Source organism: Lyngbya sp. CCAP 1446/10, assembly GCF_026130175.1.
In the GTDB taxonomy this organism is placed as follows: Bacteria; Cyanobacteriota; Cyanobacteriia; order Cyanobacteriales; family Microcoleaceae; genus Microcoleus.
On record NZ_JAIGNI010000048.1, the window covers coordinates 1 to 45,003 of the forward strand.

Sequence of the window (45,003 nt, forward strand, 5' to 3'; positions counted from 1 at the left end):
GGAGAGGGGGAGAGGGGGGGATTGGGAAAATATTGCCTCTTCCTTATTCCTTGTATCTGTTAAATCCGTTACAGAATTTGTTACCGAACTTCCTTCTTCCTTCTTCCCTCTTCCTTCTTCCTTCTTCCTTCGGAAACCTTCCTCGCGATACAACTCATAACAACAAATAGCCACAGCTTGTGCAAGATTTAGGGAAGTGTAAGCATCGCTGCTGGGAATCCGAATCAAGCGCTGGGCGCGGTTTAATTCGCTGTTAGTCAATCCACAGTCTTCTCGACCAAAAATTAGGGCGCTGGGGGCTTCTAGCAACCAAGGTAAGGCATCTGCTGGTGCTTCTAGCTGCATTGGGTGCGATCGACCATCATCTCCTGTAGTTGCGATCGCCCTGACACATCCTACCAAAGCAGCAGGCAAACTCTCAACAACCTTCGCCGTTTCCAGTATGTCAGCAGCGCGCACAGCCATCAATCGGGCTTCTTCCCCTAAATGATCGCACTGGGGATTTACCAAAATTAATTGGCGCAAACCCATATTTTTCATGACGCGGGCTACTGAACCCACGTTTAATGGCCCTGCGGGTTCGACTAAGACTATTCGGATGTTGGCTAATGCCGTTGCGACCATTTTTACTGGGAGATATTTTGCTGAATTGAGAGTTATTGCATAAATCTTGGAATTATAGAGAAACCGCAGATTTAATGCAGATTAACCTGCATCACAGGGGATTTAAGCGCCCACCTTTAGGTGGATTGTTTTTAGGCTGGGGCTTAAATCCCCTGCCTAAAAACTTCGCTGTCAACTGTCAACTGTCAACTGTCAACTGTTAAGCAGATTAACGCAGATAATTTAAGATGACGTATTGTCAAAATTAGCATGGCTAAGCAGCGATTGAAGTCCGATTTACCGACGAAGATGTGTCCTGTGTGCGATCGACCTTTTACTTGGCGCAAAAAATGGGCCGACTGCTGGGATGAGGTAAAATACTGTTCGGATCGCTGTCGCCGTCGCCGCAATAGTACAGAAAATTAAGAATGTCTTGCTATTTGCCAAACTGAGGCTAAAATTGCAAAGGAAAAATTTTAGGTTAAAGTATGGCATCGCAACAGGTGGAACCAAAGCTAGTTATTCACGGCGGTGCCGGTAGTTGTCTGCAAAGCAAGGGCGGAATTGAAGCGGTGCGCAAATCGCTTTACGATGTTTTGGAGGCAGTTTATCCGCTGCTGAAAGACGGTGCAAGTGCCGTAGATGCAGTCGTGCAGGGCTGTCGGTTGTTGGAAGATGACCCGCGATTTAATGCCGGTACGGGTTCTGTGGTACAGTCGGACGGGCAAATTCGGATGAGTGCTTCGCTGATGGACGGTTTGGCTCAGCGTTTCAGTGGCGCGATTAATGTTGCTCGTGTGCAAAATCCGATCGAACTTGCTAAGTTTTTGCAGACTTCGGACGATCGCGTACTATCAGATTATGGTGCGGCGGAATTGCTGCGAGAACTTCATTTGCCGATTTACGATCCGATGACGGATTTGCGTTTGCACGAGTGGATGCAGGAACGTCAAGGTAATTTTAACAGAGCAATGGCTAATGTGGTGGCGGAACCTGCGGGTGTTGGCACGATCGGAGTTGTAGCTTTGGATACTCAGGGATGTTTGGCTGCTGGAACATCGACTGGCGGTAAGGGTTTTGAGCGCATCGGGCGGGTTAGCGACTCTGCTATGCCGGCGGGAAATTACGCGACGGGCAATGCGGCGGTTAGCTGTACGGGTATCGGCGAGCACATCATGGATGAGTGTTTAGCGGCGCGAATTGTGATTCGGGTAACGGATGGTTTGAGTTTGAAGGCTGCTTTTGAGCGTTCTTTTGCGGAAGCTGACGATCGCAAACGAGATTTTGGTGCGATCGGGATTGATGCTAGCGGTGCGATCGCGATCGGCAAAACTAGCGAGATCATTCTCGGTGCTTTTCACAACGGTACGCAAATGGGCGATACTTTGGAAGCAAACAAAGGAACGTTGGTTTTTGTTGCTTAGAAAAGCGGTTTGATTTTCCGTAACAAAACCCGATCTTGATTGGTAATTACGATGGTGCGCAGTGCGAACCTTACTGATAATTCGTAGGGTGTACACTGCGTACCATCCCCTTAGTTAACCGATGCTTAGGTGGCACGCTATAAAGTCAACCGGTGTGCAGTGCACACCCTACAAACTAGATATTTAATTAGTGATTCTTCGTCAAACTGTGCGCAGTGCACACCATACAAACTAGATATTTAATTAGTGATTCTTCGTCAAACTGTGCGCAGTGCACACCATACAAACTAGATATTTAATTAGTGATTCTTCGTCAAACTGTGCGCAGTGCACACCCTACAAACTAGATGTTTAATGAGTGATTCGTAGGGTGCGCACTGCGCACCATCCCCCGATATTTAATAGGTAATTTATTAAATTCGCAACTGCCAAAGTTTAACAGTACCATTATCGCTGCCGCTAACCAAAGTTTCGCTCAACTGCCCGATCGCCACCGCCGACACAGGGCTAGAATGTCCATCCAAAGTATGCAACAATTCGCCACGAAGATTCCAAATCCTAACAGTTCCATCAAAACAGCCCACTGCAAAGTATTTCCCATCCGGGCTAATCGCGGCGGCGGAAGTGATGCGAATTCCTGTTTGCAGCGAATGCAATAATTCGCCTGTTTGCAAATTCCACAGTGCGATCGTTTTATTCCCGTGACATACGAGAGTTTGGCTGTCGGGAGTAATTGCCACATAATTTTCGCTGCCAAATGTTCGCCGCACTTCTCCCCCCGGCAATTCCCACAAAGTGACGGTGGCGCGACAGAAACCGCTGGCTGCATTCAGCCCGCTGGCTATTAACGTTTTGCCGTTGGGACTCAGGGCGATCGCACTTATGTCATCCCCTTGATAGCCTTTCAAAACTTGCAACAGTTGGCCGCTATTGAGGTGTTGCAGCTTGACAGTGCCACAGGTGGTGCCGATCGCCAAAATTTGCCAGTCGGGGCTCACAGCGACGGATTCGTGGCGGTGTACGTCTGCTAAGCGCTTCAGCAGTTCGCCGTTTTGCAGGTTCCAGAGTTTGACTGTGCCCGCGCGCGATCGAGTCAGCAGCGTTTTGCTAGCGGGGCTGAAAGCAACTAGCAATACGGCTGTTGAATGTCCGCAAATAGTCCGCAGCAGTTCGCCGCTGTGCAAACTCCAAACCTTCACTGTACTGTCGTGGGAACCTGTTGCGAGTAATTCTCCGTCGGGACTGATCGCGGCGGATAGAATGCTGTCTGAATGCTGGAGAGTGGCTTTTAAAATTGCGCCGGATGAGGTTTTTGGTTGTTTTTTATACCCGGCTATTACCAGCCAGTCGATCGCATCTCTCCAATTTTTGAGGGCATTTCTCGGCCGATTTGTCAGCGTTTCTATATATCGATACAAAGTTTTGGATAAGTCAACCTCTACACCTTTGATTTGTTTGTTGAGAAGTGCCGCAATTTCGGCCGGGCTGCAACCGCACAGCAAGCCGCACAAGTGCCTTTTTTCCACGGGTGTCAGCCCTCTTCGGGTGTGCGGGGCAAATTCTAGTTTGGCGTTGGCCAAGTCGGTGTAAAGCTTTTCGATGTCCCAGTCGCGGGTAGCCCGTGTAAAAGGTTCTTCTGGTCGATCGAGGGTTGAGGGTGTCATTTGTGGCAGTCGCGATCGAGTTCCTAGTCAAATTCCTAACCAAAATCCTAACATTCGCTGTGCGCGATCGAACTGCTTTCACCGCTAATCTATTTTTAACACAGCAAACAACCAAAAGAGTTTCGGGTAAAAAATCTGCGGAAATCCTGACTTCTACAGTTTGCTAAATAATTCTACATTAACCGGAGAAACAAAATGCCTGGTATTGCGATCGCCTTATTTTTTGGCCTCGGTTTGATTTTAAGTCTTGTTGGCTATATTTGGGGATTAGTTCAAGCTTTCGGACAGGAAACTTTTTGGGGAGTGCTTTACTTAATTGTACCCTGTGCTGCCTTAGTTTTTTATATCAAAAATTGGAGCAATCAACAAATTAGAAAAACTTTCTTGATTCAATGTGCTGGCTTGCTAATGTTTATTTTAGGAGGTCTTACTACTTCAGTATTTTATGGCGCAAATTTTACAAACAGCCCGGATTCTGAGCTGAATCAAGAACTAAAAAATAACAATCCATCGCCCTCTTCTTTTCCTGGGGATCTTAACACTTCTCCATCACCAAGTCAAAAATCACCTCCGAGTTCTGGGCTATCTCCTCAAAGTTCTCTAGCACCCGATAGCAAAGATGAGTTCAAACAATCGATGAAACTCGGCTATGTCTACTACGCGCAGCGAGACTATCCAACGGCTTTAATCCATTTTAACAAAGCTTTGCAGGTGCGTCCTGGCGATGCTTATGCTGTCAAGGCTATTGAAAATACCAAAAGCGCGTTAGCGAAGCCCTCGAAGAGGATCGTCCAAGCAAAGGCTAAATAACCCACATACACATTCACTTGAAATTGATTAAACATAAAATCATGAAACAGACATCAGATAAACTAAAATTCGTGGAAATGTTCGCATTTTGGATACAGCTATTTGTTGGGGGGAGTTTTTTATTGGTCGGTTTGTTTGGGGGTTTGTCTTCTGGCAGTTTTTTCGTTTATTTATTTGCTGTAGTTGGTTTGCTGTTGATGATATTCGTAGAGATTGAGACAATTACATTTGACAAAAATCTCGGTCATCTGACTATCAAGCGGCATAAACCACTCATTGCCAAGACGAAACTTATCAAACACCTACTTCAAGATATTTCAGGTGTGGAAATACAGGAAATGTCAAGTAGCGAGAGCAATACCTATCGTGTCTGTCTTGTGTTGCACTCAGGTAAGCAACGTGTTCCTCTAACTTCTTCCTTCAGCACTGGTTTAGGAAGCAAGCACAAAAAAGCCGAAGTCATTGCGACATTTTTGGATATCCGAAATTACGGTCTTGATGGCTTTCCCACAGACAACTCTAACGAACTTAAATGGGAGACTATAGCAGAGGAAATTACCCACTGGGAAACTGCAATCAAAAGTGATTCTAATGATGCTGATGCTCACCTGAGATTGGGATTAGCTTTGATACTTCAAGACAAAACAAAAAATAAAGAACAAGCAATGGGCTATCTAAAACAGGCCGAGACTTTGTTCAAAGCTCAAGGCTGTGACGAAGAAGCTATGCAGGCTGCTCAACTTTACGGCGCGGCTTATTGGGGAATGCTGGGAAAGTGAGGTTCAGATGCAGTCTTGGATACACTCCGACTGAAGAAACCAAACCGGGTTTTTTTGCAAAAATACTTCGTTGTAATCCGCAGATTCAGTAAAAAGTCCGGTTTATGGGTTTTATCTAAGTCCTAATTATCCGACATCTAAACTTTACAGCCAAGTTTGAATAAACTCTTGTGGGGAGTAGGAGTTAGGCATCTTGCCCGCCCTCAACATACAATAATTATGACTTTTATGAATTTAATTAATGAATTATATGAATTGACCTGAAAAGAAAACTGTTTAATAATTGTAGTTAAGAGCTTTTCTGTAGAAATCATAGGAAAACTAAATTTCTCAGTCAAAACTCTGCAAAATTCTGTAAAAAATTTCAATTAATTACACGGGAGCTAATACCTAAGATGAAAGTTATTAAAAAAACCGAACATCTTCTAAAGCTTAATAATTTAGGAGAAATGATTTATGGTGCGATATCTCCTACAGTATGGGTAACGGGATTTTCAGGAATACCTTTATTTATGATGTTCTTGATTATGGCATCTGCTGGAGTGGAAAGACTTTCCTGCAACAAAATTGAGCCAAAAATCGCAACTTGCGAACTCAGTAGATCGAGTTTTATGGGGTTAAAGCAAGGCGAATTAATCTCGATAGAGCAAGTCCAGGGAGCTAGATTTGAGACAAGCAAGACTACTGATAGTGATGGCAGACCCATGACTGTGAACAATGTATTTTTAGTAACTAAGGAAGGGGAATTATTGCTAGCAAATCAAAGTGCCGAGGATGCAAATTCGTTCAATAAATATATACAAATCTCTACCGGAGGGTTGGTCATAGAAAAAGATAATCGGTTATTAAGTTTTGGAATAATGCTTTTTCCTAGCTTGTTTTTAGTTATTGGTTTTGGAGTCTTTTCTGGTGTATTGCGTTCTTTTATTGTTGAAACTTACATTTTTGACAAAAATGCAAGTACCTTAACTATGAAGAAAAAAGGAATATGGGTGAATGAAGTTTCTGAACGCTCGCTCGCTGAAATTTCAGAAGTCGAATTAGAAACAAAACACACCGAAAATGGTATCTTATGCAAGGTGTATTTGCTAACCAATGGGGGCGATCGCCTCTTTTTAAGTAGTAGTTTGAATCATAAAAAACAACAAAAAATGGCTGATTTAATTCGCAGCTACCTCAACCGGCGATCCGTCTGAATAAATACACCGATCTCAAAAGCGATCTGGAAAATTATGCAAAATATGTTAATCAATTAAACGGGAGTTGATACCTAATATGAAAGTCATTAAAAACACCGAACATCTTCTAAAGCTTAATAATTTAGGAGAAATGATTTATGGTGCGATATTTTTTACAGTATTGGCAAGTTAATTTTTAGGAATATCTTTCATGAAACTTATAAAACAAACACCCAATCAACTAACAATTCAAACTTGTACATTCTGGGATGGTTTGTTATTGATTTCTCCTTTCATAGTAATTGGCTTATTGCTGATTATTTTTGCGTCAAATTGGATAGGTGGAGGTATATTTTTGTTGTTTTCGCTGTGTTTGTTGGACGGCGCAATAGATGAAATCTATGTTTTTGATAAAAGTTGTGGCAAAATGACTGTTAAACGACGGGGTTTGTGGCTGAATCGTGTTACACAACGCTCAACTCGCAATATTTGTGCGGTGGAATTAGACGCAATAGCAGATAGCGAGGGGAATCTCAGCTACTATGTTGATTTGTTGATGTTGGGGGGCGATCGCGTTTGTTTGGGAAGTAATGCGAGCGGCAAAGAACAGCAAAAAATTGTTGACTTGATTTGCGAGTATCTGAATTTAGCATCGCGCCAGTCAGCTAACGGGATTAAAAATGAGAGAATTGTGTTATTTTGACGCGCACAGTCTCATATTTCTTTGCTAAAGCTGTTGATGGTAGCTAAAGCTCTAATTGCTCTAATTGCTCAAATTTTTCAACGTTTTGATGCGTTTATTTAAGATTGTTCGCCACGCCGCAGCCTATCTCCAACCAAGGCGCAAGTAAACTCGCGACATTAATTGTAGGCGAGAAATATTTAAGCTAATCTATGAGTAATACAAAATCCGACTTAAATACCCCCTTGATTCTTTAGTGCTTCTGGCCTAGAACGAAAGGAAAGTTTGGGATGCGTTTCAACCGCCCGGTAAGAGCGAGGGGTTTTTCACGCGGATTGGGTATAATCGCAGTTACGCATCAATTTTTGGGCTAGTCTGCGAGTATAGCCCGAATATCTAGGTTAAAAAATTAAGTCGATCGCACTTTAATAGCGTAACTTATGGGTAGAATAACAAATACTTTCGCTCCCTCGAACCTCAAATAATATATAACTTAACAATTCGCTATAGCTCGATCGGGAAGTGGATTTGTAGCATCGTTTTAGGAATAAAAGGGTGAATTAAATGAAAATAATCAAGCACACAGCAAGTGAACTAATCATTCAGACTCAAAACATATTTGATTTTTGGTTCTACAGTTGTTTATTCATGACCTGCGGGCTGATATCTCTGGCTTTTCACTATCATGCAGCTACCCTGATCTGCCAGCGATTGCAGCAAAAACAAGGAAGTTGTCAGATTGTGCGATCGAATTTACTGGGCTCGAACATCCAAGAAATTCAGCTTGATTCTTTGCGGGGGGCGAAAGTTCAAAGCTGCGGGTATAAAAGCAGAGTCGTGCTTTTGACGAGTGTTGGCGATGTTCCTTTTACTCCTAACTCGACTAACTGGGGGAATAAAGAGGCTGCTGCTTCTGATATCAATTTTTTTGTTAAAAATGCAAAACGTCGGTTGCTGCGCTTAAGTCAAGACGATCGCTGGCTGGGATGGACAGGAGGTATATTTTTGCTCGCGGGAGTCGCAGCCCTCCTGTTGGGAAATAATGAAACCTACAGCTTCGATGGAACTTTAAACACTTTGACTGTCAAACAGCGGGGTTTGTTGGTACGTAAAGTCATTCAACACTCTCTGTGCGAGATTTATGGGGTGGAAGTCGATCGCACCAAAGATCGGGAGCATGACATTTGGTACGAAGTCAGATTGTTAGTTTCTGGCGGTTCTCGCATATCTCTGCCCCACACTATGAACCCCTATGAGCAAGCAAAAATCGCCAAAGCGATTAACAACTATCTGCACGCGCGATCGCACTATTGAACTTTGGTAGTTTGTAGGGTGTGCACTGCGCACCGGTTGACTTTCACGCCGATCGCACCGACATAGGTTAACCCGCCGGTGCGATGGGCGCACTCTACAAGACTAGCCGGTGCGCATTGCGCACCCTACAGAAGAATGTGCGCACATATAATGTTATTTTTCCGGTTCTTTTAACTTCCAACCAGGTTTGACAACTTGCCGCGATCGGGCAACTACTAAACAGTCATTCGGCACATCTTCTGTAACTACAGAACCCGCCGCTACGGTAACATCTTCTGCCAAAGTTATTGGTGCCACCAGCACGCTATTGGCACCGATTTTAGTCCGATCGCCTATTTGAGTTTTGTGCTTATTTTTGCCGTCGTAATTGGCGGTAATTGTCCCAGCACCGATGTTGACTTTTTCTCCCAAATTCGCGTCGCCCAAATAAGACAAGTGAGCAACATTAGTGCGATCGCCAATTTGAGTATTTTTCAATTCTACAAAATTGCCGACGCGACAGTTCGCCCCTATTTGCGCGTGTCCCCGCAGGTGTGCGTAAGGCCCAATTCGCGAATTTTCCGCCACAATACTATCAGAAATTACCGAATAAAGCACAGTCACATTTTCCCCTATTTGACTGTTTTCGATCAAACTACCGGGGCCGATGCGACTCCCAGAGGCGATCGAAGTTTTACCCCGCAGATGCGTTTGCGGTTCAATTACCACCTCCGGCTGCAACTCTACGGTATCGTCGATCGTGATGCTGTTGGCATCGATCAGCGTCACGCCGGCTTTCATCCACTTATCCTTTACCCGCGTTTGCAAAATATCGGAAGCTGTGGCTAAATGTTTGCGATCGTTAATTCCCAAGATTTCTTGATAATCTTCAACATCCACCGCCATCACCGGAGAGAGAATACTTACCGTATCAGTTAGGTAATATTCTTTTTGGTCATTGTCTGCTTTCAAATCTGGCAAAATCTTCTCTAAATGCGGCCAGTGAAAACAGTAAACACCTGCATTAATTCGCTGGTTTTGCTTTTGCTCTTTCGTGCAGTCGCGGTCTTCGATAATTTGCTGAACTAAGTTTTGACTGTCGGTAAATACTCGCCCGTATCCTTGAGGATTTGGCAAATTAGCTGTCAATATAGTAGCAGAGTTTTTGTGCTGTGTGTGAATTGCCATCAATTGTTTGATAGTTTCTGCCCTCAGCAAAGGTACATCGCCATTTAAGACCAGCAAATCTCCTTGAAATCCCTTTAAGTGAGGCAGCAATTGCTGGATGGCGTGACCGGTTCCCAATTGTTCGGTTTGTTCGACAAATTCTAGGGGAGGAGATTCAGGATTTTCTGGTATTTCTTGACCTCCTATCAGTGATTGTTGAACGAGTTCTCCTCGATAACCGACGATAACAAGTCGCCGGGAAATTTGAATTTCTTGACAACTTTCGAGGACTCGCTCAACTAGGGTTCGCCCGCCCAATTCGTGTAGAACTTTGGGCAAGTCAGATTTCATGCGCGTGCCGCGTCCAGCAGCTAAGATTGCTATTGCTATCATTGTGCGATCGAGCTATTTGCTATAAAAACTAGAATATTGACAAACTGATGATATCACTCGCTGTCCGTCGATGGTAGTGCGATCGCACAATTTTTTAATCTCCAATCTCGAATTCGGGCGTGCGGCGTCTTTTTGCAGCCGGATGTCCGTTTGAGACGCTACGCTTGCGGTTTGACTTGATGTCGCTGGGGTAGATAGAGCTCCGGGCGAGGTATCAAATTTCTGAGGACTGAAGTCCTTACTAAGAGCCTAACTCAGGTTCGTAGTAAGCACTGAAGTCCTTCCCCAAGGGATACGAGGGGGATCGAGAGTGATAATTTGGATCTGTCAGCTTGGATTTACCGAGATAGATTATACTATTCGTTGAATTTCAGTTATGGTGTTTTCAGCTAAAAAAACTATTAGTTGCTTCTTCCTCCTCCTTCCTCCTTCCTCCTTCCTTCTTTTTAGCCGCTCGCGTAGCCTTTCATACCTTCTTCCTTCTTCCTTCTTCCTTCTTCCTTCTTCCTTCTTCCTTTCTGCACTATCAGATGTCCAGCTATGACAGAGATCAATTTTCAGGAACTTGCCAAGCAGGGAAATCCACAGGCGATCGCATCTTGGCTCAATAGCAAGTTACAATCTGAAGGGATCGCAGCCTCTGCGAATCTCGACGGTGACTGTTTGGATGTAATTCTGGAGGCCGAGCAAGTACCGATAGAAGATACATTAGTTGATTTTGTCCGCAGCCAACTGACGAATTTGCAGCCAGATTCGATTCACAAAGTTAAGGTTGAAGGGCGAGAAAGCGGTGAGATTGCGGCTGCTTGGAGTCAGGAGTTTAGTTTGGAGAGCAGCATTTTGGAACCACAAAGCTTTGCGGGAGAATCAGTGCAAAATACTGGGGTTGCTAATATGGACGATCGCACAGAAACGGAAAGCACAAATATGGATGAGGATAAATCGCCGGAATTTGCTGCATTTGAGCACCGGTTGCGATCGACTTTCATTGTCGTCGGGCTGGTAACGGGTATGTTGGCGATCGCCGTGGTGGCGTTTGTTGGTAAAATTTTAAACGAGCCACCAGCATCTGCGGGGAAAAATCCAGATGAAACTGCCAATGTAGTAGCAACTGCACCGGATACCTTTCGAGAGGCTGTTAACAGCGCCGTTAAAGCAGCAGAGTTAGGGCGATCGGCAAAAACGAAGGAAGATTGGGCGATCGTTGTCGATCACTGGCAAGAAGCGGTATCGTTGATGAGAAGAGTACCCGTATCCAGCGTCAACAATCAACTAGCTCAGACAAAAGTAATCGAGTATCAAAAATATCTGCTTTATGCTCAAGAATCAGCAGTAAATCCACCTCCCCTAGAGCCAACTCCCGCAACAGCCACAAAAGCAAAACCGGAAAAAGCAACTCCGAAAAAAGCTAATTCCGAAAAAGAAACTTCGGAGAAAGCAACTCCGAAAAAAGCTACTTCCGAAAAAGCCGAACCAGAAAAAGCAACTCCTAAGAAATCCACTTCCGAAAAAGTAGAACCAGAGAAAGCAACTCCTAAGAAATCCACTTCCGAAAAAGCCGAACCAGAGAAGCGGTAAGGTACACATGGCGCAGTATGAATTAGCAAGTCCAAGACTGTAGATAAAACACAAATTTGCATAGTTATGAATGAGAATAATTTAATCGTTTCGCCTGAATGGTTGGCCACCAATGAAAATCCGCAAGTTGTAATTATTGACTGTCGGTTTGCCCTCGCTGACGCAGAATTGGGACAAAAACAATATCAAGAAAGTCACATTCCCGGAGCTTTCTATTTAGATTTAAACCGGGATCTAGCGAGTGCAGTTGGCACACACGGCGGCAGACATCCGCTGCCAAATATTACAGAATTAGCTGATAAATTGAGCGCGACCGGGATTAATTCATCAGAAACTTTGGTCGTAGTTTATGACGATTCGCGGCTGGCTTTTGCGTCTCGTTTGTGGTGGCTGTTGCGATATATGGGACACAGCAAAGTTGCTTTGTTAGACGGCGGTTTCAGTGCTTGGAAGGCGGCGGGATATCCGGTAACAGATGTTTTGCCCGATCGCCGCGACGGTAAATTCGTGGTGGAATTGCAGCCGGATCTGGCGGTTGATATTGAGCAGGTAAAACAGCGGAAAAACTTGCCGGACAGGGTTTTGGTTGATTCGCGAGAAGGTGAGAGATACGAGGGCTTGCGGGAGCCGATCGACCCCATTGCAGGTCACATTCCGGGTGCTGTTAACTATCCTTGGCAAGGGGTGACGGATGAAACTGGAAAAGTGCGATCGATCTCCGAACAAAAACAGCGGTGGACGGAATTAGAAAAAGCCGAGGAAATCATCGTTTACTGCGGTTCCGGGGTGACAGCTTGCGTAAATTTATTGTCCTTAGAAATCGCGGGAATTCCCGATGCTAAACTCTATGTCGGTAGCTGGAGTGACTGGTGTTCCTATCAAATAAACATCGGCGGTTGAAATCGCATTTATACAACATTTTCTTCAACCCACGGAGGTGGGTTTTGTCTGTATAGACGCGCTTTCAACCGCCCGGTTTCTTCAACCCACGGAGGTGGGTTTTGTCTGTATAGACGCGGTTTCAACCGCCCGGTTTCTGTATAGACTCGGTTTCAACCGTCTTCTAAAAATCGAAATAAATATAAGGCAAACCGCCATCGGGGGCCAACACCCAAACTGCATACAAACAAAGCGGCACTAACACCAATTTCAACGGCCAATTTAACTCCAACTTCAAACCCCGACTCAGGGCATAATTCCCCAGCATTGCGGCAGCCACAGCCGCCAACATCCAAGTTAAATGCACTCTTTCCAAACCCAAAGCTTCCACATAAACTTTATTTGCAAACTGCACATCAGCAGTGTGTCCCCACAAATGCGAAATCGCCCATCCCGAATCCTTCAAATCGGGAAGCCGGAAAAATATCCAACTACCAAAAACCATCGCCTGAGTTAACAGCCAACCGATCGCAATCCCGATCGGATTTTCCCACAAAAACTCCATCCGCAACCGCTTAAAAGTCACATCCGTCACCCGGTGTACCGCCAAAGCCAAACCGTGCAAACCCCCCCACACAATAAATCCCCAAGCCGCCCCGTGCCAAATTCCCGCAATTAACATTACGATCGACAAATTGAGACAAGTGCGCCACAAACCGACACGCGAACCCCCCAAAGGAAAATACAAATAATTACGCAACCAATCCCCCAAAGTCATGTGCCAGCGCCGCCAAAAATCACCGATGCTGGTACTAAAATAAGGGAAATCAAAATTTGGTGGCAAATACCAACCCAACAGCAAAGCAGTACCGCGCGCCATGTCAACATAGCCACTAAAATCGAGATAAAGTTGCAGCCCGTAAGCAAAAATCGCCAGCCACAAATCCTCGCTACCCGCCCGCTGCAAGTTGGTAAAGCTTAAATCGACGTAAATTCCCAAGTTGTCGGCGAAAAGACCTTTTTTGACTGCACCAAATGCGATCGTCCAAAGTGCCTCAGAAATGCGATCGGGCGTGGGAAACTTCTGTGATTTAAGTTGATTGATCAAATTATGATAGCGAGTAATCGGCCCCGAAATCAGTTTCGGAAAAAACAACTTGTAAGCAGCAAAGTGCAGCAGCGAAGTAGCAGCCGGCGCGCCTCGGTACACGTCAATCAAATAAGCAATGCACTCAAAGCAAAAGAAACTCAATCCTAGGGGTGCCATGACGTGAGTTTTCACCCAGTTAGCGCTGTCTAAGGCGAAGGGCCAATTTAACAAAGTGCCGATCGAACTCAAGAAAAAAGGCACATACTTAAAACCCAAAAGCAGCAACACATTCAGCCCAATTCCGATCCAAAGCAGCAACAAACGGCGGCGATTCCAAGATTCATTCGCAATCCGCCAATCCAGAGGTTCCCCAATCGCCATCGCCAAGTAGTAATTAAACAAAACACCGACTAATAGCAGAGGAATGTACCAGATTTGCAGCGAAGCATAAAAAATCAGACTACCAGCCAGCATGATAAACAGTCGCCACCATCGTAGGGGAACCAACCAGTAAGCCGCGAACAAAACTAACAGAAACAGGACATATTGAAGGGAGATGAAAGTCATTTTTCACAAATAAACAAGATCGGATATTCGATCGGGACAGGGCGCAGTACCCATTGGTGTCAACAATCGCTTAAAACCATCTGTATCTCTCGTTTTTAGCCCAGCCTCGATCCCCTAAATCCCCCTTAAAAAGGGGGACTTTGAAAGTGCTTCCAGTTCCCCCCTTCTTAAGGGGGGCTAGGGGGGATCGAGATTTTGCTAACAACGAGATTTGTCATGGATTTTAGCCGATCGCAAACACGAACAAAAGCACAGCCTCAGTCCCTACGGTATAGTCGGCAACTGAGAACTGCTACATTTTACAGCACAAAGTTAAATGCTGTTGCAAATTAAATAAACTTCGTTTATGTAGACGCGGTTTCAACCGCCATCTTATCTATCTTGAAATTATCTGCGTTAATCTCCGTTTATCTACCTTATATCTGCGGTTGACCGATCGATCCTGTGATTTATGCAATAAGTCTAAAGACTAGCCGATCGCCAACCTTCAGTATCGTTGGCGGCCTCGATCGCAGTACAATGAATTTCTGCCAGCAACTTTTTCAGCAAATACCGAAAAACTATTTTCATCGTCCACACTCAAAACTTTTGCTGCTGAATCCGGCGCTGGCGATGGCCCGGAGCCCCGCAAGCTACGAGAATTTGCGATCGCCAGCGATATTGCTTCTTTCTTAGCAGCAGACATTTCCAAAAAATTTTCTGGATCTCCAGCATACACGATCGGCAGTTTGACAAAAAAAGTCGAACCCACTCCGGGTGAACTTTTGATTTCAATACTTCCCCCCAGAAATTCCGCCAATTTTTTGCACAGAGACAATCCCAATCCGGTGCCTTTGACGCGCTTCTGCAAGGGATTTTCGAGTTGGACAAATTCTTCAAAAATTCGCGTTTGGTCGGCTGGAGAAATGCCAATGCCCATATCTGCGACTGAAAAAGTAACTGTTCCCTCCTCTCCTATTTCCGCAGCAACTCGGACTTCGCCTGCTTCGGTAAATTTGAGGGCATTAGAAATCAGATTTCGCAAAATTTGAGAAACTTTGCCCTCGTCGGTAGTGAGGATTGGAAGTTCGAGAGGATCTTCAAAAATTATAGAAACGGCAGAGTTTGGGGGAAGCAGGGGGCGCATCATTCCTCGCAGGGCGCTGAACAAATCTTCGACTTCAAAATCAGCCACGCGAACAGTTAGTTTTCCGGCTTCCACTTTGGCTAAATCTAACGAGTCGTTGACAAGTTCTGCGAGAGACTCGGCGGATTTGTAAATGTAATTTACTTGCTTGTCCTGTTCGGCTGAAAGTTCTCCGTCGAGGCGATTTAACAATATTTCAGAAAGGCTCATAATTGCCGTTAGTGGAGTGCGAAACTCATGGCTCATATTGGAGAGAAAGCTGGTTTTGAGTTCGCTGGCGCGCCGGAGAGATTCGGCTTTATCATTCAATTCGGCGTAAAGTACCACGACTCCGCGATTGGTATCTTCTAGTTGTTGATTTAATTGTACGAGTTCTTCTTGACGCTGGCGGAGTTCGTCTAAAGTGCGTAGTAATTCTTGATTTTGCTGCTGAATTTCGGCGTAGGGATCTTCGGGAATTTGGCGCGCTAGTTTGTCAACTAATTTATTTAGTTCGATCGCACTCAGCGCAGGCATATTTTTGGAAAACTGTTTAATTAATTGTACAGCCGTTCCGCGATCGGGCGCAGAGTCGATTTTCACTTCGTCCATCAACCGTTTCGCTGCTGCTAAACCGAGTCCCGCGCCGGTTTGCGATCGAAAATTGGGGCCCAACACAGTCGCTAAATCAGCAATTCCCGGCCCCGTGTCAGAAATCCGAGTCCGAAAAAATTGGGGCGATTCCCCTTCCACAATGAATTCTACTTTGCCACCGCCTGCATATTTGAAAGCATTGCGGGCAATTTCGGAAACTGCTGTGGCGATGCGGGTTTGTACTTGGGAATCGAATCCCAGCCCTTTAGCAATTTGGCGAGCTCTTTGGCGTACTTGTACGATGTCTTGTTCAAAGCGGACTTCTGTCGTCAGGATTGGGTAACTCACGCTGCTTCTCTCACCTTGGCTACTATAACTGTCATGTCATCGCGAGTGCGTTTGAAGTCCCGGTAGAGCACGGCTGCGATTAAAGCAGGATGTCGGGAGGCTAAACCCGGATAGCGGTTTAAATTCCACTGCGTCGCCAAACCGTCGGAGTGCATGATGAGTAGGGACTGCTGCGACCAAGGATAGACAAATTCTGCTACTTTTCGCATCATATGTCCAACTGTGCCATTGTAGGAAACCATGCTACGGGTTTGGTTATCTGTGACCACTACACCGGTGATGTTGCCAATTCCGGCAAAACAAACAGTTTGTTGGGTAGGATCTATTTGGGCGATCGCCGCAGCCGCTCCTCTGGTATTTTTTAAAGCAGCGTGCGCCTTCTCTAAAATTGCTTTCGGCCCGAGTTTGGCGTTTTCCTCAAATACCCGCACTGCTTCGCCAGACGCTTCCTGGGCCAAATCCCCGTAGCCGAGCCCGTCTGCAACTAAGATCAGGTTTTTGTCAAGGTGATTTTCTGCCGCCCACGAATCCCCGCAAATTTGCTCTCCTGCTTTCGGTAAGTGGATAACCCCTAATTCTAAATAATTGCTGTTTTGAAAGGCTTCCCGGCTATTTTGGGTAGGTTCCACCCGCGCTAATAAGGCTGTCCCCAGTTTTGGTACAGAATGAATATCAAAAAAAGTAGAGAGGCGTTTAATTGCCCCCAGTCCAGTTCCAGGGCTTCCCGCTGTAGAAAAACCGTCCCGCATACACAGCGCGACATTTGCCATTCCTTGGCCCCGGTCTAGCGCTACTATTTCAATGCTATATCCTGCCGCTGTTTTTAATGTTCGCAGCAAAAGTTCTCCTTCGCGACCGTGTTTGACCAGGTTTTTTGCTGCTTCGGTGGTAACAATTGCCACTTTACCGCGATCGGTCTCATTAAATCCGACTTCGGTCGCTAGGGCGACTGCGATTCGGCGCGCTTCTCCCACTTGACTTTCTTCTGTTACGGGCAGGGCTACGGCATCTATCATTATTTTATAGTTCTAATCTTAAGCTGGCGCGCATTTAAAAAGTCATTAGTCATCAGTCATTGGGCATTGGGCATTGGGCATTGGGCATTGGGCATTGAGCATTGGTCATTGGTCTGATTGCATAAATCTGTGATTAATTGCGAAACCGCAGATGCAACGCAAATGCAACACAGATAATTTTAAGATAATTTGCGACTTTGGCAAGAGGTATATTAGTTACAAAAAAGCAGTCAAGCGTGAATATTTCCCCCCTCTCCCCATCTCCCAATTTCCCAATCTCCCCTTCTCCCCATCTTCCTCACCGCCAGCGGACGATCGCAATTTTAGTCCCCTTACCCACTTTGGAAACAATCTCAAATTCGTGCATCAACCGCTTGGAACCACTCAGCCCCAAACCCAAACCGTGATTAGAAGTATAACCGTCAGTCATTGCCAATTCGATGTCTGGAATTCCCGGGCCATTGTCTTCAAATATCAGCCGCAGCCCTTTGCGGCTGCCTAATTGGAGCGTTTCGAGAGTTACAGTTCCCCCTTTACCGTAGTCTACAGTATTGCGGGCGAGTTCGCTAGCTGCGGTAACGATTTTCGTTTGGTCTAATAAACCGAATCCCATTGCTATAGCCCAAGCTCGCACTTGCTGTCGGACGTGGACTATATCGGATGACGATCGGATTTCTAGTGTCTCACGTTTTGACATGGCTACTGTACCAAAATAGAACTTCTCCCCAAAATATAGGACTTACACTCGTCAACTTAGTTTCTCCTAATAGGACTTACGCACTTACTACGATTTTTTCTCAATAGAGAACATAGTGAAGCAATTTCAAACCCTTGATTTAACCCTCTTGAGTGCGCAAGCCCTGTCCTAAGAAATCTTCAGTTTGTCAACAAGGTACCTACAAACAAACTCGGTTTTTTTACTGTCTGTGCATCAGTCAGGGGACAATTAATCGACTGTTTACGATCGCTAGTCAGGAGAGAAACCCAAGGATTTTCTCAACAAAATCATGCCTTTTTCAACGCTTAAAGCTGTGCGAACTCCTGTCAGGGAAAGCCCCAATTCAACGAGCGTAATAGCAACCGCTGGCTGCATCCCGACCACAACTGTTTCCGCATCTAAAATTCGCGACATACTAGCGATATTGTTGATAATGCGACCGATAAAAGAATCAACTATTTCAAGGGAAGAGATTTCAATTAACACACCTTTAACACCTGTTTTGACGATGCGGTTCGTCAGGTCATCTTGCAATGTCATTGCTAAGCGATCGTGCATATCCACTTGAATTGTTACTAGCAAAAATTCTCCCATTTGAAGTATCGGTATTCGTTCCACAAATTCACCTACTTGCTAACATTTACTTGAGTTGTCATGTCAGAGTGCAATATTTTTATGTTTCCTCTTTAATATTTTTTATAGTTAAACCTTGGCGCTGCAACGCGACTTTAAAAGCATCTGCTAAAGTAGCTTTTGTGAGAATATCCTGCAAGTCAACTCCCAAGTGAACTATGGTTTGAGCTATTTGCGGGCGAATGCCACTGATGATGCACTCAGTACCCATTAAACGGGCGGCGGCGACAGTTTTTAATAAATGTTGAGCAACTAAAGTGTCAACAGTCGGCACGCCTGTAATGTCTAAAATCGCAAATTCTGAGCCGGTTTCCATGATTTCCTGCAACAGAGTTTCCATGACTATTTGAGTGCGGGCACTGTCGAGAGTCCCGATCATGGGTAAAGCGAGAATGCCTTGCCAAAGTTTGACTACGGGTGTTGACAATTCGAGCATTTCTTGCTGCTGGCGTTCGATGACTTCTTCGCGAGCTTTGAGAAAAATTTCTGTCACCCAAAGGCCGAGCTGGTCTAATAAACTGGTGGAAAGCCACAGTTGTTCGACAAGTGCGTCGCGGTTTTGTGTCAGTTCGCGACAAAGCCGATCGAACAAAGGCTTTTTGAAGCATAAAATGAAACTCGCTATCTCTGAGGGAGTAAAGCCTCTCTGAACGCGCGATCGCGAAACTTCTGCTAGCAGCAGCCGCATATTTTCCCATTCGGGTGTCTGGATGTCGCTAAAGTTACCGTGCCCCACTGCAATGTGGAGCAATTGCAGGAACTCTTGACACTCAGACCGCAATTCTTTGGCTCTCATCAAGTCGTCCCGCCGCAGCCCGGTATTTTGCAGTTCTTTGAGCCAGTCTGCTAGTAGCTCTGCTTTGTGTCTTTCTAAGATTTCCGCAATCGTGTTATTGCTTGTGAGTTCCATTGAAATTATCTCCTGTTTCGCAATTGGGATGAAGTTGTACGAGCGATCGCACCAAGCGTATTTTTTGATGAGCCAAATTCTGAGTTTAGCTCACTGTTTGCTGTTTGTGATCGAGGGTTAAGTACCTAACTGCAAAATGCGTTTGACGAGCGCGCTGGTAGAACTGGGAACTTCTATTTCGATCAAGGAAATCTTGCCGCCTCCGGCGATAACCGCCGGTGCTTCCGGCAAAGTTTCGAGTTGATAGTCGCCTCCTTTAACATAAATATCTGGCTTCAGGATACTTATCAGTTTAGTTGCTGTAATCTCGGAAAAAATTACTACCGCGTCTACTGGTTTGAGGGCAGCTAACACTTCGGCTCGCTGATTTTCCGGTACGATCGGGCGGGGTGGCAATCCCGGCTGTTGCGGTTTGATAGCTTGCACGCTAGCGTCGCTATTCAAACCCACCACGAGCGATCGCCCCAAAGCTTTTGCAGCCTGCAAATAGCGAACATGGCCCGCGTGCAGGATATCGAAGCAGCCATTAGTAAACACGATCGGACGCCAATTGTCCGGATCGGATGCGATCGATCTTTCAAGTTCTCCCAACGTGTAAACACCCGAAATCATTGCAGTCATGACTAAAAAAATTGCACGGCGATGAATCATCCTAGCAAAAAATGTAAAATCTTGCACCTTTGCCATTGCACAATCGAACGCTCAAGCTGTTAATAATTAATAGTTGGCAATTAGTAATTGGTAATTAGTAATTGTTCACTTTTAAGGAGGAAGCAACAAACAAGAATGCCCTTCGGCTGCGCTTTCCGGCAAACAGAAAGAAAAAGGGAGAAATAGCTACTCCTGTATCTGTCCTCCCACCAAAAAACCGATACTTGCTTTCCCACAGTCGCCATCCGGCCAAAATTTGAGACCAAGAGTTCAAACTCCCAGATTCATCTATGGAGTAATAACATTTGCGATTTGCGATTTGCGGTTGGCGACGAGGAATAACTTATTCGCTATGGGTTCGAGCATGAGCCGACAGTTGCATTGTTTTTGGCAATAGGTATACATCTTAAAGCGAAAATGGAAAATCTCAAATCGACTGACTGCCGTGTTGTGCAGTTGGTAATTGGAGGTTCAAAAGATTGGGAAACAATTATTTCTTTCAGCTCTCTGTGAGATCAATTACTATAAGACAGGGGATTTTATGCCACGCCATCTGGCAGGCGGGAGATATATAGCCTTTCGAGCTCTCATATGAGGTACTATCCGGCATAGGGCATAGGGCATAGGGCTATCCTCACTTTTTTGAGAACCGCTATAGGGGGTGAAACCCACCTAAACCTTACCCTCCTATGTCTATTATTTCTCGCACTGCCAGGGAAGGGAAAGCTAGTTAAAAGCTGTAGCCACAAGCGTGCAGAACCATCTGTGCGCTGCCCCCTCACGGGGGCCCGTGGGTGAGTGCTATCTTGACAAATCTTCACAGCCGCCGCCTCTAGGGCGCAGCCTCCTGTGTCAAAGTCTGCATACATCGTGCAGCAACTCCGATCGACTGGTGTGGCAATCGCAGCCTGTGAAAACTGGGAGGAAAGTTGAGGCGATTACCCGATCGAGCTATTTTGGTGGAAAATAACGTAAAGTACCAACCTGCGCCAGCCTCTGGTTGGGGCTTCCAAAATCATCAAATGGGGGACGGTTTGATTCGTCTTTCGTCTGCGGAGTTTCCCATCTCAACAGCCATTTTCAAATTCAGCACTGCTGTTTCCACAGATTCGGGACTTAACCTCTGGGATGCTGTGGCGCCGGCCACGCGATGGCTGCCCCCAAGCGAAGCAATCAGTGAGGAAGAGCAATTGAGCGCTCTCACCAGTTATAGCGGTTCTCAGATAAATGAGGTATGCAGAAACCCTGTATTGTCAAGCTTTCCAGGTCAAAATTCATACCTCACCTTTTTGAGAAAGGCTATAACTCATTAAACAAAATGTCGTTCAATCTAACGCTGTAGAATTATCTCACAGGAATTATGAAAGCAACTAACAGCCGTCAATTTTCTTCAGTAGCTGCTCGCACTCTCAAAGTAGTCGGGATTATCTTGATTCTCTCTGCCTTGCTTGACTGCATTGTTCTGTCGCTGCCGGGAGAAATCTCCGATATGAGCAATCGAGGCTGGCAGCTTGCCGCAGCAACTCAGATAGTTGATAGGGGTATTATTCCTTTGATGGGTATCGCCCTGCTAATGACGGGCTTTTGGGTGGACAGCAGCAGCGGAGTCTCTATTGAGCGGCGTAATGTTTGGGTTGACTTGCGATTCTGGGCCCTGTTGATTTCCAGCTTTTTAGGGCTAATTTACCTATTGCTGGTTCCCGTTCATCTTAACAATACTCGTTTGGAACTCAAGGATAATCTGGCTCAAGTCGAGAAAGAAGCCGGACAAGCCGAAACTCAACTAGAAGGGCAAATTAAAAGTGAGCAGTTTAAAGCTCAGGTAGAACAGCTCAAAAGCCAGCGCCGCAGCCAGATAGGCGCCCTGCTGCAAGATAACGGGAAGCTGCAAGAAGCACTCAAGAGTCCAGATGTTCCCAAGGAATTGAAAGCTGTGCTTCAGGAGTCGAAAAATGACCCGAAAGCCCTCGACAAGTTCCTAGAACAGCAAGCCCAAGAACTGCCAAATCAAGCTCGCAACGAGATTCGCACCCGCAAGCAACAAAAAGAGAAAGAATTGAGAACTCGATCGAGAAATTCGAGTTTGCAGACAGGAATCAACAGTTTGCTGTTGGCCATCGGCTACATTACTGTTGGTTGGACTGGACTCCGAAGTATGGGAATTCTGCGGTTCGGCCACCGCAAAAATTGACCTGCGCCAGCCCCTAGAACCCGTAAGTCAAGATATCTTGCGAGAAATACTTAATCTGCTGAACATAGCAACCGCGCCTGGCAGTTACGACCTTATTAATGACTGAAGCCATTGATTTTCTTGCATTTTCACATCGACTTCTTCCCGGTTTCTGCCCAACGCAGGGCGTTAATCCCCTCGCGTAGTCGAAGAGCCTTCTTCCTTCTTCCTGATGACTAATGACTGATGACTGGAGACAATGACTGATGACTAATGACTGATGACCAATGACTGATGACCAATGACTGATGACCAATGACTGATGACCAATGACTGATGACCAATGACTGATGACCAATGACTGATGACCAATGACTTCTTCCTTCTTCCTTCTGCTATAGTTTGCCCTTACTGAAAGCTGGGAATGTTCTCAATTTATATTCTGACTTACAACGAAGAGATTGATATCGCCGCTTGCATAGAATCGGCAATGCTTTGTGACGATATCATTGTAGTTGATTCTTTCAGCAGCGATCGCACCCTTGACATTGTTCATAACTATCCGGTGCAAACAGTGCAGCACCGCTTTGAAACTCACGGACGCCAGCGGACTTGGATGCTCAAAGAAGTAGAATGCAAGTACGAATGGGTTTATATCCTCGAAGCTGACGAGCGGATGACGCCTGCACTGTTTGCTGAATGCTTAAAGGCGATCGTAAGTCAAGAATATATCGGTTATTACGTAGCTGAAAAAGTAATATTTATGGAGCGCTGGATTCGTCGCAGCACTCAATATCCCCGCTATCAAATGCGCCTATTTCGCAAAGACCAAGTGTGGTTTACTGATTACGGTCACACTGAACGGGAAGTCTGCAATGGGCCTACTCACTTTTTGAAGGAAACTTACCCTCACTATACTTGCAGCAAAGGTCTTTCCCGCTGGATTGAAAAGCACAACCGCTACTCGACTGACGAAGCAGCCGAAACTTTGCGTCAATTAGAAGCGGGCAAGGTGAATTGGTGGGATTTAGTATTTGGCGCCTCGGAGGTGGAAAGGCGGCGCGCTTTGAAAGATTTTTCTTTGCGCTTGCCTTTGCGGCCAGTCGTGCGCTTTTTCTATATGTATATTTTACTCGGCGGATTTCTTGACGGTCAAGCGGGATTGGCTTGGTGCACGCTACAAGCTTTTTACGAATATCTAATTTTGCTCAAAGTGTGGGAAATGAAACATATGCCACTGCCAAATTTAGACGCAGTGGAGGAACAGTCTATTTCGGAAGTAATAACAGTTGAGCCGTCTAAAGTTTCATCTAATATTTGTGCGTCGGATACTCGTAGTTGAAAATTGGGAATTGGGAATTGGGAATTGTTGGGCGGAATGAAACGGAGGGTTGTTTTTTCACGGGGCCGGCGTATAAGGTGCGTCGCCATGAGATTTGCGATTGAATGCCAGAGATTAAAAATGGCTACAAACCCTACGATTACTGTTACATATTTTTTGAGAAATGGTATAAAATCTAAAATCTAAAATCTAAAATTCTGTAAGTTCCGTTAAGAATATGCGACACAGGAAAACAGAAGAAAAACCCGGTTTCTTGGAGAAACCGGGTTTCTGAATACCCTCAAAGTTTGAAGTTTAATCAAGTTTTGATTGTTAACTCAAAACTCTCACAACTTAAAACTCTTGAGATTTGGCTGCTGTTTTTACCCGATCGATCTTTAAGATCAACACACCCAAAGGTGGCAAACACAAGTCGATCGAATAAGCACTGTTGTGGAACCACCACTCATCAGTCCACTTACCCCCCAAATTCCCCATATTACTGCCGCCGTACTCCCGCGCGTCGCTGTTAAACAACTCCGTATAGAAACCCGGTTCCGGCACTCCTACACGATAGTGAGAGTGCGGTTGCGGCGTAAAATTGCACACTGTCACCACAAACTCATCGCCATCCTTCTCGCGGCGCACGAAGGCCACCACGCTGTGCCGATTGTCGCTGCAATCAATCCACTCAAACCCATCCTCAGCAAAATCTTGACTGTAAAGTGCCGTTTCGCTGCGGTACAAATGGTTCAAATCTTTAAAAAATAGCTTCAACTTTTGGTGCGGATCGAATTGCAGTAACTCCCACTGCAAATCCCCCCAAACGTTCCATTCATGCCACTGGCCGAACTCCATCCCCATAAACATCGTTTTTTTGCCGGGATGAGCAAACATAAAGGTAAACAAACACCGCACGTTTGCAAACTTTTGCCATTCGTCCCCTGGCATTTTGCCGATGATGTGGGCCTTGCCGTGGACGACTTCATCATGGGACAAAGCCAGCATGAAATTCTCGCTGTGGTTGTACCACATACTGAAAGTTATGTTGTTCTGGTGGAACTGGCGGAACCACGGATCCATGTGGTAATAGTCAAGCATATCGTGCATCCAACCCATGTTCCACTTGAGGTTGAAGCCCAAACCGCCTACATAGGTCGGCCAAGATACCATCGGCCAAGAGGTAGATTCTTCGGCGATCGACAGTGCCCCTGGGAAATAGCTAAAAATGACGTGATTTGTCTGACGCAGAAAATCTGCCGCCTCGATATTTTCGCGGCCGCCGTACTGGTTGGTCAGCCATTCTCCGGGTTCGCGACAGTAATCTAAGTACAACATCGAGGCTACGGCATCTACGCGAATCCCGTCGATGTGATACTTGTCAAACCAGAACAGAGCGTTTGATACTAGGAAATTCCGCACTTCGTTGCGGCCGTAGTTAAATACTAGGGTTCCCCACTCTTTGTGCTCGCCCTTGCGGGGGTCGGCGTGTTCGTACAAGTGAGTTCCGTCAAAGAAAGCCAAACCGTGGCCGTCTTTGGGGAAATGTCCCGGTACCCAGTCCACGAGTACGCCAATGCCGTTGGCGTGGCACTGGTCAACAAAATACATGAAATCTTCGGGTGTGCCGTAGCGGGAAGTTGGGGCGAAATAGCCGGTGACTTGATAGCCCCAGGAACCGTCGAAGGGATGTTCGGCGATGGGCAGCATTTCGATGTGGGTGAATCCCAAGTCTTTGACGTAGGGAATTAGCCGATCGGCCAATTCGCGGTAAGTCAAAAAGCGCGCCCCGGGATTCAGTTCCGAAACCGGAACGGCGGGTTCTATTTCCCCATTTAGCCCCAGGGCGGGTTCCCCAGCGCTGGCGTGCAGCCAAGAACCGATGTGGCATTCATAAACCGAAACTGGTTGTGTCAGTTGGTCTGTGTGCCGCCGCTGGTCGATCCAAGCGCTGTCGTTCCAAGTGTAGGTATCTAAGTCTGTGACAATTGAGGCTGTTTTTGGCCGTACCTCTTGCTGAAAACCGTAGGGGTCGGACTTTTCGTAGGGATGTCCGTCTTGGTTTTTCACTTCGTATTTGTAGTGAGTTCCGTAGGATAGTCCCGGAATGAATAATTCCCAGATGCCGTTTTGGGATTTCCGCATTTGATGTTTACGGCCGTCCCAATAGTTGAAATCTCCTAAAACTGAGACGTTACGGGCATTCGGAGCCCAAACTGCAAAATATACTCCTGTGATGCCGTCTACTTCGGTGAAGTGGGCCCCTAGTTTTTCGTAGATCCGATGGTGGTTGCCTTCTGAGAATAGGTGTTGGTCAAATTCTGTCAGTTTGGGCGATCGAAAGGCGTAGGGGTCGTAGATAAAACGATCGTGTTCCCCTTCTTTGACTCGCAATTGATAGTTTGCTAGTTCTGGGGTGTCGATCGTACATTCAAAAAAGTGAGGGTGATGCCCTGATGTCATCGGGTATTCGGCCCTGGCCTCTGGCAAAACTACCGATACTGCATCCGCATTGGGCAGATAAACTCGGACGGCCCAGAATTTTTTGCCATTTTCTTCGATCGCGTGGGGGCCTAGCACTTCAAATGGATCGTCGTGTTGATTTCCAACAATCCGGTTAATCTGTTCAATGGGGACTGTCGCGGGCATAAAACTACTTACCTCAATATTTTAACTAAATGGCTTTCAAAACCTAGAGCGACGCTGCACTTTACATTTGGATACATTTTTGATCGCTAATCCTACCACGCTCACTGCTCCAACGTGCGCCCTTGCCCACACAGCAGGCAATCTGATTGCCTTGCTGGCGGTCAAGCTGTGATTTTACTGCTAACGCCTAACATTTCACTATACAAATCTTAAAACAGATTGAAAAATATAAATTTTTCCCCAAATATCCTTGACTTTTTATAAACTGTGTGATATGTGATTCTTTTTCAAACTCTTGTCGATTCGTTTAACCAGGGGCGTGAAGGAGCCTGAGTTTTTGGAAGAACTTAATTTTGATTGATAGCTGGAATTTTTAGGCTTTGTTGATCGCCCGACAGGTATCTTTTAAAATCCCGGAGGCAGGGTTTCGCCGCAAACCTGGTGAATTTTGGCAATGCGATCCAACAGCCAAGGATACTCAATCCGGTATTGAGGAATCAAAGCTAAAGGACTCAGCAGGGCGGCAGCAGTGATATCTGCCACGCTCAAGGAGTCGCCTACCAAATAGGAACCATCCTGCCAGCGACGCTGCAACAGGCCTAAAGCAGCACTCAGGCGCAACTCGGCTAGTTTTGCCGAAGCGTGGTTAATGCCGAACTGACGACGCGCCAATTGAATCACTAACTGGCTCAAAACAGATGGGTCAATTTGCTTGCCCGCACCGGCGCGAAACTCGTAGTAAACAAATCGAGTGGCAATGCCGATGCTTTCATCGAGCCAGTCTTCGATCATCCAAGCCTCTGCTTGCAAACTCTCGTCTGCGGGCAACAGTGGCGGGGAAGAGAAGCGAGACTCGATCGAGTGCAAGATTTGCGTCGAGTCTGCGATCGCGAACGGTTGACCTTCAAGTTGAGGAATAAGTACCGGCACTGTCCTCAAACCTCCCGTTAGAGGCTTGAGTTTCAAAACGTGCAAGCCCGGAGTCAAATTTTCCACTTGAAAGGGGATGCCCTTGTAACCAAGCGCTAAGCGGACTTTGCGGCAGTAAGGGGAGGTACTAAACTGTAGTAAAAGCATCTGATAATAACACCCAACTTGAGGCCTAGACTGATGAGATGAAAAAATGCGAAGAGCGAACTATTTTTCACCCACTGGCTAGGCTCGTTGGGCAAACACTCCGGGAACCCCTAGTTAGGGCTTTTTAGGAGCGGGAGAAGGGGAAGCAGTTCCACCAGCCCCAGCTCCACCAGCCCCAGGAGTAGCCTTTGGAGATTCCTTCATTGCTGGAGCAGAAACAGGAGGAGTAGTAGTGGTGCCACCAGCAGGGGTGGGGCTAGCACCGCCACCGCCGCCTTCACCGCCGCAAGCACCGAGGGCTGCTGCAATGCCAATTACCAAAGTCAAACGAATTAAACCCTTGTTCATAAACACTCCTTAACATTCAAAACCCATCGCAAGGAAGGGAATAGTGTACTTGAGAAACAATGCTGGCACGAATAGATTGACGATTCGCTCGTTGATTACAATACTGCATTTATTAATAAATTTCACATTGATTCTGGCGAATCGGCAAAAAATTCCTTGTTTTGGCAAATCTAGAAGTCAAAGAGACCAGTGGTAGGATGGGTTGGTTGGTTAGTGAGGTATCTTTAGGTAAAGGATAACCGATCGATCCGAGATTTCCAGAAATTGGCGATCGGCAACCGAAAAAACTCCTAACCTCAATCAAGCTGAAGCTGCCCCACTATACGTATTGGTGAATTCTATGACCGCTGCTATCAGATCCCCAGATTCTCCTCGCCGCTCGCGATCGACCGGCAAGCCCACTACATACCCTGCCAAAAGCAAAGTTACTTCTATTGCCAGAGCTAGACGGGCAAAAACTGGGCCGGTATTGCCTAACTACTCGCCAGCCGACGAACAAGCCAAACCGCGCGCGGCAGCATCGGTGCTGAAAGTGATGCCCGATCGCCAGTCGCAGCCGATGTGGTTGCGATCGCTCCTGCGGATGGAGCGGGCCTCCTCAGCGGCAGTGGTACTGATTTTGGGTGGTGCTCTGACTCTCTACGGTTTGACTGTTTACGGCGAGCAGCGCTGGAGTCAAGAGTATCAAAAGCTGGAAACTCTGCGTCGGGGTGAACAGCAGTTGAGTGCTGCTAGCGAAGTCTTGAAAAACCAACTTGCTAAAGAAGCTGCAAATCCAGAAACGGGTTTGGCTGCTCAGAAGCCTGCGGACACGATTTTCTTGCGCCCGGCCCCGGAAAACCGATCGCCCGGTGCGGCAGCACCAAACTCCGAAGCACCTGCTCTCAAAAATCCATCAAGTGTGGCAACGCCACTGGGCTATTGAGGGGTCAACGCGGAGAGGGCCCAAGGGAACTGTCCGAGGGCCCGATAATTTGAACGGATAGCATTCGTGATTCGTCTGAAGGAATCGATCGCAAAGGTTTATGCAATTAAGAACTGCTTAACGGTCTGGGTGATTGCTATAAAATATAAAATCTAAAATCCAAAATCCAAAATGATATAAGTTGCTTTTAAATTTTTAATTTTATGAGCTATGATCCCCGTTTTGACCGATACAGATCGCCGAATTTTAAACGTCCAAAAGCGTCGAGCGATGGCGTTTGGTGGGGCAAACTGACCAAACCCAGAGTTGCGACTAAGGCTAGCAGCCAGCCCCGGCCGAGGCCACCGCTGGAACGTTTAAAACGCAGCAAGTTCCGCTTGTGGGCTGTGTGGGTGGTTTTGATGCTATCGGGGCTGGGGCTGGCTGTAAATTTGTTCTATTTGCAGGTGACGCGAGCTCCGGCGCTACGCAAACAGGCTCTTGAACAGCAAACTCTCAAAACGAAGCCGTTTGTGCCGAGACGCCCGATCGTCGATCGCACGGGGAATGTTTTGGCGATCGACAGACAGGTGTACACGCTCTACGCTCACCCGAAGTTGTTCAAGCACTCAAAGGGGGATATTGCTGCTAAATTGGCTCCGATGTTGCCGATCGAAGTAGCCCCTGGCAATACGGCGGAAACTGAACTGCTGCGAAGGTTTAATCTGGGCGAAAGCGGTATTACTATTGCTAGTTCTTTGGCTCAAGAGGTAGCTGATCGCGTGGAGCGGATGCAAATTAAAGATAGTCCCGTGGACGGGCTGGAGTTGGTACGGCAGCAGCAGCGTTTTTACCCGCAGCAGGAGTTGGCGGCGGATATTCTGGGTTATGTGGATGGGGAACAGAAGGGACAGGCTGGGGTGGAATACAGCCAGCAGAATTTGCTGGAACGATCGATGCCGTCGATCCAATTTAGTAAGTCGATCGATGGACATTGGCTTCCCGATCGCCTGACGGCGGGATTTGTGCAGCTTGATGACTTGAAATTGCAATTGACGATCGACAGTCGCTTGCAGCGGGCGGCGCGGATTGCTCTGAAGGAGAAAATGCTGAAATACGGGGCGAAGCGGGGCACGGTGATTGTGATGGATGCCCGCAACGGGGAATTACTGTCAATGGTGGCTGAACCTACCTATGACCCGAATCAATATTTTAATTTCGATTTGTCGCGCTATAAAAATTGGGCTGTAACTGATGTTTATGAGCCTGGTTCGACTTTTAAAGCGATTAATGTGGCGATCGCCCTAGAAGCCGGTGCGGTGAAACCTAACACTGTGTTTAACGACGAAGGTCGGATTTACATGGATGGCTGGACTATCCAAAATTCCGATTACAAACAAGTTGGTGCCCGCGGCCCTTCCACTGTTACGGAGATTTTGAAACATTCTAGTAATGTGGGGATGGTGCACGTCATGAGAAGTATGAAAGCTTCTCTTTACTATCAAGCTTTAGAAAAACTGGGAATGGGACAAAGTGCAGGAACTGATTTGCCTTTTGAAGTAACCAGTCAGCTTAAAAATCGCGAGCAATTTATTAATTCTCCGGTGGAAGTTGCTACTACGGCTTTTGGGCAGGGTTTTTCGATAACTCCGATGCAGTTGGTGCAGCTTAACGGGGCTTTGGCTAACGGTGGCAAGTTGGTAACTCCTCATGTTGTGCGGGGACTTTTTGATCGGGAAGGTCAAGCTTTCTGGAAGCTGCCGAGGGCTGTTGGGAAACAAGTTTTTTCGCCACAAACTACTAAGCAGGTTTTGGAAATGATGGAAACTGTGGTGGATGGTGGTACGGGGAAAGCTGCACAAATTCCTGGGTATCGGATTGCTGGGAAAACGGGGACGGCTCAAAAAGCTAATGCTGGTGGGGGTTATTCTGATAAGGCGATTATTACTAGCTTTGTGGGGATCATGCCTGCGGAGGCTCCTCGGTATGTGGTGCTGGCGGTGATTGATGAACCGAAGGGTGGTTCGGGGGGAGTTGTGGCGGCGCCGATTGTGGAGTCGGTGATGGAGACGCTGATTAATATTGAGAAGATTCCACCGAGTAAGAAGTAGGAAGTCGGTTGAATGGAGATGATTCGCGTGGGGCTGGTTCACCCGCATAAGTGTCTACTTAAGACTAAAGTCCTTTGGATCTGTCGTTCAAATCCGAGGCCTGATCCCCCTAAATCCCCCTTAAGAAGGGGGACTTTGAGTGCTTCTTGTGCACACCCTTCTTAACGGGGGGGACAAGAGTACATACAAGGGTGAGGTCTGGATGTAGTCTCAGTAGCAATATCTGCCGTCTTTAGCTGTGCGTTGTCTTTGGGAGGTGCGCTTGTGTCCTAAGAGAGTGGAGACGATGACGCAGCGATCACTATTTTTTAAATCGGGATGAGATAGTGTTAGGGTTCCTTTTGCTCGCAGGCTTGTTTGGCCGCACTCGTCGGTACTGTTATAAACGACGCAACCTCGGAAGTTGAACATTACCCGCCGAATTGTTTTTTCTCCTGTAGCTTTGTTGTTTTCATTGACGTTGAGCAGTGTTGTTTCATCGGGATTTATTTGAATTTGCGGTTCTAGGTTTTTCCATTGACTGGGTGGTACTTGGGCTGGGGTAATCTCGGCTGGGTGGACTGCTACTTGTAGGTTTTTTCCTACTTCTTTGAAGCTAGTTTGCCATGAAATTTTGTCGCGTTTGGCGTTGCTTAGGGCTAATTCCATTGCCCAATAAGCCCGATCGACTGATAGCTTCAAACGGTGGTTGTTGATGAACATCAGCCAACTGGGAGTGACGATCGCACTAAACACTCCTATGATTAAAATAATTATCAATAACTCAACCATTGTAAAACCGGCGGCAGGTGCAGTGGCTCTGCTTTTGAGCGTTTTATGTATTGACACGTAGATGCACTCCTTGATATTTAGCTTGAAATGAAAAATGGCTAGGAGAAACTATTTTTGATGGCTCGATTTTAACTTTTGAGTTTGGTTATTGTGTAGATCGGTATTTACTGAAATTTTATACCTATTTAAACAAGCTGCGGGTAAGGATACGGCAGTGCTGTTTCTTGAAAAATATTGCCTGTAATGTATATGCTGCAAGGGACAATCTAGTCAGGACACGGCAGTGCTGTTTCCCTACAGTATCGCCTGCAATGTATATTTTACAACAATACGTTAGTCGGGACACGGTAGTGCCGTGTCCCTATAGAGATCCCGCAGCGGATCAATGGCGGGTATTGATTCGATCGCCCTTTGGGAGAAATCGCCCGATCGGATCAATGGTGGGTATTGATTCGATCGCCCTTTGGGAGAAATCACGGGTATTGATGCGATCGCCCGGTGTGGATGAGAGTCTGCGGGGGTTGCTAAATTTGCGATCGTACTAAAGCTCGAAAGGTTTTGATAGCGACGTTTCTGCTGGCTGTTTTGCTGCGTTCGATATACTGGGGATGAGATGGGCGATCGGGAAGTTGGGAAACTGGAAACTGCGATCGGCCTTGATGTATTTTCCATCTTGGAAGACACTGATTTGCAGGTTGTGGCCGTTGTAGCGCCCCAATTCGGGAATTCCTAATGCTGCGTAGTTGTTGAGCTGACTGCGCGATGTGATGTCGATTTCTATGGCTAAATTGGGATGGTAATCTGTGGCTAAGTCGATGCGATTTTTGCCTCGGACTGCGGCTGCGTTTTGGATGTAGAAACTGTTGTCTGCTTCTACTCCTTGAGCTATTTTTGCATTTTTAAATGTGGTTGAGCCCAGCGGTCAAAATTATATATCTAGTTCTTTGAGGAGATTTTTTACTAAGTCGCTAATCAGAAATTTGTTAACTTCGTGTTCCATGCACGGAACCATGATTTCTAAGGTTCGGTTGCTGTATGAAAGTCGGGATGAGCGCTTTTATCCCAGTTCAGCTAATATGGTTTCAAACATCTGCCAGGTTAGGTCTTTTGGCTGTAATTAATTTCCTGGTTGGACTGTTATTTGTTTGAGTTCTAGCTGCATAGTTTGACTCTTTTAATGGCATTTGAAATATCAAATAATTTATTTTAGTATTTTTTAGCAATTCCGAATTTATGCGGAATCGCTGTTAGAGATTATAAAATATCTAGGGAACTGCTGGACAACCCTCTTTTGTAGTATTGTTGTATTCTCCCTCAGCAGTTCTCATTCCTCCTAGGAGAGTTTCCACAATTACGCACTGCTTTGTACCGCCACCAGCAGGAGCAACTGTGACCACAAAAGGTAAATTTGGATTGTTTGAATCGTTTGGATCGACTATACCGTTATAACTGAAAATAAGTGAGCTAGTAGTAGCAGGGGTACACACACCAACAGGACAGCTAGCAGCAGAAAGTTTAATTTGTCCTTTTTTAATTTCGCCTCCAGCGTCGAAAGTCACTGTTTGTATAGGAGGGCTTGGGGCTGGAGTTGCTGTGGTGTTAATTGTAGCTGTTGGCGGGTCAAAAGGAGCAATATTATTAAAGAATGTAATTAATCTATCGCTCTTAGTTCGCTTAGCTTCGCTTTGTGCACTTCGCAAGGTTTGCAAAACTCGATCGTTGACTGTGCGGACTCTTTGTCTGTTGATGAATGCCAGCCAACTGGGTGCGGCGATCGAAGCAAATATACCTAAAATCAGGACTACGACCAGCAATTCTATAATAGTGAACCCTGCATCGTTCTTTTTGGATGCAGTTTTGTGGAAATTCGGGCGGGCTTTGGCAGCAGAGTTATGCAAAAGTTTTAATAATATTGGTGGGGTTTTCATAGTTTTCTCCTGTTGTTTTTTCGGCGGGGGCGATTCGGAAATGTGTTTCAGGCATAAGTTACTTTCCTCGCGCGCCTAGACCTTGTACTTGCACGGTTGCTGTTGGGAAAAATGCCGAATTCTCGGTGCTGGAAGCAACATTACTATCTTGAAGGCGACGCAGGCTATTTCCCCTGATAGTAACTCTGGCTATGTTTTTATCTGTATCTACACAGGCGTAGAAGCTATTTGTATCTATTGCTGTAGGTGAGTCAGTTACTCTTAGCGTTGTCTCATCTAGAAATTTTGTTGCATCTTTTGGGTCGGTAGGATTACCCAGAGCAGTCTTGCATTGAGCGCCTGCTAAGGACACTTTAGTGTGGTCGATGTAGTTAACCAGTACCTCTGGATTTTTCCCCCCGGATTTCTTATTGCCCAGTTCCGTCGCAATTGTCACGTTTTTTGTGGGTTCAGTCAATTCAAAAGCTTTATTAAAAGCTGGATCTGGTTGTTGAGTATCTTTTGTATCACTAAGGTTGTAGTAAGGAAAATTCTCATCTGTCGCAATCGCGTAAGGGTTTCTTACTCCATCCCTAATTTCATAGCGGGCAATACGGGTAGGACAATTGACTACTGCTCCTGAAGGCTGACACCAAATAGAGTTTGTAGTATCTTTAATCTGGTAGTAAGCAACTAATGATAGTACATAGGTGTCATTGCATTTACCTGGATTAGTGTCACATTCGTTAGGTTTTATTGAATTGTTAATAGGAACAGAATTTTTGATCTGCTGCCGCTTCCAAAATACTAGAATTGGACTACCTGTGGTTTTGTCAGGAGGAGGAGGAAGTTGATCAGTAGCCCTAATAGCAGTGATTCCTGCATTATCGTAAATATAAATAGCTTGGCTCAAATCTTGACTAATGAAATCAACGGCCGCCTGAATGTCTTGCTCGGTGTTTGACTTGACTTGTTCCCTCCTGTCGGTATTTAGCATATCGACTACAAAGGCGAGCATCGGGGTGATGATTAAAAATGCCATGATCGAGCCGACTAATAGCTCTACTAGAGTCATGCCCTTTTCGGTTTGAGCTGGCCCTGAGCGGTTTCGTTGGTGCTGAGTTTTGAGAAGCAACCTGAGTAAATTTTTCATTTTGACTGTTTCCTTTGTCAAAGGGGGGAGCGATTTTAAAGTTAATAACGGGGACTTTGATTGTTACTTACAGCCAATGGTTCGATCGCACAAAGAGCGATACGCTGACGAGCCTCCTTGCGTAGTAGGTGGGATTTCTGTCTGCATTACCACCAAAGGCGCTTGAGGGTTGCCTAGCGCGGAATTAGCAACTGATTGCTGTTTGATTTCCATAGACTTCCCAGAAGAGAAACCATCGGCTCTGTAAACACGAACTGTTAAAGAATAGCCCGTGTCTGTCGTAGTAGCAGAGGGAAGAATACCCTGAACGTAAAAGTCTTTTTTGCTACTATCAGCACAACCGGGCGTTTCATCTAAGTTAAAACAGTACAAAGCAGCGGAGCTTGTGGGAGCGACTGCGGCGTTGGTAGGAAATCCCGGCTGGCTTGCGGGCGTTGAGCCACTTGGTCGAATGGTTCCCGTTCTGAGAGCATCAATATAGGATTTCGCCGCCTGTGTGGCCAGTTCCACCCGCCGCGCTTGGACGCGAGTTGCTACTGAAAAGGCCATCACGGGGGCGATCGCGATCATCAGCACCGAAACTACAATCATCGCTACCAACGACTCGATAATCGTGTAGCCACCATCTCGTGACTGGGCTTTTTGGGCGCATATGCCAGATTTAGTCTCGGCCTGGTGGTCGCTGAATTTTGTTTCTGCCTTTGCGCCGTTCAATAACGCGGGCTGGGAGTAGGTGTTGTCTGTTAGTAGTTTATTCATGATTAGGCACCTGCTTTAGATGTGCAGAATGAATTTGGGCGCAAATCGTCACTGACGGCTTTCGGCCCCGTCTTCGTAGGGTCAGGGTCATTGATGAAAGCACACATCAAAGTTTGTACCCAATCATCATTGCGAGGTACTTCTCTGAAGAATTCAGCCGGTTGAGTCTTTGTGCTAGGAGTCGTAAACCGTTGGGTAAACAAGTCCGGTGATTGAGATAATAGCCCCACATCAAAACCCCAATTCCGGTTGGGCGGACTAAAGAAAGGAACTGCACCGGCAGCGTTAGCAATCTTGTACCTATTAGTCTTTATAGTATCTTCATACCAAATATTCACGCCTGTCGGAGAAAAAGCACTGCGCGTAGAATTCCCTAACAGCGAAAAGTAGGGTGCGGTACTATAGGCACTGCGATTTAACTGGATGAATGCACCTAAAATTTTGGTATCAATTCCCCCCTTTCTCCAGTTTTCTAGGAAGCGGGGCAAGTTTTGCATACCGCCATTAAACTCGCCTGTTGTGCCATTTATATTCCGTGAAGGAACGTCCCCTGACCCAACTATGAGATTGAATACTTGAGTCTTCGTACCTTGAGGTATTTGTAGCATCCACTTCGTGTCTTCGGCGATGCTACCTTCAACTGGGAGAGCGTCTGTTGCTGGAGAAGTATTTGTGGCGCGGCTGATTTGCAACACCGGCATTAATAGCGGCTGCTGCGTTAGATCATCTGTAATTTTTGGTACTGTCTTCTCCCCATCTATGAGTTGAAATTTACTGGTATCATCTAAAGCTGTTACTCTATTCAGAAAAAACAGGGGGTTTGTATTACCGAAATCTAGAGGGGGGGTATTAGTTGCTGAGGCAAACCACAGAGAGTTAGGCTTTCTGCGTGGCACTATGCTACCTGAAGTATCAAAGTCCTTTATGTTACCTGAACCTGAACCCTCAATCCCTAGAACTGTTACTTTAGTATTGCTTGCACTAGCTAAATCATCACTTGCAGTTCTTTGGAAAGCAACTCGACGAGGAAAGCGTTGCAATTGAGTATCAGGAGGATCAAATGTTGTTCCAGCTTTGTGAGTACCGCGATCGTAAGGTGTACCTATAGCAATCGCCGTGGCTCTTAGTTGTGTTGCAGGAGTTGGATCGACATACCAATCAGTTGCCTTACACTCAGAAACAGGCAACTTTGTGCAGACTTCCATTAAATACTCTGGATAGTCTCCGCGTCGCTGAATAGGAGTGACAAAGTTATTGAAGTAAGAACTATTCAGACCCTTATCATCAACAGTCCAATAGTCTTTGTCTGTCATAGTGCTGGAATTGTCAACAACGCCAGTAATATTAAATGCGCCGCTACTGAGTCCATTCGTAACAAAGTTGTTGTTGTAGAATCCTTGATTTCTGCGAGGGACAACTGCTGCGGTACCGACATTATTTCTGAGGTCAAAATCTCCCTCATTGCGGAAGCCTTCACGGAAATCGCCAGAAAGTAAGGTGACAGCATCCCCCAGCACCGTTGCAGGCCGCCAGTCGTCACCTCCGCAAGGAGGGGAGAATCTGGTGTCGCCAAGGCGACAAGCAAAGTTCGTATCGAGTGTGCTGCGGGTGTAGAAGTTGCTCCAAGTTGGATCAAGAGGTTGCGTAAACTCTTCTTTGGTGTGTTTGTTAAACTCTCCTTTGATATAAACTGGCAAATTTGATACCAGGGTGAGGCCTTTTTCTTTGACCACATCTTCCACGCTGGTCACTGTTGCAGGGGTAGCACCACCCCGGAACAGCTTTTCTCCATTGATCAGCATAATCCCGTTCGGGCGACGGGTAGGGTCGAGCCGAGAGTCTGTGGGACTGACGGTTTTGCTGGTATCTTCATCAAATTCGCCCGTAGATTTGGCTTGTCGATCGCTGCGATCGGGCAGCGCGTCGTCTCTGGTAGCATAAATGATGCCACTATATGGTAGGAGATACTCTTTACCACTAGCATTTTTAGGCCCTGTAGGGGATGGGGTAATTGTTGCCGTGTCACCCCTCATAACACCTATATCCAAAACAGTAGCCCGAATTTCTAGGGGTTGCCGTTCTTCCAGGGCGAGGTCGTATTTTCCTGATAATTTGGCTTTTTGATTTCCTGTTAGGGGACTGCTGAGAGTAAATGTTTCGTCAACAGTGGTAATTGGGTCGTTGCGGTCTATGGCCTTAATGTCTCTCCCATCCAAAAATGCCACTTCCTTGATCGCGCCGTCAGGAATATCACCACGAATAGCAGACTTAGGAGCCAAGGTGAAAGTGGGCGTACCCAAAATGCCAAAGGCGCACATTGTAGCGTCAATGGCTGCGTTATCCGCCAAGGTGCGACTAGCTGGAGCCTTCAGCAGAGCATTTCTTAAAGGCTCATTAGCAAAGCGACCGTTAGGGAAAACATAATTTGCTTGTTTCTCTAGGTCGGAGTCCCCGCCTCCTGCCAGTAAGCCGGTGATTGTATCTGGTGCTGAAGCAGCGCCGGGTCTTCCCTTAGTTGGACGGCCGTAAACTACCCCGTTGTTTGAGCCGATTAAAAGGTCGCGCGTCCCTGCTCGCACAGTCGTCGAACCCGGTACAAAATCCCCGCTGACATCTGGAAGCGTCGTACCGAAGTTTCTTGCTGTTGAAGAGGTGCTGGGGTCGTAATAACTGCTGATGCAGGCAATTGGGGTTTGACCTGGATCGGGTTTAGTTGGATCGTAGGCATTATCTGCATAGTGATAAACTGCCGTTGCTCGCATCCGCAAATCGCCCTTGGCATACTGCTTGGTGTTGGGGTCAATTGTAGGAGTAATTGTTGTGGTCAGAGATGTGGGCAAGTTCCAATTGCTAATACTAGGAGGAAGGCTATTGTTATAGACTTGTTGCACTCCTAGTACAGGCGACATGGGCATCGTATCGGGCCAGACAATAGGGTATTTCTCTTGAACTGTAGTAACGGTACCAGTTGCCGGATCGTCGTAGGTCGATGATGCTTCTACCGGAGTTGTTCTCGGATCGTCCCATCCAGGCGGGGGTAGAAAAGAATTCACGCGCTCGTAAACTCCGCCCCCAGTTACTAGCCGCAGACCGCCCACACCATCCACAGCAGTTTTAGGTGCTTCGGCCGCTGCTAGTTCCCAGAATCCCGCGCGGTCTGTCGATCCCACGTCAGCCAGTTGCGTCACGCGAGGGGTGCGAGTTCGATTTTCTGTAGTGTCGCCTCCATCCCATTTTGTTGACCCGTCAACTTCTTGCGGTGTTGTTCCGATAAATTTGTTCGGTGTACTGGTATCATCCCACCGCTGAGCGGGTAAGTTATTGCCTACTTGGATGCGATCGCCTAAAAAGAATTCTTCTGTGGGAGGGTCTGGCTTTTCCGGGTTTGTCGCTTGTAGATACTTTGGATCAATCTCGATAGTACCCGGCCCAGAAGTAACTCCCTTTAATGCATCACCGTTAGGCAGGTTCCACGCATCTATAGGACGCAGAGTATCCTTACTTTCTACGATCACCGTAGCAGAATCATCCGTGTTGGGAACATAACTATTGCCTTCCATTGCCACTTCTGCAAAAGGTACTTTCCGCAATTTATCTTTAAAGTAACCTTCCAATGCTTGTTTACGGGTGAGGGAGATTTTTCTATTTATGACTGAGGTTGGATCTTCGGTCTCAGCTTTTGCACTTTGTTGCTTTACTAGCAAGGAAAGGCGATCGGCATAGGCTTTATTGTTGTAAAGTACATCTAACGCAGTGTTTTTAACAGAGTCTGTGGATGTGCTAATTGTTGGAGTTATATCTGGAGTATTACCTTTTTTGAAAAAGTGCACTCCCACATCCTTACTGACAGCACTCAGCCCCCCATTAACTACATTGCCGCTAACAATTATCTTGCTGTTTTCTTGCTCATAAAAACAAGAATCTTTGCTGCTTACTTGAAATAAATCCAAGTTCCCACCTGCGGTTATAAGCAAATTGCTATTGGTGAACATCCGCCCGTTTATACGCAAGGCAGCCCCGGGAGATATTTCCAAATCATCTTCATAAACCACCGCATTATTGCTGAGGGGAATGCGACTTTGGTCTTGCTGATACTCTAGTGCAGAGAAGCTTGTAGTTCCTTTAAACTCTTCGTGTGTGTTAGCATCCAGCGCCGCTAAGCCCGTCTTCGTAATAGGCATATTAACTGTATAGACAAAAAAGCTTTTTTTCAGCTTGCCTTCGGATTTATACCAACCTGAATCGCCTACCAAACTAGCGCTAGTACCAGCCGCCGCGGCACACTTCGGATCAGATATTTTCCCGGTCATCGGTGGAGTTCTTGCCTCTAAAGGCTGTCTTGCTCTGATAAAAGTCCCTGCATCTGGAAAATTCGTTTTGCGCTCTGGACTGCGGAAGTAAACACCATAAAGTGTAAAAGTGTCAAACTTGCCGTTATTATCCGTATCAACCGCATATCTCCATGCAGTATTTATCTGTTCGTCTTTTTCTGCATCGGGGAGCGCAGCGTTAGGGTCAATGACTTTATTTCCGTTGAGGTCATACTTAAGTCTCAGCCGCGTTTCATCACCGAAGGTATAAATATCTTTAGGAGAAGGAGCCTGAAGAGAATCAGCAGCCGACATCATCCGGTACATTTCATTGTCGGAGGGAGTAGCCGTCGGTCTTTGCGGGTCTTCTTTCAGCATAAACTGAATTTTTGCTTTCGCCCGATCGATCGCCGGAGTAGCAGCCGCCAGCACCTGCTGGTTGACGCGCACGTTGCGAGCCGTATTCGCCCGATCGAACGATCGCAAAGTAATCGCCACCGTCAACAAAATAACTACCAGCAACACCATAGTCACCGTCGGCAGCACAAACCCCGCCACCGGCAGTTGTGCCCTGCGGCTCATAGCCATCAGTGCACGCAGCATTGCTCTCATCAGCCGATTTGCCCCGGATCTGGTAACACCAGCGATGCGCCGCAGCAAAGATACGATAACTCTGGATAATTTGCTTTTAAACATTGACGCCTTCCTGAATAATTTCAGAGCTGGTATTGCAGGTAGATACTGCTCGACAGTACGATCCCATCTTTATAGTTCCCATTTTCCACAACATCCATATCAACCCTTGCACAAATTCACAAAATATGTATTTTTGCTGAAAAATAAAACCGACAAACCCGCAACGGGACTCCCCGTTGATATATTTTCCCCGAAAGATTTGCCCCCGCAAGGATTTGGGTTCGGGAACTCCACTCTAGTCTAGTTCAATGATATTGTAAGTGTCCAGAGACCTAGTGAGTTCGATCGCCAAAAAACAGCGATCGCGATCACATCGCCCCAAACGCCCACTTATAGCAAAGCGGGTTAATTTACCTCTTTTTGTATCTTGAGCGCACCCTTATATTCTTTTGAGGGTCAACAAGAGTGAAGGTAAACAGCGGCGGGCTTTGTTCGTGTAAGTGCGATGTTCCTGCATCAGTATTGTTAAAATAATATAGATAGTTGTAATATTTTTTATTTCAATGGCTAATAGACTCCGCCCAATTTTAAGTTCTTTCTTGATTTGTATTTTTTTGTTGAGCCTCTATCATACCTTAGTTTTAGGTGGAGTTGTGTTGCCGAGTGATGGAATTAATGGGCCGCAGAGCAATACTATCAAAGCTCAACGTTACATTTACAATCAAAAATCAGATCTAGAAATGGTTCTGGTAGGAAGTTCAATAACTGCACGGATTAATCCTGAATACATCAGCCCTCATGCCGTCAGTCTAGCTATGCTAGGAATGTCTAGCCAAACTGGTTTACAAATAATTGAAAGAGAGAAGGTTAAACCAAAATTATTATTAGTAGAACTAAGCGAGACTATTTTAAAAGGGGAAAAATATAAACCAAGTCAGGATTTTATTGAAAACATTTACCAACCATTGTTTTATTGGATTCGTTTACATTTTCCAATGTTTAGACAAGAATATCAGCCCGTCAATAGCATAGTTCAATCATTGATTAAAGCTGGGACAAAGGAAAAAAAAGTTTTATTTCGTTTTTTGGAAGAAGCAGATAGCACTCAAAAATCGATCGATTCAGAATTAATAGAAAAGCTAATTCAACAGCAAATACAAGCCAAAAAATATCCTATGTCTCAAGGAGTAAAGAATGCAATCACTGAAGAATCTGAATACATCAAAAATAAAATCCACAAATTGAAAAATGTAGGAGTGCGAGTTGTTCTCATGGACGTACCTAACGAACAACGAGTCAAGGACACAATCCTGGAAAAGCAACTACGAGAATTATTTCGAGACCTTTTTCCCGAAAATATTTATGAGTGGCTACCAGAACCGCCGTCAAGAGAGTGGAAAACTAATGATGGGATTCACTTAGTTACATCGAGCGCGAAGGAGTATGCTAATTTTTTGAGAACTCAATTGCTGAAAACTGCTCAATAGACATTTCCCAAACATCAATTGCTCGATCGAGGAAACTGCACTGCCGTGTCCTCCCACCCATCGCGCGATCGCCCTTGATGTATTGTCCAAAAGTGCGATCGTGCACAAATATCAAGCAGCAGCCGTAGCATTTGCTTGCAGAGGCTCGATTTCCTCCGCTGTAGCGTGACGGCGCGCGTCATTAAAGCCCCAAGCAAATAACCAATCGGGGTCAGCGTGTCCGCAGCCGATCGAATATATCTGACTGTGCTTAAAATACTTAAAAAACTCCTGACACTTTTCGTCAGTCATTAGCGACTCATCTAACGGCAAATCATGAATCAGCGCATACAAATCAAATTCATCTCGCTCTGGATTCCATTGATAACGCAATTGGGGACTGTAACCCAGTTCGCTCAGCTTTGCCAAAGCCTGATCAGAGTTAGCATAGCCGTCTAATCGAACACGGTTAAGACAAACCACTACCTGAACGTGGCGGTACTTTGCTGGTGTTAATCGATATTCAGTCATCGCGGGTGTATAACCTCCAGCTAGTAAAGCTTTGATGGCTTTTGACTGCAAAAATCGCTGTTGTTGGGTCGATCGACCCGACGCACTCAATCACCTGAGTTTAACTCATCCAGTAGCCGCCATCTGTAAGCTATATTTATCAACAGTTCCGCGCCCAAATCAACACCAACCAAGCGCCAGATATCATTACCAACCCATGAAACAACCCTCCAAACCCCCCGATTTCATCATCATCGGTGTCCAAAAAGGCGGCACAACATCCCTGTACAACTACCTAATCCAACATCCCCAAATCGCCCCCGCCGCCCAAAAAGAAATCCATTATTTCGACCTCAACTTCGACCAAACCCCCGACTGGTATTATTCCCAATTTCCCCAAGCCCAAAGCGGCGAACACCTGCTAACCGGAGAAGCCAGCCCCTACTACATTTTTCATCCCCGCGTCGCCCAGCGCATCCACGATTTATGTCCCAAAGTTAAAATCATCGCCCTGCTGAGAAACCCTGTAGAGCGCGCAATTTCCCATTATCATTACTACATAAAAATTGGCTACGAATCGCTATCTCTCGAAAGTGCGATCGCCTCGGAACCCGAAAGACTCCAAGGCGAAATCGAAAAAATCCTAGCGAGCCCAAATTACGAAAGTTACAACCACCGCCACCATACATATCTCAGCCGCGGCCTCTACGCCGACCAACTTCCAGCCTGGATAAAACTATTTCCAAAATCACAACTTTTAATCCTCAAAAGCGAAGATTTGTATACAAATCCTGGCGGCACATACAACAGCGTGTTAGAATTTCTAGGCTTGCCGCCCCACGAATTAGAAACCTACGAAAAATACAATTCCAACCAATATCCGCCCGTGAGCGAGACAGTATACGAGCAATTAAGGGCATATTATCGATCGCCCAATCAGAGATTAGCTCAATTGTGCGATCGAGACTTCGGCTGGGACTGAAATCATAAATCCGACAGGGGTTTAAACCCCTGCCGGAATTGCACCGAAAGCGCACTGCTGAGACGGCAAAAAGCAATGCCTGAGTCTCTACCCGCAGCTAAACTTTCAAAAAATCTTATGAAAACCAACCGAAATAAGGTTAAAATAAAGGCAGAATAAATCCTGCAATCTACAATACTGGTTTAATTATGGCACTCAAACTTCATGTTCCGTCGATCGTCTGTTCCGGCTGCGGAACCACTATTACCGAAGCCATCAAAACTGTTGAATCCGATGCGAAAATCGATGTAGATATAGCAGCCAAGACTGTCACCGTGGAAGCTAAAGCCTCGGAAGAGTCTATTAAACAAGCTGTGGTTGCTTCCGGTCACACTGTCCTCGAAGCCTAATATTAGGATCAGCCCTAGTTTCTAGTCGGGGCCGTTTTAAACATAATCCCTTACATGAATCTTGGGTTGGGGAGGGCGAGTTTACAAATATTCTCGATGTGCGTCATAGATATCGGTGAACTCGCCGCTACAGAATCCGCGTATACAGAAATTGCCAATGACTACTGACTAATTTAACTAGCGTGAGTGGGAAGTCCCGCGCTCTACCTGTACTCAGGTGAGCGACGGGATGAAAACGAGCCAGAAAACAAATTGAGCGACAGCGAGTCAATTCTATCTATTTGAGCTATGAGAGTTTAATCAGTATTTGGTGTTCTCGATAAATGTATAAAGCATATAAATACAGAATCTATCCAACAAGTGAGCAAGAAACCTTGCTTGCAAAGTCTTTTGGCTGTTGCAGATGGTTCTGGAATTATGCCTTAAATCTTTGTCAAGAGACATATAAGAATACTGGTAAGGGATTAACTAGAGGGTATATACAAGGATTGTTGCCCAATCTCAAGAAAGAATATGAATGGCTAAAAGATCCTTATTCTCAATGCTTGCAAGTCGTGGCATTGAATCTATCGACAGCCTACAAAAACTTTTTTGATAAACGCGCCATGCTGCCTAGATTCAAGTCTAAGCATGGTAGACAGTCGATTAGTTATCCCCAAAACATCAAATTTGAAAATGACTATATCAATCTACCTAAGATTGGTTTGGTACATTGCAAGCTGCATAGAAATTTTGATGGAGCTATTAAAACTGTCACAGTATCTCGCAACCCTGACGGTAAATACTTTGTTTCCGTTCTAGTCGATACTTCGACTACGCTCAGCACATATGATGGCAAAGATCAAGCCGAATCAGTACCAATTAATAAAGCGGTTGGGCTTGATCTGGGATTAACTCATTTTGTAATTACCAGTGATGGCTCAAAGTTTGATAATCCGAGATTCTTGGTCAAGCATCAAAGGAACCTAAAACGGAAACAGCAAAAGCTATCCAAGAAAAAGAAAGGTAGCAACAATCGCAATAAAGCCAGATTGAAAGTGGCGAAAGTCCACTCCAAAATTGCCAGGTGTCGCGAAGATTTTCTGCACAAACTATCCCGCAAGGTAGTAAACGAAAACCAAGTTATTGCAGTGGAAAATCTCAACATCAAAGGCATGGTACGGAATCATAATCTAGCCAAAGCGATCAGCGATGTTGGCTGGGGTATGTTTCTCACGATGCTTAAATACAAGGCTGAGTTTGAAGGAAAGATTTATATCGAAATTGATCGATGGTTTCCTTCATCCAAGACTTGCCATGTTTGCCTAAATCGAGCTGACAATTTGACTCTTGATGTTAGGGCATGGACTTGTAAGCATTGTGGTACGCACCATGACCGCGATGTAAATGCAGCAATCAAGTGCGATTCGTTCAGTCGAAACCGAGAAATCGGGGGATGACTGGCTTCTACAGGGTAAT

The 45,003-nt window shown here is 45.9% G+C and carries 38 protein-coding genes; 17 read left to right on the forward strand and 21 right to left on the reverse strand.

The window, feature by feature from the left end:
• Positions 1-624 (reverse strand): RNA methyltransferase (locus tag K4039_RS19190; RefSeq protein WP_265237531.1); only part of this gene is annotated, 624 nt, incomplete at its 3' end.
• Positions 625-873: 249 nt separating this feature from the next.
• Here K4039_RS19190 and K4039_RS19195 point away from each other — a divergent pair.
• Positions 874-1,029, forward strand: a complete 156-nt coding sequence (locus K4039_RS19195; RefSeq protein ID WP_265237541.1) for a DUF2256 domain-containing protein — start codon at positions 874-876, stop codon at positions 1,027-1,029.
• A 62-nt stretch (positions 1,030-1,091) separates the two neighbouring features.
• Positions 1,092-2,027 (forward strand): isoaspartyl peptidase/L-asparaginase, encoded by a 936-nt coding sequence (locus K4039_RS19200; protein WP_265237542.1) that lies wholly within the window; start codon positions 1,092-1,094, stop codon positions 2,025-2,027.
• Between the two features lie 413 nt (positions 2,028-2,440).
• Here the strand turns inward: K4039_RS19200 and K4039_RS19205 are convergent, their stop codons facing one another.
• Positions 2,441-3,691, reverse strand: a complete 1,251-nt coding sequence (locus K4039_RS19205; RefSeq protein ID WP_265237544.1) for a WD40 repeat domain-containing protein — start codon at positions 3,689-3,691, stop codon at positions 2,441-2,443.
• A gap of 195 nt (positions 3,692-3,886) precedes the next feature.
• Here K4039_RS19205 and K4039_RS19210 point away from each other — a divergent pair, with 195 nt between their 5' ends.
• From K4039_RS19210 to K4039_RS19230, 5 genes are all read left to right on the forward strand, one after another.
• Positions 3,887-4,501, forward strand: a complete 615-nt coding sequence (locus K4039_RS19210) for a tetratricopeptide repeat protein (RefSeq protein ID WP_265237545.1) — start codon at positions 3,887-3,889, stop codon at positions 4,499-4,501.
• A 41-nt stretch (positions 4,502-4,542) separates the two neighbouring features.
• Positions 4,543-5,280, forward strand: coding sequence for a tetratricopeptide repeat protein (locus K4039_RS19215; protein WP_265237547.1), 738 nt, complete (start codon positions 4,543-4,545; stop codon positions 5,278-5,280).
• A gap of 395 nt (positions 5,281-5,675) precedes the next feature.
• Positions 5,676-6,476, forward strand: coding sequence for a DsrE/DsrF/DrsH-like family protein (locus K4039_RS19220; protein WP_265237548.1), 801 nt, complete (start codon positions 5,676-5,678; stop codon positions 6,474-6,476).
• A 193-nt stretch (positions 6,477-6,669) separates the two neighbouring features.
• Positions 6,670-7,161, forward strand: a complete 492-nt coding sequence (locus tag K4039_RS19225) for a hypothetical protein (RefSeq protein WP_265237550.1) — start codon at positions 6,670-6,672, stop codon at positions 7,159-7,161.
• Positions 7,162-7,704: 543 nt separating this feature from the next.
• Positions 7,705-8,454, forward strand: coding sequence for a hypothetical protein (locus tag K4039_RS19230; RefSeq protein WP_265237552.1), 750 nt, complete (start codon positions 7,705-7,707; stop codon positions 8,452-8,454).
• Between the two features lie 153 nt (positions 8,455-8,607).
• On the opposite strand, the gene glmU is transcribed toward K4039_RS19230, so the two are convergent.
• Positions 8,608-9,993 (reverse strand): bifunctional UDP-N-acetylglucosamine diphosphorylase/glucosamine-1-phosphate N-acetyltransferase GlmU, encoded by a 1,386-nt coding sequence (gene glmU, locus K4039_RS19235; protein WP_265237554.1) that lies wholly within the window; start codon positions 9,991-9,993, stop codon positions 8,608-8,610.
• Positions 9,994-11,312: 1,319 nt separating this feature from the next.
• On the reverse strand, positions 11,313-11,633 hold the full coding sequence (locus K4039_RS29975; RefSeq protein WP_375339818.1) for a pentapeptide repeat-containing protein: 321 nt from the start codon (positions 11,631-11,633) through the stop codon (positions 11,313-11,315).
• 4 nt (positions 11,634-11,637) lie between these two features.
• Between K4039_RS29975 and K4039_RS19245 the strand changes: the two genes are divergently transcribed.
• On the forward strand, positions 11,638-12,471 hold the full coding sequence (locus K4039_RS19245; protein ID WP_265237558.1) for a sulfurtransferase: 834 nt from the start codon (positions 11,638-11,640) through the stop codon (positions 12,469-12,471).
• 163 nt (positions 12,472-12,634) lie between these two features.
• Here the strand turns inward: K4039_RS19245 and K4039_RS19250 are convergent, their stop codons facing one another.
• From K4039_RS19250 to rfaE2, 7 genes are all read right to left on the reverse strand, one after another.
• Complete coding sequence (locus tag K4039_RS19250) at positions 12,635-14,107, reverse strand: MBOAT family protein (RefSeq protein WP_265237560.1); 1,473 nt, start codon at positions 14,105-14,107, stop codon at positions 12,635-12,637.
• Positions 14,108-14,594: 487 nt separating this feature from the next.
• Positions 14,595-16,154: an ATP-binding protein gene (locus tag K4039_RS19255; protein WP_265237562.1), complete on the reverse strand. Its 1,560-nt coding sequence runs from the start codon at positions 16,152-16,154 to the stop codon at positions 14,595-14,597.
• Positions 16,151-17,170, reverse strand: a complete 1,020-nt coding sequence (locus K4039_RS19260) for an ATP-binding SpoIIE family protein phosphatase (protein WP_265237564.1) — start codon at positions 17,168-17,170, stop codon at positions 16,151-16,153. Before K4039_RS19260 ends, K4039_RS19255 begins: the two co-directional genes overlap by 4 nt.
• Before the next feature lie 298 nt (positions 17,171-17,468).
• Positions 17,469-17,867, reverse strand: coding sequence for an anti-sigma regulatory factor (locus K4039_RS19265; RefSeq protein ID WP_265237565.1), 399 nt, complete (start codon positions 17,865-17,867; stop codon positions 17,469-17,471).
• A gap of 270 nt (positions 17,868-18,137) precedes the next feature.
• Positions 18,138-18,506 carry an STAS domain-containing protein gene (locus tag K4039_RS19270; protein ID WP_265237567.1) on the reverse strand — a complete coding sequence of 123 codons (369 nt, stop codon included), beginning with the start codon at positions 18,504-18,506 and terminating at the stop codon, positions 18,138-18,140.
• Between the two features lie 55 nt (positions 18,507-18,561).
• Complete coding sequence (locus K4039_RS19275; protein ID WP_265237569.1) at positions 18,562-19,431, reverse strand: STAS domain-containing protein; 870 nt, start codon at positions 19,429-19,431, stop codon at positions 18,562-18,564.
• 117 nt (positions 19,432-19,548) lie between these two features.
• On the reverse strand, positions 19,549-20,043 hold the full coding sequence (gene rfaE2 / locus K4039_RS19280; protein ID WP_265237605.1) for a D-glycero-beta-D-manno-heptose 1-phosphate adenylyltransferase: 495 nt from the start codon (positions 20,041-20,043) through the stop codon (positions 19,549-19,551).
• Positions 20,044-21,011: 968 nt separating this feature from the next.
• Here rfaE2 and K4039_RS19285 point away from each other — a divergent pair.
• The 3 genes from K4039_RS19285 (at position 21,012) to K4039_RS19295 (ending at position 23,594) form a co-directional block, all read left to right on the forward strand.
• Entirely contained in the window at positions 21,012-21,395 is a 384-nt protein-coding gene (locus tag K4039_RS19285; protein WP_265237571.1) for a hypothetical protein, read from the forward strand.
• Positions 21,396-21,442: 47 nt separating this feature from the next.
• Complete coding sequence (locus tag K4039_RS19290) at positions 21,443-22,273, forward strand: HpsJ family protein (RefSeq protein WP_265237572.1); 831 nt, start codon at positions 21,443-21,445, stop codon at positions 22,271-22,273.
• Positions 22,274-22,676: 403 nt separating this feature from the next.
• Positions 22,677-23,594 carry a glycosyltransferase family 2 protein gene (locus tag K4039_RS19295; protein WP_265237573.1) on the forward strand — a complete coding sequence of 306 codons (918 nt, stop codon included), beginning with the start codon at positions 22,677-22,679 and terminating at the stop codon, positions 23,592-23,594.
• A gap of 333 nt (positions 23,595-23,927) precedes the next feature.
• On the opposite strand, the gene glgB is transcribed toward K4039_RS19295, so the two are convergent.
• From glgB to K4039_RS19310, 3 genes are all read right to left on the reverse strand, one after another.
• Positions 23,928-26,222, reverse strand: coding sequence for a 1,4-alpha-glucan branching enzyme (gene glgB, locus K4039_RS19300; protein WP_265237574.1), 2,295 nt, complete (start codon positions 26,220-26,222; stop codon positions 23,928-23,930).
• A 405-nt stretch (positions 26,223-26,627) separates the two neighbouring features.
• Positions 26,628-27,299, reverse strand: coding sequence for a glutathione S-transferase family protein (locus tag K4039_RS19305; RefSeq protein WP_265237576.1), 672 nt, complete (start codon positions 27,297-27,299; stop codon positions 26,628-26,630).
• A 114-nt stretch (positions 27,300-27,413) separates the two neighbouring features.
• Positions 27,414-27,647, reverse strand: a complete 234-nt coding sequence (locus tag K4039_RS19310; protein ID WP_265237578.1) for a serine protease — start codon at positions 27,645-27,647, stop codon at positions 27,414-27,416.
• A gap of 340 nt (positions 27,648-27,987) precedes the next feature.
• Between K4039_RS19310 and K4039_RS19315 the strand changes: the two genes are divergently transcribed.
• Together K4039_RS19315 and K4039_RS19320 are read left to right on the forward strand one after the other, a co-directional pair.
• Complete coding sequence (locus tag K4039_RS19315) at positions 27,988-28,572, forward strand: hypothetical protein (RefSeq protein ID WP_265237580.1); 585 nt, start codon at positions 27,988-27,990, stop codon at positions 28,570-28,572.
• Positions 28,573-28,775: 203 nt separating this feature from the next.
• Entirely contained in the window at positions 28,776-30,662 is a 1,887-nt protein-coding gene (locus K4039_RS19320) for a penicillin-binding protein 2 (protein ID WP_265237582.1), read from the forward strand.
• Positions 30,663-30,872: 210 nt separating this feature from the next.
• Here K4039_RS19320 and K4039_RS19325 read toward each other — a convergent pair whose 3' ends face one another.
• The 6 genes from K4039_RS19325 to hpsA form a co-directional block, all read right to left on the reverse strand.
• Positions 30,873-31,433, reverse strand: a complete 561-nt coding sequence (locus K4039_RS19325) for a transcriptional regulator (protein ID WP_265237584.1) — start codon at positions 31,431-31,433, stop codon at positions 30,873-30,875.
• Between the two features lie 333 nt (positions 31,434-31,766).
• Positions 31,767-32,105, reverse strand: coding sequence for a hypothetical protein (locus tag K4039_RS29835; RefSeq protein ID WP_321161632.1), 339 nt, complete (start codon positions 32,103-32,105; stop codon positions 31,767-31,769).
• A gap of 593 nt (positions 32,106-32,698) precedes the next feature.
• A complete protein-coding gene (locus K4039_RS19340; RefSeq protein WP_265237588.1) occupies positions 32,699-33,361 on the reverse strand; it encodes a Tfp pilus assembly protein FimT/FimU in 663 nt (220 codons plus the stop codon).
• A gap of 58 nt (positions 33,362-33,419) precedes the next feature.
• Positions 33,420-34,493: a hormogonium polysaccharide secretion pseudopilin HpsC gene (gene hpsC / locus K4039_RS19345; protein WP_265237590.1), complete on the reverse strand. Its 1,074-nt coding sequence runs from the start codon at positions 34,491-34,493 to the stop codon at positions 33,420-33,422.
• 63 nt (positions 34,494-34,556) lie between these two features.
• Entirely contained in the window at positions 34,557-35,252 is a 696-nt protein-coding gene (locus K4039_RS19350) for a type II secretion system GspH family protein (RefSeq protein ID WP_265237592.1), read from the reverse strand.
• Positions 35,253-35,254: 2 nt separating this feature from the next.
• Entirely contained in the window at positions 35,255-40,258 is a 5,004-nt protein-coding gene (gene hpsA, locus K4039_RS19355; protein ID WP_265237593.1) for a hormogonium polysaccharide biosynthesis protein HpsA, read from the reverse strand.
• Positions 40,259-40,812: 554 nt separating this feature from the next.
• On the opposite strand from hpsA, the gene K4039_RS19360 reads away from it, so the two are divergent.
• Positions 40,813-41,685 (forward strand): hypothetical protein, encoded by an 873-nt coding sequence (locus tag K4039_RS19360; RefSeq protein ID WP_265237595.1) that lies wholly within the window; start codon positions 40,813-40,815, stop codon positions 41,683-41,685.
• A 111-nt stretch (positions 41,686-41,796) separates the two neighbouring features.
• Here K4039_RS19360 and K4039_RS19365 read toward each other — a convergent pair whose 3' ends face one another.
• Positions 41,797-42,285 (reverse strand): hypothetical protein, encoded by a 489-nt coding sequence (locus K4039_RS19365; RefSeq protein ID WP_265237597.1) that lies wholly within the window; start codon positions 42,283-42,285, stop codon positions 41,797-41,799.
• A gap of 106 nt (positions 42,286-42,391) precedes the next feature.
• On the opposite strand from K4039_RS19365, the gene K4039_RS19370 reads away from it, so the two are divergent.
• The 3 genes from K4039_RS19370 (at position 42,392) to K4039_RS19380 (ending at position 44,984) form a co-directional block, all read left to right on the forward strand.
• Complete coding sequence (locus tag K4039_RS19370) at positions 42,392-43,156, forward strand: sulfotransferase domain-containing protein (protein ID WP_265237599.1); 765 nt, start codon at positions 42,392-42,394, stop codon at positions 43,154-43,156.
• Between the two features lie 188 nt (positions 43,157-43,344).
• Positions 43,345-43,545 (forward strand): heavy-metal-associated domain-containing protein, encoded by a 201-nt coding sequence (locus K4039_RS19375; RefSeq protein ID WP_265237601.1) that lies wholly within the window; start codon positions 43,345-43,347, stop codon positions 43,543-43,545.
• Positions 43,546-43,868: 323 nt separating this feature from the next.
• Positions 43,869-44,984, forward strand: coding sequence for a transposase (locus tag K4039_RS19380; RefSeq protein WP_265237603.1), 1,116 nt, complete (start codon positions 43,869-43,871; stop codon positions 44,982-44,984).
• The last annotated feature ends 19 nt before the right edge of the window (positions 44,985-45,003 follow it).

Excerpts from the sequence above, each read along its gene's own strand:
- K4039_RS19320 (WP_265237582.1), top strand. The coding sequence starts at position 28,776 with ATGAGCTATGATCCCCGTTTTGACCGATACAGATCGCCGAATTTTAAA.
- K4039_RS19340 (WP_265237588.1), bottom strand. The coding sequence starts at position 33,361 with ATGAAAACCCCACCAATATTATTAAAACTTTTGCATAACTCTGCTGCC.
- K4039_RS19310 (WP_265237578.1), bottom strand. The coding sequence starts at position 27,647 with ATGAACAAGGGTTTAATTCGTTTGACTTTGGTAATTGGCATTGCAGCA.
- K4039_RS19200 (WP_265237542.1), top strand. The coding sequence starts at position 1,092 with ATGGCATCGCAACAGGTGGAACCAAAGCTAGTTATTCACGGCGGTGCC.
- hpsA (WP_265237593.1), bottom strand. The coding sequence starts at position 40,258 with ATGTTTAAAAGCAAATTATCCAGAGTTATCGTATCTTTGCTGCGGCGC.
- K4039_RS19215 (WP_265237547.1), top strand. The coding sequence starts at position 4,543 with ATGAAACAGACATCAGATAAACTAAAATTCGTGGAAATGTTCGCATTT.
- K4039_RS19275 (WP_265237569.1), bottom strand. The coding sequence starts at position 19,431 with ATGGAACTCACAAGCAATAACACGATTGCGGAAATCTTAGAAAGACAC.
- K4039_RS19245 (WP_265237558.1), top strand. The coding sequence starts at position 11,638 with ATGAATGAGAATAATTTAATCGTTTCGCCTGAATGGTTGGCCACCAAT.
- hpsC (WP_265237590.1), bottom strand. The coding sequence starts at position 34,493 with ATGAAAAATTTACTCAGGTTGCTTCTCAAAACTCAGCACCAACGAAAC.
- K4039_RS29835 (WP_321161632.1), bottom strand. The coding sequence starts at position 32,105 with ATGGAAAATACATCAAGGCCGATCGCAGTTTCCAGTTTCCCAACTTCC.
- K4039_RS19370 (WP_265237599.1), top strand. The coding sequence starts at position 42,392 with ATGAAACAACCCTCCAAACCCCCCGATTTCATCATCATCGGTGTCCAA.
- K4039_RS19295 (WP_265237573.1), top strand. The coding sequence starts at position 22,677 with ATGTTCTCAATTTATATTCTGACTTACAACGAAGAGATTGATATCGCC.
- K4039_RS19205 (WP_265237544.1), bottom strand. The coding sequence starts at position 3,691 with ATGACACCCTCAACCCTCGATCGACCAGAAGAACCTTTTACACGGGCT.
- K4039_RS19210 (WP_265237545.1), top strand. The coding sequence starts at position 3,887 with ATGCCTGGTATTGCGATCGCCTTATTTTTTGGCCTCGGTTTGATTTTA.
- K4039_RS19230 (WP_265237552.1), top strand. The coding sequence starts at position 7,705 with ATGAAAATAATCAAGCACACAGCAAGTGAACTAATCATTCAGACTCAA.
- glmU (WP_265237554.1), bottom strand. The coding sequence starts at position 9,993 with ATGATAGCAATAGCAATCTTAGCTGCTGGACGCGGCACGCGCATGAAA.
- K4039_RS19290 (WP_265237572.1), top strand. The coding sequence starts at position 21,443 with ATGAAAGCAACTAACAGCCGTCAATTTTCTTCAGTAGCTGCTCGCACT.
- K4039_RS19250 (WP_265237560.1), bottom strand. The coding sequence starts at position 14,107 with ATGACTTTCATCTCCCTTCAATATGTCCTGTTTCTGTTAGTTTTGTTC.
- K4039_RS19305 (WP_265237576.1), bottom strand. The coding sequence starts at position 27,299 with ATGCTTTTACTACAGTTTAGTACCTCCCCTTACTGCCGCAAAGTCCGC.
- K4039_RS19315 (WP_265237580.1), top strand. The coding sequence starts at position 27,988 with ATGACCGCTGCTATCAGATCCCCAGATTCTCCTCGCCGCTCGCGATCG.
- K4039_RS19195 (WP_265237541.1), top strand. The coding sequence starts at position 874 with ATGGCTAAGCAGCGATTGAAGTCCGATTTACCGACGAAGATGTGTCCT.
- glgB (WP_265237574.1), bottom strand. The coding sequence starts at position 26,222 with ATGCCCGCGACAGTCCCCATTGAACAGATTAACCGGATTGTTGGAAAT.
- rfaE2 (WP_265237605.1), bottom strand. The coding sequence starts at position 20,043 with ATGATTTCGGGTGTTTACACGTTGGGAGAACTTGAAAGATCGATCGCA.
- K4039_RS19220 (WP_265237548.1), top strand. The coding sequence starts at position 5,676 with ATGAAAGTTATTAAAAAAACCGAACATCTTCTAAAGCTTAATAATTTA.
- K4039_RS19350 (WP_265237592.1), bottom strand. The coding sequence starts at position 35,252 with ATGAATAAACTACTAACAGACAACACCTACTCCCAGCCCGCGTTATTG.
- K4039_RS19225 (WP_265237550.1), top strand. The coding sequence starts at position 6,670 with ATGAAACTTATAAAACAAACACCCAATCAACTAACAATTCAAACTTGT.
- K4039_RS29975 (WP_375339818.1), bottom strand. The coding sequence starts at position 11,633 with ATGCAAATTTGTGTTTTATCTACAGTCTTGGACTTGCTAATTCATACT.
- K4039_RS19325 (WP_265237584.1), bottom strand. The coding sequence starts at position 31,433 with ATGGTTGAGTTATTGATAATTATTTTAATCATAGGAGTGTTTAGTGCG.
- K4039_RS19265 (WP_265237565.1), bottom strand. The coding sequence starts at position 17,867 with ATGTCAAAACGTGAGACACTAGAAATCCGATCGTCATCCGATATAGTC.
- K4039_RS19380 (WP_265237603.1), top strand. The coding sequence starts at position 43,869 with ATGTATAAAGCATATAAATACAGAATCTATCCAACAAGTGAGCAAGAA.
- K4039_RS19375 (WP_265237601.1), top strand. The coding sequence starts at position 43,345 with ATGGCACTCAAACTTCATGTTCCGTCGATCGTCTGTTCCGGCTGCGGA.
- K4039_RS19260 (WP_265237564.1), bottom strand. The coding sequence starts at position 17,170 with ATGATAGATGCCGTAGCCCTGCCCGTAACAGAAGAAAGTCAAGTGGGA.